Annotated in this window: 59 protein-coding genes and 1 other RNA gene (1 of these 60 cut by a window edge); 40 read left to right on the plus strand and 20 right to left on the minus strand. The window is 68.7% G+C overall.

The window, feature by feature from the left end; genetic code table 11:
• The 5 genes from VHR41_10090 to trpC all read right to left on the minus strand — a co-directional run.
• Nucleotides 1-1,023 (minus strand): HD domain-containing phosphohydrolase (locus VHR41_10090; protein ID HEX3234535.1); only part of this gene is annotated, 1,023 nt, incomplete at its 3' end.
• Entirely contained in the window at nucleotides 1,020-2,717 is a 1,698-nt protein-coding gene (locus VHR41_10095) for a HEAT repeat domain-containing protein (GenBank protein ID HEX3234536.1), read from the minus strand. The genes VHR41_10090 and VHR41_10095, both read right to left, overlap by 4 nt.
• Nucleotides 2,714-3,916, minus strand: coding sequence for a tryptophan synthase subunit beta (gene trpB, locus VHR41_10100; GenBank protein HEX3234537.1), 1,203 nt, complete (start codon nucleotides 3,914-3,916; stop codon nucleotides 2,714-2,716). Before trpB ends, VHR41_10095 begins: the two co-directional genes overlap by 4 nt.
• Nucleotides 3,894-4,538, minus strand: a complete 645-nt coding sequence (locus VHR41_10105) for a phosphoribosylanthranilate isomerase (protein ID HEX3234538.1) — start codon at nucleotides 4,536-4,538, stop codon at nucleotides 3,894-3,896. The genes trpB and VHR41_10105 overlap by 23 nt, the downstream gene beginning before the upstream one ends.
• Nucleotides 4,528-5,316 carry an indole-3-glycerol phosphate synthase TrpC gene (trpC, locus tag VHR41_10110; protein ID HEX3234539.1) on the minus strand — a complete coding sequence of 263 codons (789 nt, stop codon included), beginning with the start codon at nucleotides 5,314-5,316 and terminating at the stop codon, nucleotides 4,528-4,530. Before trpC ends, VHR41_10105 begins: the two co-directional genes overlap by 11 nt.
• Nucleotides 5,317-5,390: 74 nt before the next feature.
• Here trpC and lexA point away from each other — a divergent pair, with 74 nt between their 5' ends.
• Nucleotides 5,391-5,999, plus strand: coding sequence for a transcriptional repressor LexA (gene lexA, locus VHR41_10115; protein HEX3234540.1), 609 nt, complete (start codon nucleotides 5,391-5,393; stop codon nucleotides 5,997-5,999).
• On the opposite strand, the gene trpD is transcribed toward lexA, so the two are convergent.
• Nucleotides 5,983-7,044, minus strand: a complete 1,062-nt coding sequence (trpD, locus tag VHR41_10120; GenBank protein ID HEX3234541.1) for an anthranilate phosphoribosyltransferase — start codon at nucleotides 7,042-7,044, stop codon at nucleotides 5,983-5,985. The two genes, lexA and trpD, sit on opposite strands and share 17 nt — an antisense overlap.
• Nucleotides 7,045-7,179: 135 nt before the next feature.
• On the opposite strand from trpD, the gene truA reads away from it, so the two are divergent.
• From truA to ppdK, 12 genes are read left to right on the plus strand one after another with little or no spacing between them, the layout of a single operon-like run.
• Entirely contained in the window at nucleotides 7,180-7,983 is an 804-nt protein-coding gene (gene truA, locus VHR41_10125; GenBank protein HEX3234542.1) for a tRNA pseudouridine(38-40) synthase TruA, read from the plus strand.
• Nucleotides 7,973-9,403: a trypsin-like peptidase domain-containing protein gene (locus tag VHR41_10130; GenBank protein ID HEX3234543.1), complete on the plus strand. Its 1,431-nt coding sequence runs from the start codon at nucleotides 7,973-7,975 to the stop codon at nucleotides 9,401-9,403. Before truA ends, VHR41_10130 begins: the two co-directional genes overlap by 11 nt.
• Complete coding sequence (gene purB, locus VHR41_10135; GenBank protein HEX3234544.1) at nucleotides 9,400-10,839, plus strand: adenylosuccinate lyase; 1,440 nt, start codon at nucleotides 9,400-9,402, stop codon at nucleotides 10,837-10,839. The genes VHR41_10130 and purB overlap by 4 nt, the downstream gene beginning before the upstream one ends.
• Nucleotides 10,836-11,756, plus strand: a complete 921-nt coding sequence (locus VHR41_10140) for a phosphoribosylaminoimidazolesuccinocarboxamide synthase (protein ID HEX3234545.1) — start codon at nucleotides 10,836-10,838, stop codon at nucleotides 11,754-11,756. The genes purB and VHR41_10140 overlap by 4 nt, the downstream gene beginning before the upstream one ends.
• On the plus strand, nucleotides 11,753-12,403 hold the full coding sequence (locus VHR41_10145) for a phosphatidylserine decarboxylase family protein (protein HEX3234546.1): 651 nt from the start codon (nucleotides 11,753-11,755) through the stop codon (nucleotides 12,401-12,403). The genes VHR41_10140 and VHR41_10145 overlap by 4 nt, the downstream gene beginning before the upstream one ends.
• A 17-nt stretch (nucleotides 12,404-12,420) precedes the next feature.
• Nucleotides 12,421-13,281, plus strand: a complete 861-nt coding sequence (gene pssA, locus VHR41_10150; protein ID HEX3234547.1) for a CDP-diacylglycerol--serine O-phosphatidyltransferase — start codon at nucleotides 12,421-12,423, stop codon at nucleotides 13,279-13,281.
• A complete protein-coding gene (gene purS / locus VHR41_10155; protein ID HEX3234548.1) occupies nucleotides 13,278-13,529 on the plus strand; it encodes a phosphoribosylformylglycinamidine synthase subunit PurS in 252 nt (83 codons plus the stop codon). The genes pssA and purS overlap by 4 nt, the downstream gene beginning before the upstream one ends.
• Nucleotides 13,529-14,251 (plus strand): phosphoribosylformylglycinamidine synthase subunit PurQ, encoded by a 723-nt coding sequence (gene purQ / locus VHR41_10160; GenBank protein HEX3234549.1) that lies wholly within the window; start codon nucleotides 13,529-13,531, stop codon nucleotides 14,249-14,251. The genes purS and purQ overlap by 1 nt, the downstream gene beginning before the upstream one ends.
• Entirely contained in the window at nucleotides 14,248-14,577 is a 330-nt protein-coding gene (locus tag VHR41_10165) for a zf-TFIIB domain-containing protein (GenBank protein ID HEX3234550.1), read from the plus strand. The genes purQ and VHR41_10165 overlap by 4 nt, the downstream gene beginning before the upstream one ends.
• The gene (gene purL / locus VHR41_10170; GenBank protein HEX3234551.1) at nucleotides 14,574-16,886 is read left to right on the plus strand and encodes a phosphoribosylformylglycinamidine synthase subunit PurL; all 2,313 of its coding nucleotides are present in this window, start codon (nucleotides 14,574-14,576) and stop codon (nucleotides 16,884-16,886) included. The genes VHR41_10165 and purL overlap by 4 nt, the downstream gene beginning before the upstream one ends.
• Nucleotide 16,887: 1 nt before the next feature.
• Nucleotides 16,888-18,282 carry an amidophosphoribosyltransferase gene (gene purF, locus VHR41_10175; protein HEX3234552.1) on the plus strand — a complete coding sequence of 465 codons (1,395 nt, stop codon included), beginning with the start codon at nucleotides 16,888-16,890 and terminating at the stop codon, nucleotides 18,280-18,282.
• Nucleotides 18,279-20,945: a pyruvate, phosphate dikinase gene (gene ppdK / locus VHR41_10180; protein ID HEX3234553.1), complete on the plus strand. Its 2,667-nt coding sequence runs from the start codon at nucleotides 18,279-18,281 to the stop codon at nucleotides 20,943-20,945. The genes purF and ppdK overlap by 4 nt, the downstream gene beginning before the upstream one ends.
• 23 nt (nucleotides 20,946-20,968) lie before the next feature.
• On the opposite strand, the gene VHR41_10185 is transcribed toward ppdK, so the two are convergent.
• Nucleotides 20,969-21,316: a hypothetical protein gene (locus VHR41_10185; protein HEX3234554.1), complete on the minus strand. Its 348-nt coding sequence runs from the start codon at nucleotides 21,314-21,316 to the stop codon at nucleotides 20,969-20,971.
• A 153-nt stretch (nucleotides 21,317-21,469) separates the two neighbouring features.
• Here VHR41_10185 and purE point away from each other — a divergent pair, with 153 nt between their 5' ends.
• Genes purE through VHR41_10200 form a run of 3 tightly spaced genes read left to right on the plus strand, consistent with a single transcriptional unit; the run spans nucleotide 21,470 to nucleotide 23,709 of the window.
• Nucleotides 21,470-21,964, plus strand: a complete 495-nt coding sequence (gene purE, locus VHR41_10190) for a 5-(carboxyamino)imidazole ribonucleotide mutase (protein ID HEX3234555.1) — start codon at nucleotides 21,470-21,472, stop codon at nucleotides 21,962-21,964.
• Nucleotides 21,961-23,088, plus strand: a complete 1,128-nt coding sequence (locus VHR41_10195) for a 5-(carboxyamino)imidazole ribonucleotide synthase (GenBank protein ID HEX3234556.1) — start codon at nucleotides 21,961-21,963, stop codon at nucleotides 23,086-23,088. Before purE ends, VHR41_10195 begins: the two co-directional genes overlap by 4 nt.
• 24 nt (nucleotides 23,089-23,112) lie before the next feature.
• Nucleotides 23,113-23,709: a DUF2911 domain-containing protein gene (locus VHR41_10200; GenBank protein HEX3234557.1), complete on the plus strand. Its 597-nt coding sequence runs from the start codon at nucleotides 23,113-23,115 to the stop codon at nucleotides 23,707-23,709.
• A 16-nt stretch (nucleotides 23,710-23,725) separates the two neighbouring features.
• Here VHR41_10200 and VHR41_10205 read toward each other — a convergent pair whose 3' ends face one another.
• The 9 genes from VHR41_10205 to dusB form a co-directional block, all read right to left on the minus strand.
• Nucleotides 23,726-24,979 (minus strand): cysteine desulfurase-like protein, encoded by a 1,254-nt coding sequence (locus VHR41_10205; GenBank protein ID HEX3234558.1) that lies wholly within the window; start codon nucleotides 24,977-24,979, stop codon nucleotides 23,726-23,728.
• A gap of 257 nt (nucleotides 24,980-25,236) precedes the next feature.
• On the minus strand, nucleotides 25,237-26,064 hold the full coding sequence (locus tag VHR41_10210) for an ATP-binding cassette domain-containing protein (GenBank protein HEX3234559.1): 828 nt from the start codon (nucleotides 26,062-26,064) through the stop codon (nucleotides 25,237-25,239).
• Nucleotides 26,061-27,002, minus strand: coding sequence for a hypothetical protein (locus VHR41_10215; GenBank protein HEX3234560.1), 942 nt, complete (start codon nucleotides 27,000-27,002; stop codon nucleotides 26,061-26,063). Before VHR41_10215 ends, VHR41_10210 begins: the two co-directional genes overlap by 4 nt.
• Nucleotides 26,999-28,264 (minus strand): STAS domain-containing protein, encoded by a 1,266-nt coding sequence (locus tag VHR41_10220; GenBank protein ID HEX3234561.1) that lies wholly within the window; start codon nucleotides 28,262-28,264, stop codon nucleotides 26,999-27,001. Before VHR41_10220 ends, VHR41_10215 begins: the two co-directional genes overlap by 4 nt.
• 103 nt (nucleotides 28,265-28,367) lie before the next feature.
• Nucleotides 28,368-28,735, minus strand: a transfer-messenger RNA (tmRNA) gene (gene ssrA, locus VHR41_10225).
• A 65-nt stretch (nucleotides 28,736-28,800) separates the two neighbouring features.
• Entirely contained in the window at nucleotides 28,801-30,258 is a 1,458-nt protein-coding gene (locus VHR41_10230) for a GGDEF domain-containing protein (GenBank protein ID HEX3234562.1), read from the minus strand.
• The gene (locus tag VHR41_10235; GenBank protein ID HEX3234563.1) at nucleotides 30,255-31,208 is read right to left on the minus strand and encodes a CorA family divalent cation transporter; all 954 of its coding nucleotides are present in this window, start codon (nucleotides 31,206-31,208) and stop codon (nucleotides 30,255-30,257) included. Before VHR41_10235 ends, VHR41_10230 begins: the two co-directional genes overlap by 4 nt.
• On the minus strand, nucleotides 31,205-31,960 hold the full coding sequence (gene larB / locus VHR41_10240; protein ID HEX3234564.1) for a nickel pincer cofactor biosynthesis protein LarB: 756 nt from the start codon (nucleotides 31,958-31,960) through the stop codon (nucleotides 31,205-31,207). Before larB ends, VHR41_10235 begins: the two co-directional genes overlap by 4 nt.
• The gene (dusB, locus tag VHR41_10245) at nucleotides 31,957-32,940 is read right to left on the minus strand and encodes a tRNA dihydrouridine synthase DusB (protein HEX3234565.1); all 984 of its coding nucleotides are present in this window, start codon (nucleotides 32,938-32,940) and stop codon (nucleotides 31,957-31,959) included. The genes larB and dusB overlap by 4 nt, the downstream gene beginning before the upstream one ends.
• Before the next feature lie 325 nt (nucleotides 32,941-33,265).
• Here dusB and VHR41_10250 point away from each other — a divergent pair, with 325 nt between their 5' ends.
• The 24 genes from VHR41_10250 to VHR41_10365 all read left to right on the plus strand — a co-directional run bounded on the left by VHR41_10250 (nucleotide 33,266) and on the right by VHR41_10365 (nucleotide 50,715).
• A complete protein-coding gene (locus VHR41_10250) occupies nucleotides 33,266-34,480 on the plus strand; it encodes an SMP-30/gluconolactonase/LRE family protein (protein ID HEX3234566.1) in 1,215 nt (404 codons plus the stop codon).
• 79 nt (nucleotides 34,481-34,559) lie between these two features.
• Complete coding sequence (locus tag VHR41_10255; GenBank protein HEX3234567.1) at nucleotides 34,560-35,012, plus strand: PTS sugar transporter subunit IIA; 453 nt, start codon at nucleotides 34,560-34,562, stop codon at nucleotides 35,010-35,012.
• A 2-nt stretch (nucleotides 35,013-35,014) separates the two neighbouring features.
• Nucleotides 35,015-37,195, plus strand: a complete 2,181-nt coding sequence (locus tag VHR41_10260) for a GWxTD domain-containing protein (GenBank protein HEX3234568.1) — start codon at nucleotides 35,015-35,017, stop codon at nucleotides 37,193-37,195.
• 590 nt (nucleotides 37,196-37,785) lie between these two features.
• Entirely contained in the window at nucleotides 37,786-38,187 is a 402-nt protein-coding gene (locus VHR41_10265; protein ID HEX3234569.1) for a Rid family detoxifying hydrolase, read from the plus strand.
• A 71-nt stretch (nucleotides 38,188-38,258) separates the two neighbouring features.
• On the plus strand, nucleotides 38,259-38,657 hold the full coding sequence (locus VHR41_10270) for a hypothetical protein (protein HEX3234570.1): 399 nt from the start codon (nucleotides 38,259-38,261) through the stop codon (nucleotides 38,655-38,657).
• Nucleotides 38,658-38,673: 16 nt separating this feature from the next.
• Nucleotides 38,674-39,057, plus strand: coding sequence for a VOC family protein (locus VHR41_10275; GenBank protein HEX3234571.1), 384 nt, complete (start codon nucleotides 38,674-38,676; stop codon nucleotides 39,055-39,057).
• Nucleotides 39,058-39,091: 34 nt separating this feature from the next.
• Nucleotides 39,092-39,694 carry a hypothetical protein gene (locus tag VHR41_10280; GenBank protein ID HEX3234572.1) on the plus strand — a complete coding sequence of 201 codons (603 nt, stop codon included), beginning with the start codon at nucleotides 39,092-39,094 and terminating at the stop codon, nucleotides 39,692-39,694.
• A gap of 78 nt (nucleotides 39,695-39,772) precedes the next feature.
• Nucleotides 39,773-40,240, plus strand: a complete 468-nt coding sequence (locus VHR41_10285) for a TerB family tellurite resistance protein (protein ID HEX3234573.1) — start codon at nucleotides 39,773-39,775, stop codon at nucleotides 40,238-40,240.
• A gap of 446 nt (nucleotides 40,241-40,686) precedes the next feature.
• Nucleotides 40,687-41,073, plus strand: a complete 387-nt coding sequence (locus VHR41_10290) for a DUF2255 family protein (protein HEX3234574.1) — start codon at nucleotides 40,687-40,689, stop codon at nucleotides 41,071-41,073.
• A gap of 88 nt (nucleotides 41,074-41,161) precedes the next feature.
• Nucleotides 41,162-41,668 (plus strand): GNAT family N-acetyltransferase, encoded by a 507-nt coding sequence (locus tag VHR41_10295; protein HEX3234575.1) that lies wholly within the window; start codon nucleotides 41,162-41,164, stop codon nucleotides 41,666-41,668.
• A 38-nt stretch (nucleotides 41,669-41,706) separates the two neighbouring features.
• Nucleotides 41,707-42,189 carry a hypothetical protein gene (locus tag VHR41_10300; protein ID HEX3234576.1) on the plus strand — a complete coding sequence of 161 codons (483 nt, stop codon included), beginning with the start codon at nucleotides 41,707-41,709 and terminating at the stop codon, nucleotides 42,187-42,189.
• Nucleotides 42,190-42,224: 35 nt separating this feature from the next.
• Nucleotides 42,225-42,665: a VOC family protein gene (locus VHR41_10305; protein ID HEX3234577.1), complete on the plus strand. Its 441-nt coding sequence runs from the start codon at nucleotides 42,225-42,227 to the stop codon at nucleotides 42,663-42,665.
• A gap of 543 nt (nucleotides 42,666-43,208) precedes the next feature.
• Nucleotides 43,209-43,739, plus strand: a complete 531-nt coding sequence (locus VHR41_10310; protein ID HEX3234578.1) for a DinB family protein — start codon at nucleotides 43,209-43,211, stop codon at nucleotides 43,737-43,739.
• A 59-nt stretch (nucleotides 43,740-43,798) separates the two neighbouring features.
• Nucleotides 43,799-44,179, plus strand: coding sequence for a hypothetical protein (locus VHR41_10315; GenBank protein HEX3234579.1), 381 nt, complete (start codon nucleotides 43,799-43,801; stop codon nucleotides 44,177-44,179).
• A 27-nt stretch (nucleotides 44,180-44,206) separates the two neighbouring features.
• Nucleotides 44,207-45,013 (plus strand): methyltransferase domain-containing protein, encoded by an 807-nt coding sequence (locus tag VHR41_10320; protein ID HEX3234580.1) that lies wholly within the window; start codon nucleotides 44,207-44,209, stop codon nucleotides 45,011-45,013.
• 35 nt (nucleotides 45,014-45,048) lie between these two features.
• The gene (locus VHR41_10325; GenBank protein HEX3234581.1) at nucleotides 45,049-45,411 is read left to right on the plus strand and encodes a cupin domain-containing protein; all 363 of its coding nucleotides are present in this window, start codon (nucleotides 45,049-45,051) and stop codon (nucleotides 45,409-45,411) included.
• Nucleotides 45,412-45,461: 50 nt separating this feature from the next.
• Nucleotides 45,462-45,824, plus strand: coding sequence for a VOC family protein (locus tag VHR41_10330; protein HEX3234582.1), 363 nt, complete (start codon nucleotides 45,462-45,464; stop codon nucleotides 45,822-45,824).
• A gap of 32 nt (nucleotides 45,825-45,856) precedes the next feature.
• The gene (locus VHR41_10335) at nucleotides 45,857-46,186 is read left to right on the plus strand and encodes a DHCW motif cupin fold protein (protein ID HEX3234583.1); all 330 of its coding nucleotides are present in this window, start codon (nucleotides 45,857-45,859) and stop codon (nucleotides 46,184-46,186) included.
• Nucleotides 46,187-46,243: 57 nt separating this feature from the next.
• Nucleotides 46,244-47,446 (plus strand): hypothetical protein, encoded by a 1,203-nt coding sequence (locus VHR41_10340; protein HEX3234584.1) that lies wholly within the window; start codon nucleotides 46,244-46,246, stop codon nucleotides 47,444-47,446.
• Between the two features lie 61 nt (nucleotides 47,447-47,507).
• A complete protein-coding gene (locus VHR41_10345) occupies nucleotides 47,508-47,792 on the plus strand; it encodes a hypothetical protein (protein ID HEX3234585.1) in 285 nt (94 codons plus the stop codon).
• Nucleotides 47,793-47,795: 3 nt separating this feature from the next.
• Nucleotides 47,796-48,197: an SRPBCC domain-containing protein gene (locus tag VHR41_10350; GenBank protein HEX3234586.1), complete on the plus strand. Its 402-nt coding sequence runs from the start codon at nucleotides 47,796-47,798 to the stop codon at nucleotides 48,195-48,197.
• 375 nt (nucleotides 48,198-48,572) lie between these two features.
• A complete protein-coding gene (locus VHR41_10355; protein HEX3234587.1) occupies nucleotides 48,573-49,121 on the plus strand; it encodes a cysteine hydrolase family protein in 549 nt (182 codons plus the stop codon).
• Nucleotides 49,118-50,041, plus strand: a complete 924-nt coding sequence (locus VHR41_10360) for a cyclase family protein (GenBank protein HEX3234588.1) — start codon at nucleotides 49,118-49,120, stop codon at nucleotides 50,039-50,041. Before VHR41_10355 ends, VHR41_10360 begins: the two co-directional genes overlap by 4 nt.
• 20 nt (nucleotides 50,042-50,061) lie before the next feature.
• A complete protein-coding gene (locus VHR41_10365; protein ID HEX3234589.1) occupies nucleotides 50,062-50,715 on the plus strand; it encodes a methyltransferase domain-containing protein in 654 nt (217 codons plus the stop codon).
• A 1-nt stretch (nucleotide 50,716) separates the two neighbouring features.
• Here the strand turns inward: VHR41_10365 and guaA are convergent, their stop codons facing one another.
• The 4 genes in view from guaA to hisS are tightly spaced (each overlapping or abutting the next) and all read right to left on the minus strand, a layout consistent with a single transcriptional unit that may run on beyond the window.
• Nucleotides 50,717-52,279, minus strand: a complete 1,563-nt coding sequence (guaA, locus tag VHR41_10370) for a glutamine-hydrolyzing GMP synthase (protein HEX3234590.1) — start codon at nucleotides 52,277-52,279, stop codon at nucleotides 50,717-50,719.
• Nucleotides 52,276-53,562, minus strand: coding sequence for a diaminopimelate decarboxylase (lysA, locus tag VHR41_10375; GenBank protein HEX3234591.1), 1,287 nt, complete (start codon nucleotides 53,560-53,562; stop codon nucleotides 52,276-52,278). The genes guaA and lysA overlap by 4 nt, the downstream gene beginning before the upstream one ends.
• Complete coding sequence (proS, locus tag VHR41_10380) at nucleotides 53,544-54,992, minus strand: proline--tRNA ligase (protein ID HEX3234592.1); 1,449 nt, start codon at nucleotides 54,990-54,992, stop codon at nucleotides 53,544-53,546. The genes lysA and proS overlap by 19 nt, the downstream gene beginning before the upstream one ends.
• A protein-coding gene (gene hisS / locus VHR41_10385; protein ID HEX3234593.1) for a histidine--tRNA ligase crosses the window boundary here: on the minus strand, nucleotides 54,985-56,155 show its 3' portion. Its footprint extends 146 nt past the window's final position; 1,171 of the gene's 1,317 nt are visible here — the last part of the coding sequence; the start codon falls outside the window, past its right edge — the gene reads right to left on this strand; its stop codon occupies nucleotides 54,985-54,987. The genes proS and hisS overlap by 8 nt, the downstream gene beginning before the upstream one ends.

A 56,155-nucleotide genomic window follows, 5' to 3' on the forward strand; every position in this document is an offset into this window, starting at 1 on the left:
TTGCCGTGGCCGGATGGTCTTGGGATAGCCGCTCAGGTCGGTCTTCATGTGATGCTCGTGGGCCACCAGGATGGACCGGTAGGGAGTCTCCTCGTGCGCCCGCATGCCGAAGAGGGTGATCGCTCCGAGCCAGGGGTGGGCCTGCATTACCCGCCACTCCTGCTCGTCCAGACCGGTGGTCTTGTTGAGGATGGTGACGGGCACCCGGGCTTTGCCCACGTCGTGCAGCAGCGCCGTCATTCCCAGGTCGTAGAGCTGGATCCGGGGGAAGCCCAGCTTCTTCCCCAGCGCCACCGAGAAGATGCAGACGTTGACCGAGTGGGTGAAGGTGTACTCGTCATAGTCGCGGATGGTGGTGAGTCCCACCACCGAGGTCTCGTTGTTGAGCACCTGGTCCACGATGAGCTGCACCGCGCGCTTTACCTTCTTCACGCTGGTGGCGCGTCCCAGGCGGACACCGGTGATCACGTCCTTGGTGACCGCGACGCCCTGGGCGTAGACCCGCTTGGCCGCCTCCTTGGCCTGCTCCGCGTCGGGATCGTGCTGGGTGGCGTGCTCGATCTCGAGCCCCTTGACCTGCCCCGCGTCCAGGCGCGCGAAGAGCTCCTCGAAGCGCTCCTCCGGCTGGCCCCGTTCGGACAGACTGAGCAGCAGGCTCAGCAGGATCTGCCACTCCCGGCGGTTGGCGGTGGAATGGATCCGGAGGGCGCCGATGTCGAAGGCGCGGAGGACGGCGAGGATGTGGCTGAAGGAGGCGTAGTTGTCGAGCTCGAGCCGGAGCCGGGTGGCATTCACGAAGATGAAGTCGCCCGCCAGCCGCAGCTCGAGGTCGTTCTCCACGGCCAGCAGCCCGCGCGCGGCGGTGTCCAGGTCGTCGAGCGCCTTCTGGACGGTTGCGTTCTCGACCGGGTAGAGCTTGAGGCTCCGGAGCGCGGTATAGAGCGCCAGCAGCAGGACGCGACCACCGTGGCGGAGCTGGCCCTCCGGCGCGGCGCGGGCGGTGGCGTCGGCCGGCTGGGTCACGTTCCGGTCTCCCGCAGGGCGCGGTTCACGGCGTTCCGCACTACGGGATCCTTGTCGTCGGCCGCGCGCTGCAGCAGCTCGCGGGCCTCCGGGGTGCGGATCTTCCCGAGCGCGATCGCGGCGCAGGCGCGGACCTCGGATGACTGCTTCATCCGCAACATCCCACGCGGCAGCAGTAAGGCGCTGAGCGGCTTGAGGCCGCCAGCGCCCGCGATCGCGCCGTAGGCCTCGAAGAAAGCCATCTTCTCGGTGAGATCCATCTCCTTCACCGCTTTGCCCAGCACGATCGCCTCCACCCGGCGTTGCGCGCCCTTGTATCCCCGGCTCCCCACCACCCGGACGGCCGCCAACCGAACCCCCCGATCGTCGTCGTCCAGTGCCTTGTCGATCAGGGTCATGGCGGCCGGCGTGGCCAGTTGCGCGAGCGCCTGCACACTCGCGAGCCGAACCGCGGGCAGCGGATGCACCACCGTCTCCCCCAACCCGGGGACTGTCTGATGCAGGCCGAGCCGACCGCAGAGGGTCACCACGGGCGCGAGCGCGGGCGACTCTGGATCCTTGAGGATGCGCAACACTTCCGACGGGTGGCTCTCGGCCAGGCGGTCGGCTACGCCCTCGAGCAGCGTGCGCAGGGGCGCGGAGGAAAGATTGGGAATCCAGGTGAGGATCGGCTCCAGCGCCGAGGCGCGGAGCTCCCGCAGCAGCTCGGCCACGTGGGCTTCGCCGGCCAGCGCGGGGGCCTCGTCCAGCGATTGCAGGAGCTGGCTCACGATCGCCGCCTCGCTCAGCTTGGCGACGAAGCCCGTGAGCCGCTCCTTGTGCTCCTCTCGAAGCGCCGAGATGCGTTGTGCCAGCTGCCCGCACTCGCGCAGGATGCTGGCGGCGGTCCGGAAGTCCCCCAGGTTGAGGAAATTAGGAAAGAGATGCTCGACGGCGCTGAGGATCTCACCCCGGATCTCGGGTTCGTTCTGCATCTCGAACAGATCGAACAGCACGTTCAGGGACGCGCCGCGCACGTCTCGGGCGTACTCCTCCTCCACCGCCCGGGCCACCTGGTTGATCTCCTTCTCGTCCAGGAAGTAGAGGGTGGCATCGAACTCGTCGAGGTCGACCACTCCCTTGGGCCGGGGAGGGGCCTCTTCGGCCGCCTGGGCGTGGCGTTGTTTGGCGGCCTGGTCGTCAGCGGCGCCCGCGGTCGCATAGGTGCCGGTCTGCTCCGGCAGCGCGCCCCCGCCCTCGCCGAAGAACTCGATGAACTTGTACTGGATGAGGTCGAATTCCTGCTCCCATAAGAGCGTGAGGAGGTCGTCGCCCGCATCGGCCGCGAGGAAGCGCGCGCGGTTGATCGTCTCCAGGAATCGGGGCAGCTCGTCGAGCTCGGCGCCGTGGGAGATGGTGAGCGAGCGCATCCCGTCCTTGAACAGGCCCCAGGCGAGGCTCTCGCTCTTGTTGAGCTGGTGGTACACCACCTGATCTTCCCAGATGAAATCCGTCTCCGCCACCGTGAGGACCAGCTGATCCAGCGCGGCCCAGACCGGAATGAAGGCGGACCGCAGGTTCTCCGTGGCCCGCTGATAGATGGGATTGTTGGGCAGATACATGTGGTACGCGCGGAGCGCCTTCACCAGGCCGTTGATCAGCTCCGAGATCTGGGACGCGGGAAGCACTTCCGCCGCGGGCTGGCCGGCCGTCACGCGGGTGGCCTCAGCAACTGCGCCACGTGCGCCACGTCCTTGTCGCCGCGCCCGCTGAGACAGAGCAGCACCAGCGCACCGGCCGGCCAGCCTCCCGCCATCCGACGGACCCAGGCGAACGCATGCGCCGTCTCCAGCGCGGGGATGATCCCCTCGAGCCGGCACACCGCCTGGAATGCATCGAGCGCTTCGGCGTCGGTGGCGGACTCGTACGCCACTCGTCCGCTGTCGTGCAGGTAGCTGTGCTCCGGTCCCACCCCGGGGTAGTCCAGACCGGCCGACACCGAGTGGGCGGGTGCCACCTGCCCGTCCGCGTCCTGCAGCAGATAGCTCAGGCTGCCGTGCAGCACCCCGGGCGACCCCGCCTCGAGCGTGGCGCTGTGCAGGCCCGAGGCGAGGCCCTCGCCCGCCGCCTCCACGCCCACCAGCCGCACGCCGGTGTCGTCCAGGAATCCGGCGAAGATCCCCATCGCGTTGGACCCGCCGCCAACGCATGCGACCACGGTGTGGGGCAGCCGCCCGTAGCGGGCCAGCACCTGGCTCCGCGCCTCGCGTCCAATCACCGACTGGAAGTCGCGCACCATGCGGGGGTAGGGATCGGGTCCGACCACCGAGCCGATGATGTAGTGGGTCGTGGGAACGTTGGTCACCCAGTCGCGCAGCGCCTCGTTGGTGGCATCCTTGAGGGTGCGAGTGCCCGAGCCGACGGGCACGACGGTGGCACCGAGCAGCTCCATCCGGTAGACGTTGAGTCGCTGCCGGGCCACATCCTCCTCGCCCATGTACACCACGCACTCGAGCCCGAAGCGAGCGCACACCGTGGCCGTTGCCACACCGTGCTGGCCCGCGCCGGTCTCGGCGATGATCCGCCGCTTGCCCATCCTGACGGCGAGCAGCGCCTGCCCGATCGTGTTGTTGATCTTGTGCGCGCCGGTGTGATTCAGGTCTTCCCGCTTGAGCAGCAGGGTGGCGCCGACCTCGGCTCCGAGCCGCACGGCCTCGGTGATCGGCGACGGGCGCCCCACGAATTCAGTCAGCAGCTGCTCGTATTCGGCCCAGAACCCCGGGTCACCCCGCACGCCGTCGTAGAGCGCCGCGAGATCGTCCAGCGCGGCAACCAGCGTCTCGGGGACGTAGCGGCCGCCGTATGGTCCGAACCGGCCGGCGACCGCCCGCTCAGGTGATGGGGCTAGGGCCAAACAGCGCCTCCAGAAAACTCGAGATTTTGTCGGGGTCCTTGATGCCCGGAAGGTACTCGACCCCTGAACTTACATCGACCACCTCGGGTCGAACGAGTGCCACCGCCCGCGCCACGCTCCCCGGGCTCAGCCCTCCGGCGAGGACCATGGTGTCGCCGGCCAGCCGCGCACGGGCCTCCCGAGCCAGGGCCAGGTCCAGCGAAACGCCCGTCCCGCCCAGAGCATGCGGCACGAGAGGCTCCACCAGCACGGCATCCGCATCGCTCGCCGTCTCCGGAAGCGAGTCCAGGTCGCCGGGCGCGGCGATGCGGGCGACCCGCCACACCACCAGCCCTTCCGCCCGCAATCGGACCGCCGCCGGACGGGAATAGGGCCCGTGCAGCTGGGCCCCGGACAGGCCGGCGGTCCGGCTGATCCGGAGAATCTCCTCGACCGATTGGGTGTCGTAGACTCCGAAGACGGGGACCCCGTTCGCACCGGCGGTCACTTCGGCGGCCCGTTCAGGGGTGACCATCCGGTGTCCAACAGCAAAAACGACGCCCAGGAACGAGGCGCCGGCATCGGCGGCCGCGCTGGCATCCGCCGGCCGGGTGAGCCCGCAGATCTTGGCCCTAACGCGCATGACGCGGGATCCGGCAGAGCCCGGCCATCAGGCCGTCGGGATCGAGGGCGGCCGACAGCGCGGTTCCGATCAGGACAGCGTCGGCACCCGCCGCCGCGGCCCGCTCCACATCGGCCACGGAGGCCATCCCGCTCTCCGCCACGGCAACTCGATCGGCCGGGACCGCCTGGATCACGCGCCACGCGGCCGCGGTATCGATGGCGAACGAATCCAGATCGCGGCTGTTGATGCCCAGGATCCCCGCCCCGACAGAGAGCGCCCGCTCCAGCTCCGCCGGGGTATGTACCTCCACCAAGGCATCCAGCCCGTACTCCCTCGCGGTGGCGAGCAGGAGCTCGAGGCGCGTCGGCTCCAGCGCACGCACGATCAGCAGCACCGCCGCCGCGCCGGCCGCGCGGGCCTCCACGATCTGCAGCTCGTCCAGGATGAAGTCCTTCCGGAGCACCGGCACACCTGCCCGAGTGGCGGCGGTACGGAGGTCATCCACCGAGCCGCCGAAGAACGGTCCGTCGGTCAGCACCGAGATGGCGGCCGCGCCGTGTCTGGCGTAACGCGAGGCCCGCTCCCCCGGGTCGAGATCATCCCGGATCGTGCCTGAGGACGGCGACCGGCGCTTCACCTCGGCGATCACCGCGACGCTCTGCCGCCGGAGCGCGCCGGCAAACGAAGGCGGCGGTGCGGCGTCTCGCGCCTCCCGCTCCAGCGCGCTGCGCCGGCGGCGGAGCCCAGGGAGCTGGTCCCTGGTCGAGATGAGGATCTGGTCCAGAGTGACGGGCATCTTGTCCTTCGGCCGGTCTTCGGGTACTGTTATTCGGGCTCTATTCGGTCGACCGCTGCTGAGGAGGAATCCCGATGCCCCTGACCAAGCGCCAGAGCGAAATTCTCTCCTACCTGCAGGGACACATCCAGGAGCACTCCTACGCGCCCAGCTTCGAGGAGATCGCCGAGCGATTCGGATTCCAGTCCCTCGCCACGGTACACGAGCATCTGACCAATCTCGAGCGCAAGGGCTACATCCGCCGTTCCTACAACGAGAGCCGCTCCATCGAGGTGCTGCCGCCGCGTGGCACGTCGGCCGCCAGTGAGATTCCCCTGCTCGGCAAGGTCGCGGCGGGCACCCCCATCGAGTCGCTCATGCACCAGGAGACCATCGCCGTTCCCGATCAGATGTTGCCGCGCCGGGGGCCGAACTACGCGCTTCGAGTCCAGGGGACGTCCATGATCGACGAGCATATCCTGGACGGAGATCTGGTCGTGGTGCATGGCAAGCAGAGCGCGGAGAACGGCGAGATGGTCATCGCCCTGGTCAACGGGAGCGAAGCCACCGTGAAGAAGTTCTACCGGGAACCGGGTGGCTGGATCCGCCTTCAGCCGGCCAACGCCTCCATGCAGCCGATGCGCTTTCAGGAGCGGGACGTCCTGATCCAGGGCGTCGTGGTCGGAGTCATCCGCAAATACTGAGCGTTTCGCTCTCGCCCCGGGGCGCTGCGGCTCTCAGCCGGTGCAGGGCCTCCATTCCTGCCCCACCGTGCAGCGCCTGTGCAGCGCGTGCGGCGGATTCTTCCAAGGACCAGCCGCGCCCCGACACGTAAAGCGCGCAGGCCGCGTTGAGCAGCACCGCGCAGCGCTCGACCGGCTCACCGCCACCCTGGAGCAGCCGCTCGATCCTGGCGGCGTTCTCCCCGGGCTCGCCGCCTGTCAGGCCATCCAGATCGTCGCAGCGGAGACCGAGCGCCGCGGGATCGATCTGCCAGTGATCGACCCGTCCCTCGCGCACTTCCCACACCTCAGTCCGTCCCGACGGGCTCACCTCGTCCATGCCCACCACGGCGTGCAGCACCAGCGCGTGGATCGCATCCAGACGAGCCAGCGCCGCGGCTACCAGCGGCGCCCGCTCGCGGTCGGCGACCCCGATGACCTGGCGTCGCGCACCCGCGGGATTCGCCAGCGGCCCCAGCAGGTTCATGATGGTGCCGGTCCCGAGCTCCCGCCGCACCGGTCCGACGTGACGCATCGCCGGGTGGTACATCGGAGCGAACAGGAAGACGATTCCGGTCCGCTCCAGCACCCGGGCCGCGGCCTCCGCCGGCAGATCGATTCGCACGCCGAGTGACTCGAGCACATCGGCGGAGCCGGAGCGGGAGGTGTAGCTCCGGTTGCCGTGCTTCGCCACCGGAACACCGGCGCCGGCGGCCACCAGCGCCGCGGCGGTCGAGATGTTCAGGGTGCCCACGCGACCCCCGCCCGTGCCGCAGGTGTCCACCAGCAGCTCGCCGCCGCCCACCTCCAGCCGCAGCATCGCGATGCGGAGCGCGGTGGCCGCGCCCGCGATCTCGTCCGCCGTTTCGCCCTTGGCCCGGAGTCCCATCAGCAGCGCGGCCGTCTGCACCGGGCTCGCCTCGCCCCGCATCAGCACGCCGAACGCGGCGGCGGCGGCGGCGTCCGACAGCGAGGCGCCGAGGGCCAGCTGGTGAAGGGCGAAGCGCAGCGGAGCGTCCTGGGTCACGATGCGTTACGCCATCGGAGTGGTAGGGAGTGAGCGAGTGCGAAAAAGTGTATCCGAGGAAGGGGCCTTTTGTCAATCGTGACAAGCATTTGCGTAGCTTGCTCGGGGGGTCTCGCGGCGCTAGATTTCGGGCCGATGAGCCGGAGCTTTCTCGCCACGCTGCACTACGACGGAACCGGGTTTGTCGGGTGGCAGCGCCAGCCCGCCGGCCGATCGGTCCAGGCCGAGTTCGAGCGCGTACTGGAGCGACTCTGCGGCCGGCGCCTGGTGGCCCACGCGGCCGGCCGTACCGACGCCGGCGTCCACGCCTCCGGCCTCGCCGTCAGCTTCTCGGCGCCGGCCACCTGGACCATCGGATCGCTCCGCCGAGCCCTGAACGCACTGCTCCCTCGCGACTGCTGGGTCGAGTCCCTCCATCTCATGCAGCCGGGCTTTCACGCCCGGAAGAGCGCCATCTCGCGACGCTACCGTTACGACATCGGCCTGGACGAGGCGTCCGCCTCGCCGTTTCGGCGGCCGTTCGAATGGGCCTTGGGGCGGCCGCTCGATGTGGATGCACTCGGCGCCACGGCTCGACTGGTCGCAGGCGAGCACGACTTCCGCGCCTTCGCCGCCAAAGGCGCCCCCAAGCCGCACTACCGCTGCCGGCTCGGCCTCGCGGAGTGGCGCGAGCGCTCGGAGGGCCGGGGCGTGAGCTTCCACGTGGAGGCCGATCGCTTCCTGCACCACATGGTGCGCATGCTGGTCGGGACGATGGTGGACGTGGGACTCGGCCGCCGGCCGGCGGAGGACATCGCCGGTCTGCTGGCGCGAGGGGACAACCAGGAGACCAGTCCTCCGGCGCCGCCCCAGGGTCTCTATTTCGTCGCCGCCACGTATCCTCCCGAGCTGTTCGCCGAGCTCAATGCGGAATCGCAGGCCGTGGCGCATGAGTCGTAGCGGCGCGGTCGTCCTGATTCTCCTGCTCGCCGGCTGCCGCGAGCGACCGGCAGCGGCGCCCGCGGCCAGCAGGCCGGCTCCCCTTCACACCACGACATCGGCGGCCCAGGCCACCGCCATCCGGGCGGATACGCAGGCGGCGGTGGCCAGCTCCCGGCGAACCGCCCTGGTCGCCGCGGTCGAGCGGGCCGCAGGTGCCGTGGTGTCGATCAACGTCACCTCGCACCAGCAGGCGCCACCCAGCTCGCCCTGGGATTTCTTCTTCGTGCCCGAGGGCGCGCGGGTGGTGCAGGGCTACGGCACCGGATTCGTGATCCGACCGAACGGCATCATTCTCACCAATCAGCACGTGGTCGCCAACGCCGACCAGGTGGTGGTGACGCTGACCGACGGCAGCGACGTCCGCGCCAAGGTGCTGGGCGAAGACCCGCTCACGGATATCGCGGTGCTTCGGGTCGACCGCCAGGGACTCCCGGTGGTCACCACGGGGCGCAGCACCGATCTCATGATCGGCGAATGGGTGGTGGCACTCGGCAATCCCTACGCCTACCTGCTGGGGAATGCGGAGCCGACCGTCACCGTGGGCGTGGTGAGCGCCACCGGCCGCAATATCCTGCCGAATCAAGAGCAGACCGGCCTCTACCTGGACATGATTCAGACCGACGCGGCCATCAACCCGGGCAACTCCGGCGGCCCGCTCACCAACGCGTTGGGCGAGGTGGTCGGCATCAACTCCTCCATCTTCAGCAACAGCGGCGGCTCGGTGGGGCTCGGGTTCGCCATTCCGATCGAGCGCGCCCTCCGAGTGGCCGACGAGATCATCCGCAACGGCGCGGTCCGCCGCGCCTGGGTCGGCCTGGATATCCCAGGTGCCGCGGCCATGCGGAATTGGAAGAGCCAGGGCGGCGTGGAGGTCGCGGGCGTGACGCCCGACGGGCCCGCGGCACGCGCGGGGCTACGCACCGGCGACGTGCTGGTGCAGGCCAATGGGCGGCGGCTCCGCAACTACCTCGATTGGGAGGCGGTCAAGCTCGATCTGCACGTGGGCGACGCGGTCGATCTCACCGTGCGGAGCGGCCGGGACACCAGTCAGCGACGGATCGTCACTCGCGACGTGCCCACGGTGACCGCGAAGAAGGTGACGGTTCTGCACGATCTCCAGCTGATCACGGTCACACCCTCGGTCCAGGCCGAGCGGGGGATCCGGAGCGAGCGCGGCGCGCTCATCTTCAAGATCTCGCCGGAGGTGAGCCAGGCCACCGGCCTGCAGCCCGGCGACGTGATCGTGGCGATCAACCGCACCGCGGTGCGGAATGGATCCCAGGTCGAACAGCTGCTCACCGCGCGCTCGGGCGAGCCGATCCGGGTCTACTTCGAGCGGGACGGTCAGATCACCTTCACCGACCTGGCTTTCCGATGACCGACGATCGCTGGCGCTCTCCACTCGGCACTCGCTACGCCTCCCCGGCGATGCAGACGCTGTGGGGCGAGCCCCATCGGATTGGTCTCTGGCGCCGGCTCTGGCTCGCGCTGGCTGAAGCGGAGCGGGAGCTGGGTCTGGATGTACCCGAGGAGGCGCTCGAGCAGATGCGGGCGCAGCTCGACACCGCCGACCTGGCCGCGGCGGCGCGGTACGAGCGCCGCTTCCGCCACGACGTAATGGCGCACATCCACGCCTTCGGTGAGCAGGCGCCGAAGGCGCGCGCCTTCCTGCATCTGGGTGCCACCAGCGCGTTCGTCACCGACAACGCCGACCTGATCGTCATGCGCGAAGGGCTCCGCCTGCTGCTCGGCCGGCTCCTCGCGGTGCTGTCGGCCCTCGAAGGATTCGCCCGGCGTACGGCGGCCATGCCCTGCCTCGCGTACACCCACTTTCAGCCGGCGCAGCTCACCACGGTCGGCAAGCGCACCACGCTCTGGATGCAGGACTTCGCCCTGGACGTGGAGGAAGTAATCCAGCGGCTGGAGACACTGAGATTCCGCGGGTGCCAGGGCACCACGGGGACGCAGGCATCGTTCCTGGAGCTGTTCCAGGGCGACCACGAGAAGGTCCGCGAGCTGGAGCGGCGGGTCACCCGGAAGCTGGGCTTCCGGGAGCAGTTCGCCGTCACCGGCCAGACCTACTCCCGCAAGGCCGACAGCATGGTGCTCGATGGGCTGAGCGGGATCGCCCAGTCGGCGGGGAAGATGGCGGGCGATCTCCGGTTGCTGCAGCACGAGGGCGAGCTGCTGGAGCCGTTCGAGTCGGAGCAGGTCGGCTCCAGCGCGATGGCGTACAAGCGCAACCCGATGCGGGCGGAGCGCATCAGCGGGCTGGCCCGGTTCGTCATCTCGCTCCAGGCCAACGCCGCCCACACCGCCGCGAGCCAGTGGCTGGAGCGGAGCCTCGACGACAGCGCCAACCGCCGGCTCACCCTGCCCGAGGCGTTTCTCGCGGCCGACGCCATCCTGATCCTGGCCACCAACATCGCGGCGGGGCTGGAGCTCAGAGAAGACGTGATTCGCCGCCACGTGGCCGAGCAGATGCCGTTCATGGCCACCGAGCGCTGGCTCATGCTCGGCGTGGCCGGCGGCGGCGACCGGCAGGCGCTGCACGAGGTCATCCGCCAGCACAGCCTCGCCGTCGCCGAGGCGGTCAGCCGGGGCGCCCCCAACGACCTGCTCGACCGGCTCGCGGCCGATCCGGCCTTTCGCTCGGTACCGGCCGCGGCGCTGCGCGCGGAGCTCGATCCCGCCAACTACACCGGCAGGGCCGCCCAGCAAGTGGGCGAATTTCTGGACGAGTATCTGGATCCCCTGCTCCGCCGGGCGCGTCCGCTCGCCGCGGAAGCCGAGACTGCGGAGGTGCGGGTATGACCGTCCTGGCGGAAAGCCGGCTGCCGCTCCCGCTGCTTCGCCGCGGCAAGGTTCGCGAGGTGTACGAGGTGGATGCCGAGCATCTCCTGATGGTCGCGAGCGACCGGGTGAGCGCGTTCGACGTGGTGATGCGCGAAGCGATTCCGAGGAAGGGCGCCGTGCTCACCCAGATCAGCGCCTTCTGGTTCGAGCGCCTCTCCGGAGTGGTGCCGTCACACTTTTTCACCGCGAGCACCCAGCGGATCCTCCAGCGGATCCCCGCGCTGGCCGGGCACGCCGCGGAGCTGGCGGGCCGCGCGATGCTGGTGCGGCGCACCGTCCCGCTGCCCTTCGAGTGCGTGGTGCGGGGCTACCTCTCCGGCTCCGCCTGGGCCGAGTACCGGAAATCGGGAACCCTGGCCGGTGAGACGCTGGCGCCGGGACTAATCGAGAGCGCCCGGTTGGAGCCGCCGCTCTTCTCCCCGGCCACCAAGGCGGAGACCGGACACGACGAGAACGTGACCTTCGGCGCCGTGGCCACGAGCCTGGGCGCCGAGCTTGCCGCCCGCCTTCGCGACGCGAGCTTCGCGGTCTACCGCGCGGGACGAGATTACGCCGCGGAGCGCGGGATCATCATCGCGGACACCAAGTTCGAGTTCGGGACCGACTCGGGCGGCACGCTCCGGCTGATCGACGAGGTGCTGACGCCGGACTCCTCCCGCTTCTGGCCGGCCGATCGCTACCAGCCGGGCCGGAGCCAGCCGAGCTTCGACAAGCAGCCGCTGCGCGACTACCTCGCGGGGTTGAGGACCGAAGGTCGTTGGAACGGCGAGGCTCCCCCGCCGCCGCTCCCGGCCGACGTGGTCGACGCCACCAGCCGCCGCTACCTCGAGGCGTTTCGCCTGCTCACCGGGCGCGACCTCGAGGACGAGGCATGATCCGCACGGCCCCGGAGGGCCGGTGGTTCATCCTCGGTGCCTGGGTTGTCGCACTCGCGCTGCTGTTCGCGGCGGCGCGTGCAGGTACGCTCGCCTGGTGGCTCGGAGCGATCGCCTGGCTGCTCCTGGCGGTGTGGGTCGTCGCCTTCTTCCGCGATCCCGAGCGCGAATGGGCCCGCGGCGAGCGCCTCATCGTGGCGCCGGCGGATGGCAAGGTGGTGAGCGTGGTGGAGGTCGACGAGCCGGCGTTCATGCGCGGCCGCGCCGCGCGGATCTCGATCTTCATGAACGTGTTCGACTGCCACGTGAACCGCTATCCGGTCGACGGGAGCGTCGCGTACCGGCACTACAATGCGGGTAGCTTCGGGCACGCAGCGGCGGAGAAGTCGAGTCTGGCGAACGAGCAGGCGTCGATCGGACTGGACACGCCGCGCGGCAAGGTGCTGGTGCGGCAGATCGCGGGACTGGTGGCGCGGCGGATCGTCACCGACCACCAGGTCGGGACGCCGGTCCGGCAGGGCCAGCGGATGGGGATGATCCGCTTCGGCTCGCGAGTGGACCTTTTCCTCCCGCAGGGAACCCGGCTGCTGGTGCACGTCGGGGAGACCACGCGGGTGGGGGTGACAGTGGTGGCCGAATGGAGCTGATCCCCCGACGGGAGCGCATGAGGCGCCCCACCATGCGGCAAGTGGTGGTGGTCATGCCCAGCGCCTTTACCCTGGGAAACCTGTTTTTCGGGTTCTGGGCCATCGTCTCCGCCTTCAACGGCAACTTCCGCTGGGCCGGCTGGTTTATCGTCTTCGCCGGGATTCTGGACATGCTGGACGGCCGGGTGGCCCGGCTCTCCAACACCGGGTCCCGGTTCGGGGCCGAGCTGGACTCGCTGGTCGACGTGATCTCGTTCGGGGTCGCGCCCGCCCTACTGATCTATTTCCTCGACTTCGCGAGCGCGGGCCGCTTCTCCTGGATCCTCTCGTACATCTACGTGACCTCGGTGGCACTCCGGCTGGCCCGCTTCAACGTGGTCTCCGCCGGAAAGCCGTCCACCGGCTGGTTCACCGGAATGCCGTCGCCTGCGGCGGGCATGACCCTCGCCGTCTATTATCCATTCAGTCAGACCGAATGGTACCGCGCGTCGATCGCCTATCTCGACCTGCAGCATCAGGGCCTGGTGGTGCTGGTGCTCCTGCTGGCGCTGCTCATGGTCAGCAACGTGAAGTACCCCAAGTTCCCGGCCATCGGGGTGCGGAGCGCCAAGGGAATCTTCGGCCTGGTGGTGCACCTGGTGATCCTGATCGGCGGCCTCGTCCGACCCGAGTATTTTCTCTTTCCGTTGGGGCTCTTCTACATGGTGTTCGGCATCTCCCGCGCCACCGTGCTGGGGCTGATGGAACGGCCGGAGACGCAGCTCGGCCCGGAGGACGCGACCGAGCCCCAGGAGCGGACCGAACAGCAGGCCGGCGGCTCGCCGCGCGAGCGGCGAGCGGGTTGGGCCGACCGGCGCAAACCTTCCGAGGACCGATGAGCTTTCGTGTGCACGTGCGGGTGATGCCCAGAACCGGACTGCTCGACCCGCAGGGGCAGGCCGTCGAGCACGCGCTCGCGGCGCTGGGCTTTCCGGAGGCAGACGGTGTCCGGATCGGACGCGCCATCGAGCTCGAGGTGGCAGCACCCACCCGCGCGCAGGCGGAGGCGCGGGTCCGCCAGATGTGCGACAAGCTGTTGGCCAATCCGGTGACCGAGGACTACCTGCTCCAGGTGGAGGAGGTCTGATGCTCAAGGTCGCGGTGGTTCGCTTTCCCGGCAGCAACTGTGACTTCGACACCCTGCGGGCCGCCGAGCAGGCCGGCACCGAGGCGTACTTCGTCTGGCACCGGGATACTCACTTGCACGGGGCCGACCTGGTGCTCCTTCCGGGCGGCTTCAGCTACGGCGACTACTTGCGCAGCGGCGCCATCGCCCGGTTCAGCCCGGTGATGCAGGCAGTGCAGCGCCACGCCGCCGGAGGCGGACCGGTGCTGGGGATCTGCAACGGATTCCAGATCCTGTGCGAGGCCCACCTGCTGCCCGGCGCGCTCATGCGGAACGCCGGGCTGACCTTCGTCTCCAAGCCGGTGGACATGATCGTGGAGCGCACCGCGACCGTCTTCACTTCCGCCTACGCCACGAAGGCCCGTCTCCGCCTGCCCGTGGCGCACGGCGACGGCCGGTTCGTGGCGGCGGAAGACACGCTGCGCATGCTGGAGGCGGAGGGCCGGGTGGTGCTGCGCTACGTGCCAGCCACCGAAGGTTCGCCGCTGCAACCCAACCCCAATGGCTCCGCCAATCACATCGCCGGCATCTGCAATGCCGACGGCACGGTGGTGGGCATCATGCCGCACCCGGAGCGCATCACCGACCCGATGCAGGGGCTGCCCGACGGCCTGGAGTTCTTCACCTCGATGGCCGCGTGGCAGCCCGGGTCATCCTTCACCCTGAGCATGCCCAGCAGATGAGCAACGACAAACCCAGCCGTAACGAAGAGGAGTATTTCGTCAAGAAGGACGCCGAGCTGCGCGAGCGGGAGCGAGAGCTCGCCCGCGCGGCGGCGCGGGAGCTGGAGCGGCACAGCCATTTCATGAAGTGTCCCAAGGATGGGTACGACCTGGTGACCAGCGAGTACCACGGGGTGCAGATCGAGAGCTGCCCCCACTGCGGCGGAATGTGGCTGGACGCCGGTGAGGTCGAGCAGATCGCGCACGAGGACCGCCCCGCGCTGCTCACCCGGGTCCTGACCGATGCGTTCGTCAGTATCCGCAAATCCGCGCGGCGGCATCCGTGACCGGTGCCGTCGCGGCGGGATCGACCGAAGCAGCCGCCTTCCCGGGCGAGCGGCCGATCACGCCCGAGGTGGTGCGCGAGCACAACCTCAACCAGCTGGAGTACGGCCGGATGCTGGAGCTGCTGGGCCGCACGCCGACCCTGACCGAGCTGGGAATCTTCTCGGCCCTCTGGTCCGAGCACTGCAGCTACAAGCATTCCCGGCCTGTGCTCAAGACCTTTCCGACCAGTGGTCCCCAGGTGGTTCAGGGGCCGGGCGAGAACGCCGGCGTGCTCCGGCTGCCGGACGGGTGGGCGGTCGCGTTCAAGATCGAATCCCACAATCACCCGTCCGCAGTGGAGCCGTACCAGGGTGCCGCCACCGGCGTCGGCGGCATCCTGCGCGATGTGTTCACCATGGGCGCCCGGCCCGTGGCGGTGCTCAACAGCCTCCGGTTCGGCCCGCTGGATCAGCCACACAACCGCTACCTGTTCGCCGGCGTGGTACGCGGGGTGGGCGACTACGGCAACTGCGTCGGCGTTCCCACGCTCGGCGGCGAGGTCGGCTTCGCGCCGGGGTACACCGGCAACCCGCTGGTGAACGCCATGTGCGTCGGCCTGCTCCGGGAATCCGACCTGATCCGGGCCGCCGCGCACGGGGTCGGCAATGTGCTGCTCTGCGTCGGAGCACGCACCGGCCGGGACGGCATCCACGGCGCGAGCTTCGCGTCGGAGGAGCTCTCGGAGAAGAGCGAGGCCCGCCGGCCCCAGGTCCAGGTGGGCGATCCGTTCACCGAGAAGCTCCTGCTGGAGGCCAGCCTCGAGCTGATCACCTCGGGGCTGATCGTCGCCATCCAGGACATGGGCGCGGCCGGGCTCACCAGCTCCAGCGCGGAGATGGCGGCGCGCGGCGGGGTCGGGGTCGAGATCGACACCGCACTGGTGCCCACTCGCGAGCCGGGGATGACGCCGTACGAGATCCTGCTGTCCGAATCCCAGGAGCGGATGCTGGTCGTGGCCGAGCCGCGGCGGATGGAGGAGATCCAGGCCGTCTGCGCCAAGTGGGAGCTCAGCGCCACGCCGATCGGCCGGGTGACCGACGACGGGATCTTCCGGGTCCGCCACGGCGATATCGTCGTTGCGGCCGTTCCGGGGCAGCGCCTGGTCGAGGACTGCCCCATCTATCATCCCGAGGCGGAGGAAAGCGGCGCCGCACGAGCCCGCCGGTCCGCCGGACCGAACCTGCCTCCCAAGGCAGACATCGAGGACGCGCTGATGCTGCTCCTCGATTCGCCCAGCCTCGCGAGCAAACGCTGGGTGTACGAGCAGTTCGACTCCACCGTGCAGGCCTCCACCGTGCTCGGCCCGGGAGGAGACGCCGGCGTCCTCCGGGTTGCCGGCACTGGCTTCGGGATCGCCGTCACCGTGGACTGCAACAACCGCGTGGTCGCGCTCGATCCGTACGAGGGCGGGAAGGCCGCCGTCGCGGAGGCGGCGCGGAACATCGCCTGTACCGGGGCCAGGCCACTGGGGATCACCGACTGCCTCAACTTCGGGAATCCGGAGAAGGCGGACGTGTTCTTCCAGTTCCGCGAAGCCTGCCGGGGCATCTCCGAGGCGTGCGTCGCGTTCGGGACGCCGGTGACCGGCGGCAACGTCTCGTTCTACAACGAGAGTCCTGGCGGCGCCGTCGACCCGACGCCGACCATCGGGATGATCGGCCTGCTCGAGCGGGTGGCCGATCGGGTACCCAGCCATTTTGCTGCCGCGGGCGACGAGGTGCTGATCCTGGGTGCCACCCGTGGGCAGCTCGGCGGCTCTGCCTACTGGGCCGAGGTGCGGAACTTCATCGGTGGCCAACCCGCGCCAGTGGACCTCGCGGCCGAGCGCAGGCTGCAGGATCTGCTGGTGGCGGCTGCCGGCCGCCAACTCCTCCGCTCAGCGCACGACTGCTCGGAGGGCGGGCTCCTCGTGGCGCTCGCGGAGGCCGCGATGGGCGGGCCCTACGCCGGAGAGGGATTCGGCGTGGCGCTCGATCTCACCGACCATGCCCCCGGTATTCAGCCGGACGCCCTGCTCTATGGGGAGGACGGCGCCCGCGCAGTGATCTCCTGCGCCCCGGACCGGGTCGAGGCGCTCCTGGCCCTTTGCCGGGACCATCAGGTGCCCGCTCTCCGCGCGGGCCGGGTAGAGCAGGCGGCCTCCTCGCTGGAACTTCGGGCAGGTGCCCGCCTGTTCACCTGGGATATCTCGGCATTACGGCGGACTTATTTCACGGCGATCCCACGGCGGATGCAGCATCCCGACGTCGATCGCTCGGCTGGAGAGTAAGATGTGCGGCATCATCGGCGTTTCCGGAATCCCCGACGCGGCCCGGCTCACCTACCTCGGACTCTATGCCCTGCAGCACCGGGGGCAGGAGAGCGCGGGGATGGTGGCCGTGGACATGAAGGGAGCGGCGCGGGCACATCGGGGAATGGGCCTGGTGTCAGAGACGTTCGATGAGGCCGTCCTGGCTACCCTGCCGGGAGACGTCGCGGTGGGTCACACCCGCTACTCCACCACCGGGAGCACGGTTCTGGCCAACGCGCAGCCCTGCAGCGTCAACACCCGCTGCGGCCCGCTGGCCATCGCGCACAACGGCAACATCGTGAACGCCGCCGAGATCAAGCGCGAGCTGGTGGAACGCGGGGCCATCTTCACCACCAGCTCGGACACCGAGGTGCTGGTGCACCTGATCGCCCGCTCGGACGCCGACACGGTGGAAGGGCAGATCCGCGAGGCGCTGGAGCAGGTGGACGGGGCCTACAGCCTGATCATCGCCGTGGGCCGCACGCTGTACGCCGTGGTCGACAGCCGCGGGTTCCGTCCCCTGGTGCTCGGCCGGCTGGGCAGCGGGATGGTGCTCGCTTCGGAGACCTGCGCGCTGGACCTGCTCGGCGCCAACGTTACCTGCGAGCTCCAGCCGGGAGAGTTCATTCGCATCGAGGACGGCCGGGTAACCGAGCTGCCCCGGCTGGCCCCTCGTCCGGTGAGCCGGTGTGTCTTCGAGCTGGTCTACTTCGCCCGGCCGGACAGCACCATCTTCGGCGAATCGGTCGACCGGGTGCGCCGGGAGATCGGGCGGCAGCTCGCCCGGGAACAGCCCGCGCCGCGAGGCGAGGTGGTGTTCAGCGTCCCCGACAGCTCGAATGCCATGGCGCTCGGGTTCTCCGAGGCGGCGGGCATCAAGCTGGAGTACGGACTCATCCGCAACCACTACGTGGGCCGGACCTTCATCAACCCGACCCAGGACCATCGGGTGGCCAAGGTGAAGATCAAGTTCAACCCGGTGCGGGAGGTCATCCAGGGCAAGTCGGTGGTGGTGGTGGACGACAGCCTGGTCCGGGGGAATACCAGCAAGAGCCTGGTCCAGATGATCCGCGCCGCGGGGGCGCGCGAAGTTCATCTCCGCCTGGGCTCGCCACCGATCACTGGCCCGTGCCTCTACGGCATCGACACGCCCACCCGGGAAGAGCTGATCGCCGCGACCCACTCGATCGAGGAGATCCAGGAGTTTCTCGGGGTGGATTCGCTGGGGTACCTCTCGCTGGACGGCATGCTCCGCGCGGCCGGCAGCGAGACCGGCTATTGCCATGCCTGCTTCTCCGGCGACTATCCGACGCCGATTCCGGGTGATCTGGTGCAGCTTCGCCACGCCTCCCCGCTGGTGGCGACGCCGGCATGAGCGGCCCCTACAGCCAGCCGCTGGTCTACTCCTTCGGCCAGGGCCGGGCCGACGGGACCGCCGCCATGAAGGACGTGCTGGGCGGCAAGGGAGCCGGCCTGGCCGAGATGACGACCATCGGCATCCCCGTCCCGCCCGGCTTCACCATCGCCAGCTCGATCTGCCTACACTATCTCGAAAATCAGCAGTTCCCCAAGCGCCTTCAGCACCAGGTGGAGAACGCGCTGCAGCGGGTCGAAGCCGCCACGGGGAAGCATTTCGGCGATGGCGACAACCCGCTGCTGGTGTCGGTGCGTTCGGGCGCCGCCGTCTCCATGCCCGGGATGATGGAGACCATCCTCAACCTCGGGCTCAACGACGTCACGGTGGAAGGACTCACCCGACAGAGCCGCAACCCGACGTTCGCCTGGGATTCCTATCGGCGGTTCGTCCAGATGTACGGCACGGTGGTGTTCGATCTTCCCAAGCAGCCGTTCGAGCACATGCTGGAGGAGCAGCGCCGCGGCTGCGGTGCGGAGCGAGACATCGATCTGCCGGTCGAGGAGATGCAGGCGCTCGTGCGCCGGTTCAAGGACCACGTCCGCGCCGAGGCCGGGCGCGACTTCCCCAGCAACGCGCTGGACCAGCTCTGGGGTGCCATCGCGGCGGTGTTCGAAAGCTGGAACACCCGGCGGGCCATCGACTACCGGAAGCTGCACGACATTCCCGACAGCATGGGCACCGCCGTCAACGTGGTGGCGATGGTCTACGGCAACCTGGGCGAGGACTCGGGCACCGGTGTCGCTTTCAGCCGGGACCCGTCCACCGGGGTCCGGGCGCTCTACGGTGAGTACCTGCTCAATGCACAAGGCGAGGACGTGGTCTCGGGCAGCCGGACGCCGCTGCCGATCGCCACGCTGAAGGACCAGCTGCCGGCGTCGTACCAGGAGCTGGACCGGGTCGCCCGCACCCTCGAGCGTCACTTCCGCGACGTGCAGGACATGGAGTTCACCATCGAGCGCGGCAAGCTCTACATGCTGCAGACCCGGCGCGGCCAGCGCTCGGGCCACGCGGCGGTGCGAGTGGCGTGCGACATGGTGGACGAAGAGCTGATCTCGGAGGAAGAGGCGGTGGCGCGTATTCCGCCCAACGACCTGAACCAGCTGCTCCATCCCACGATCGATCCGCACAGCAAGCTCGACCTGCTCACCACCGGGCTTCCCGCCTCCCCCGGCGCCGCCTGCGGCACGGTGGTGTTCGACGCCGACCGCGCCGAGAAGCTCGGGCGGGGCGGCCACCCGGTGATCCTGGTGCGGCGGGAGACGTCGCCCGAAGACTTCCACGGCATGGTGATGGCCAAGGCGGTGCTCACGGCGCGGGGCGGGATGACGTCGCATGCCGCGGTGGTGGCGCGAGGGATGGGCAAGCCCTGCGTGGCCGGCGCGCAGGCGCTCGAGGTGGACGAGAAAGCAGGCCGCTTCTCGGTCAACGGCCGGCAGGTCGCCGAAGGCGAATGGATCACGGTGAACGGCGGCACCGGACAGGTGTTCGCCGGGCAGGCCGCGCTGGTCACCTCCGAGTTGAGCGGCGACTTCCTCCGGCTGATGGAGTGGGCCGACCGGATCGGCCAGCTCCGGGTCCGGGTGAACGCCGATACGCCGGCCGATGCGCACCGCGGCCGGGACTTCGGCGCCGAAGGAATCGGCCTCTGCCGGACCGAGCACATGTTCTTCGATGGCGACCGGCTGAGCGCCATGCGGGAGATGATCGTGGCGCAGGACCAGCGGGGTCGCGAGCGCGCGCTGGCCAAGCTGCTCCCGATGCAGCGCTCCGACTTCGAGGCCATCTTCCGCGCGATGGAGGGCTTTCCGGTCACCATCCGGCTGCTCGACCCGCCGCTGCACGAGTTCCTGCCCAAGGAGCCGGAGGAGATCGAGGCGCTCGCCCGGGAGCTCAAGCTGGAGCGCGGGGCCTTGCAGTCAGTGATCGACCGGCTGCACGAGGTGAACCCGATGCTGGGGCTCCGGGGCTGCCGGCTAGGCATCATCTATCCCGAGATCACCGCCATGCAGGTCCGCGCCATCTTCGAGGCGGCGTGCACCGTGGCGGCGCGGAAGGGACGGGTCTATCCCGAGGTGATGATCCCCCTCACCGCCAGCGTGGTGGAGTTCCGCAAGCAGGCGCTCATCGTACGGCAGGTGGCGGAGGAGGTGTTCCGCGAGCGGCAGATCACCGTCCCGTTCCTGCTCGGCACCATGATCGAGCTGCCCCGCGCCGCCCTCACGGCCGACGAGCTGGCCCGTGAGGCGCAGTTCTTCTCCTTCGGCACCAACGACCTGACCCAGACCACCTGGGGACTCTCCCGGGACGACGCGGGCCATTTCCTGCCGTATTACCTGGAGCACGGCGTGGTGGAGGACGATCCGTTTCAGATCCTGGACGAAGCGGGCGTCGGCAAGCTGATCCAGATGGCGTGCGAGCTGGGCCGGCGTACCCGCCGCGACCTCAAGCTGGGCATCTGCGGCGAGCACGGCGGCGAGCCAGCGGCCGTGGCCTTCTGCGACAAGCTGGGGATGAACTACGTCAGCTGCTCACCGTTCCGGGTGCCGATCGCTCGGCTGGCCGCGGCCCAGGCGGCGCTGGCCACCCGGGGCACGATGGACCGCACCCGCGCCACGGTCTGACCCGATCGACCGGTGGCCTGGCGTCAGGCTCTGGCCAGGATCAGCAGCATGGGATGCGAGCCCGGATTGAAGCCCGGCCGCGCGCCCGGAAACTGGCCGTCGGACACCACGACGTCCTCGACCTCCGTCAGGATGAACGTGCGCCACCCCGGAAGGTCTCCGCTCCGGCTGGGCCCCTCCGACTGATACGCCACCAGGACCGGCTCTCCGGCTTCGTGAATCCCCACCAGGTGCGGCTCGACTGTCCGCATCAGTCCTTGATATCGAAACGTGACCGGCCGATGCGCGAGCGTGGCCTGGATCAGCCGCTCCGGCTCGGTCAGGTCCAGCGTCGCCTCGTGTCCACGATCAGTAGCGCGCCGGTGTGGCATCCCGCACCTCACAGAGAAAGATGCGTCAAGCTAGGGCCGGCGCCGGCCCCGATCAATGAGGCCTGACACCGCGCTTGCCATGGGCATCGTGGCGAGCCTTAATTGCTGCCTGCCGAGCCGCGGCGGCCCGCACCAACCGATCACGAGGATCCAATGACTCAGCCCATCGTCGGCATCGTCATGGGAAGCGACTCCGACTGGGAGGTGATGCAGCATGCCGCGACCCGGCTCAGGGAGTTCGACGTTCCCCACGAGCGGCGGGTGGTGTCCGCTCACCGGACGCCGGACCTGCTCTTCCAGTATGCGGAGGAAGCCGCGGGACGTGGTCTCCGCTGCATCATCGCCGGGGCGGGCGGGTCGGCCCACCTGCCGGGCATGCTCGCGGCCAAGACCACCTTGCCCGTGCTCGGTGTGCCGGTGCCTTCGAAACACCTTCAGGGACTCGACTCGCTGCTCTCCATCGTCCAGATGCCCGCCGGCATTCCGGTCGCGACGTTCGCGGTCGGAGTGGCGGGGTCGCACAACGCGGGACTGTACGCCGTGGCGGTGCTGGCGCTGAGCGACCCGGCGCTCGCGGCGCGGCTGGCGGAATTCCGCCGGACGCAGACGGCCCGCGTACTGGAGCTCAAGCTGCCGGATCCGGCGTGATCCTGCCCGGCGCAACTGTCGGAGTGCTCGGCGGCGGCCAGCTCGGCCGGATGTTCGTGCTTCAGGCCCGCACCATGGGATACCGGGTGGTGGTGCTCGATCCGGATCCCCAGAGCCCCGCCGGCCAGGTGGCGGACCGGCAGATCATGGCCGCGTACACGGACGAAGCGGCGCTCGCCGAGTTGGCGGCGAGCTGCGCCGCGGTGACGACCGAGTTCGAGAACGTGCCGGCCGCGACGCTTCGAGAGCTGGGGCGGACCTGCGTGGTCCGTCCATCCGAGCGGACAGTCGCCATCGCGCAGGATCGGATCGAGGAGAAAGGCTTTCTCGAGCGCGAAGGCTTCGCCACCGCGCGCTACCAGCCCGTGCGAAACGCGGCCGAGCTCCCCGCTGCGCTGGAGCTGGTGGGAACCCCGGCGCTGCTCAAAGCCAGCCGGTTCGGCTATGACGGCAAGGGACAAGCCCTGGTCGAGAAGCCGGAGGATGCGGCGCGGGCGTTCGCCCAACTGGGTGGTGTCGCCTGCGTGCTGGAGGAGCGGGTGGTGCTCGAGACCGAGCTATCGGTGGTGCTGGCGCGGGGAGGCGATGGCGTTGCGGTCGCGTTTCCGGTGGGAGAGAATCGGCACCGGGATGGTATCCTGGAGACCACGGTGGTCCCGGCGCGCGTCTCCGCGCGGCTGGCGCGGGAGGCGCGGGAGCTCGCCTGCGCGGTGGCGCAGCGGATGGACTACAGCGGGGTGCTCGGCGTCGAGATGTTCGTGGCCAACGGCGGGCGCCTGCTGGTGAACGAGATGGCGCCTCGGCCCCACAACAGCGGACACTACACCATCGATGCATGCTCGATCGATCAGTTCGAGCTCCAGCTCCGGACACTCTGCGGGCTTCCATTGGAGGAGCCGCGGCTGCTGAGTCCGGTGGCGATGATCAACCTGCTAGGCGATCTCTGGATGGGCGGCACTCCCCGCTGGGAGGAGGCGTTCCGCCGGCCAGGCGTGCGGCTCCATCTCTACGGCAAGGCCGCGCCGCGACCCGGGCGAAAGATGGGGCATCTCAACTGTCTGGCGGAGGACCCCAACCGCGCGCTCGCGCTGGCCCTCCAGGCGCGTGATGCGCTGCTTCCTTGACTCTCCATTCGCAGGATGCCGACGATGCCATTGGTCACCCTTCTCACCATCGCTTCGTTAGCCGGCGCTACACCGGCTCCGATGCGGCCGTTCGCACCGGTCGCGGTGGACACCGCCTGCCAGGTGCTCCATCCGAAGACCACCCCGGCAGAGGGCCGGAAGAGCCCGCTCGACTCGCTCACCTTCCAGGTTGCCCAGCAGCCCGTGAAACTGTGCTATGGACGACCCTCCTCCCGTGGGCGGGTGATGATCGGAGGAGAGAACGTGCCGTTCGGAAAGCTCTGGCGCACCGGGGCGAACGAGCCGACCATCTTCTTCACGCCCGTGCCGATCACGGTGGCCGGCATCAAAGTGCCGCCGGGGAAGTATTCGCTCTACACCGTCCCGGGCGCTAAGGAGTGGCAGGTGATCGTGAACCGGTCGACGTCGCAGTGGGGTGAGGAGAGCAACTACACGCCCGCGGTCAAGGCGCAGGAGGTCGGGCGCGGCACCGTCCCTGTCGAGCAAGTCAAGACGCCTATCGAGACCTTCACCATCCGGGCGGCGCCCGGCGCCGGGGGCGCCGGTCTGGTGCTGGAATGGGAGAGGACCCGGATCCGGATTCCGATCGCGCAGGCATGAGCCGGCCCGATCTGGGCTATCTGACCAGCCTCTCGACGCCCGCGACGAGCCGGTCGACCTCTTCCTCCGTGGTGTAGCAGGCGCAGCCGGCGCGTACCAGACCTTGTGCGGTCAGCCCCAGTCGCGCCACCACCGTCGTCGCATAGAAGTCACCGGTGGAGACGAACACACCGTCTCCGGCCAACGCGACGGCCACTTCCTCCGAGCTTCGACCAGCAACGGTGAACGCCACGGTGGGCGTGCGTGGCTGACCCGGCGGAGGCCCGTACAACATCACTCCCGGCACGGCCGCGAGCCCGTGCCAGAGCCGCTGCAACAGCGCCTGTCCCCGGGCGTGCAGCTCGCCGAAGCTCCCCACCAAACGCTCCCGCCTGGTTCCACCCTCTGCAAGCGAGCCGAGGAACTCCACGGCCGCCGCGGCCCCCGCGATCCCTTCGTGATTCTGCGTGCCAGTCTCCATCCGTTCAGGAGCCGTCTCCGGGGCCGGATCGAGCTTGGGCACCTGCAGCCGCTCGAGCCGATGCTTTCGCCCATACAGAATGCCGAGGTGGGGCCCGTAGAACTTGTAGGCCGAGCACGCCAGGAAGTCGCACTGGAGAACCCGGACGTCGACCAGCTGATGGGGGGCGTAGTGCACCGCATCGACAAAGCTCATCGCCCCGGCGGCCCGTGCCAGCTCCGCCGCTCGAGCCACGTCAGTGATGGTGCCGAGCGCGTTCGATGCCGCTCCCACGGCCACCAGCCTGGTGCGCGGGCCGAGCGCCCGCTCGAAGGCCGTCCAATCGAGCTGCCCCGTGCCGGGCACCATCGGCACGCTGCGGATGGTGACGCCCCGCTCGCGCTCGAGCGCCCGCCACGGCGCCACGTTCGCGTGATGATCGAGCTCGGTCACGACCACCTCGTCGGTGGGCCCCCACCCGCGGCCGAGCGCCCGCGCCAGGTGAAAGGTGAGCGTCGTCATGTTGGCGCCGAATGCCACTTCCGTGGGGTCAGCTCCGAGCAGATCGGCCAGTGCCGCGCGGGCCGACGTGATCATGGCGTCGGTCTCTTGGGAGGTGGGATAGTGCCAGTGGGTATTGGCGTTGTGATGGAGCAGGTAGTCGGCCATGGCATCGGCCACGGCGCTCGGGACCTGGGTGCCGCCGGGCCCATCGAAGTAGGCCACCGGGTGGCCACCGTGGCGCCGTTGGAGAGCGGGGAACTGCGCTCGAATGCGCTCGGTGGAGGCAACCGTGGTGGCGGCAGCAGGTGCGGTCCGGGTGGCGTTCATGGCTTCTCTCACTGGGTTTGAATGGCAGACATATCACCTGAGATCGCAAGCCTCAAATACCACATAAATAATGGCTTACAGCACAACATTGAACAAGAAACACCGTTGTCTAGCCTGTTTCAGGCTTGGAATCTGACCCCCACGCCCCCCGGCGCGCCAGAACCGATTCCGCCCGCCCGCAGTGCGGACTACCGAGGATTTTGCTCGCTTCAGCCAATGCTCGCCGGAGGAGGGAGGGAGTCGGCCCGTTCGCCGGCTCAGAGGTACAGCCGCCGCAGCATGTCGGCCGTCGACTCGTCCACCAGTTCGGCGCTCCGAAGCCGCTCGAAGCTGTCCAGCAGCTCCTCGACCCTGAGCTGGCGCTTCCGGGCGCCTCCGATGCTCTGGACGATACGGCCCTGGTGCATGAGCACGAGCCGGTCACCGAGCGCCACGGCCTGCTGCAGCGAGTGGGTCACCATCAACGTGGTGAGCCCTTCCTTCCGGATGATCTGATCGGTCAGCTGCACCACCTGCTCGGAGCTTCGCGGGTCAAGTGCGGAAGTGTGCTCGTCCAGCAGGAGGATCTCGGGCCGAACCAGCGTCGCCATCAGCAGGGTGAGGGCCTGGCGCTGCCCGCCGGAGAGTGTGCCGACGGGCATGTCGAGGCGATCCTCCAGGCCGACGCCGAGCTCACGCACCCGCGCCGCCAGGTCGCGCCGGCGGCTTCGGGCCAGCGCGCCCCGCAACACGCCGCGGCGCCGGCCGCGCTTGGCAGCCACCGCCAGGTTCTCGGCCACTGTGAGCTGGGGGATGCTGCCGGTCACCGGATTCTGGAACACCCGGCCCACCAGCGCGGCACGACGCCACTCCGGCCATCGGGTCGCGTCCTGGCCGGCGAGCTCCACCCTTCCCCGGTCGGTCTGCAGCGCTCCGGCAATGGCGTTGAGCAGGGTCGACTTTCCCGAGCCGTTGCCGCCGATCACGACGACGAAGTCCCGCTGCTCCATGGTGAGGTCCACGCCCTGGAGCGCCCGCTGCTCGGTGGGAGTGCCGGGAAAAAAGGTGTGATGCAGATGCTGCACCACCAGTGCGGGCGCCGTCATCCGCCCTCCGCCACCCGCTCGGCTCGTCGGCGGCGCAGTCGGCCGACGACCGCCGGCACCACCAGCGCGCCCAGGACGAACACCGCGGTCCCCAGCTTGAGCGTGTCGGACGGAAGCCCCGCCACCAGCGCGCCCGCTACCAGCAGCCGGAACACGACAGTCCCGGCAAGCGTGCCGGCGATCTGTCGCCGGAGACCGCGTCGGCCCAGCAGCCCCTCGCCCAGCACCAGGCAGGCGAGCGCCGTCACGATGATCCCGATCCCCATCGAGATGTTGGCGAAGCCCTGGTACTGCGCGAAGAGCGCACCGGCCAGAGCCACCAGCCCGTTGGCGAGCAGCAGTCCCAGCGTCACCATGATCCCGGTGTGGATACCCAGCGCGCGCGACGCCTGCGCATTTCCTCCGGCGGCGCGCATGGCGAGTCCCAGGTCCGTGCGTAGAAAGCGGGCGAGCACCCAGATGCTGAACAGCACGAATACCACGAACACCGCGAGCGAGGAGAACAGCCCCGCCCCGAGGCTGGTCCCGCCGATCTCGACCGTCTCCGGCAGATGGAGGGCGTGCCACGCCGACTCGGCCACATCGGGAAGCGTGTACGCCGAGCCGAGGGAGAGATTGCCGCTGCCCATGATCCGGAGCTGGATGGTGTACAGCGCGGTCGTCACCAGGATTCCGCCCAGCAGCGTGTCGATGCCGAACACGACGTACATGAGCCCGGTGGTCGCGCCGGCCAGCCAGCCGGCCGCCGCCGCGGCGACCGTGGCCAGGACCGGGTGCACCCCGGCACTCAGCAGCGCCGCGGCAACGGCACCGCCCAGCCCGAACGACCCGTCGGTCGTGAGGTCGAGCCGTCCCATCACCCGAAAGGTGATGAACACGCCCAGGGTGAGCAGCGAGAGGAGGAAGCCCATCGACAGCGTGCCGATGAGCAGGTTCACGCGGTGGTCACCCGGGTGATCGGGCCGACCCAGCAGAGACCGCGACGGAAGGTGCTCTGGCCCGAGCCGGCGGCGCCACGGTCATCGCCCAGGAGGTGCAGCACGCCGCGCACGCGCTGCTGGGCGTAGAGCCGGGTGACCAGGGCACGAAGGACCACGGTCCGCTGCGGCACCGGCCGGTAGGTGAAGACCACGGCGTGGAAGTGGCCGAACACGTCGCTTCCGGCCGCGACCGGCCGGAGCCGGGGCGCCAGGATCTGGTCCGGCCGCCGGGAGACCACACCCGCCACGAGAACAGTGGTGCCCTGGTGGGTCGGCTGCGGCGTGGTGCCGAGCCAGTCGCGCACGCCCTGTACGTCGAGCCGCACGCGGGAGAGAATCGTGCCTGGGCTGTGGCGAAGCCAGGCACCCACCAGTCCCGCCGCCTCGGCCACCATCACGAGTCCGGCGGTCTCCTGACCGGTGTCGTCGAGCGTGGCGCCGGCGATCTCCGAGAGCGGGACGGGCTCGGTCTCGGAGGGGCTGGAGAAGCGCTGCAGCACGGAGAATCCGCCCCGGCAGATGAGCCCCGACACCAGCAGGGTCTTGGGCGCGCGCCCGCCGAGTCCCACGTCGAAGTCCGGCACCTGCGTCCCCAGCGTGGGCAGATGCGCGACCGCGCCGCCCGCGGCCACGATCTCGCCCAGCCGCGGGCCGGCCTCGGTCTTCCCTTCCCCCAGCGCGCCGATGCCGAGGCCAAAGGAATTCTCCGGGAACTCGAAGGTGCCGTAGTCGGTAGACTCGATCCACCCGCGGACGCCTGCGTCGGCGCGCCCGTGCACCTCGCAGGAGAGTTGCGCCCAGGGCTCCCGCGATGAGACTTCGAACACGCCCCGGGGCGCCACCGCGGTTGGCGAGCGCCAGTCGTCGCGGGTGTGCTCGCTGAGCTGGCTGGAGGGCGAGGAGACATCAGCGGGTGCGGACTGGACCAGCAGTTTCGGAAGAAGATCGGCCCGCGTGAGCGCCGCGGCTGCCACCGGTGAGGGCGACATCACCCGGAGCTCGCCCCGGGCGGACGCATAGTCCTGGTGGGCCTGCTGCAACGCCTGAGTCCCGGGCGAGCTCAGGTAGCTCACGTCGCTCATGTCCAGCACCACCGACCGGCGCCCTTCGCGGAGCAGGCGCTCGAGCGTGTCGGCCACCTGAAGCGCGGCCTCGCCGTCCAGACGGCCGGCGAGGTTGACGACAGTGGCGGCGCCATCGGCGGTGGTCGAGATGTTCACGACCCATCATACCCACGGCCCCATCCCGGTTCAACGCAGCGAGGGAGAGCCGCAAACAAACGGCGGGCCCGCCCGAGAAGGCGGACCCGCCGTTGTCGATTGTCGATGGAGGCGCAGGGAATCGAACCCTGGTCCGAATAAGCGTCCAGAATTGCGTCTACGTGCGTAGGCTCGGCTTGCTACCGTGGCCGCGGGGCGGTGCCGAACCGACCTCCCCTTGGTCTATCTCCTGAAAGATCTCACCGTCCGCGCCGGAGCGACGCGTTCGGCCAGCCCGGGTTTGCGATTCGACAGGCGGCGCTCCGGGCGGGCTCCACCAGCCGAAGGCGCGTCAAGCGAGCGTTAGCTCAGCTTACGCGGCCAGTGCCAGTTCAGTATTGGCAGTTGAAACGTTCCAGACGGTTTTACCAGGACTCTGGACCTGGGCACGCTGCCATTCCTTCAACAAACCCGTCGAAGCCAGTCGCCCCCTCGGGAGTGCTGAATATAGCCGGACCCAGGGCCTTCTGGTAGCCGGGCGGGGTATCCGCAAGGGCCTATTTCCCGGCTTTTTCCACTCGGTTCCTGCCGCTGTTCTTGGCCACGTACAGGGCTGCGTCGGCCTGCCCCGGCAAGCTTGGAACGCTCCGCCCCGTCTCGGGACAGGCAGCCACCCCGAACGAGGCGCTGAGCGGCCAGGAACGCCCGCGCCAATCCCAGGGGGTCGTGCCCAGCTTGATCCGAATCCGCTCGGCGATCCGGGCCCCGGTTTCCAGGTCCGACTTGGGAAGCCAGACGGCGAACTCCTCCCCGCCGATGCGGGCGGGGACGTCACCGGAACGGATCTGCCCCTGGATGATTCTCGCGAAGTGGATCAGCGCGGCGTCGCCCGCGGGGTGGCCCAGGGTGTCGTTCAGCAGCTTGAAGCGATCCAGGTCGGCGTACACCAGCGCACCCTCGCGTGGACCCCGCGGCTCGGCCTGGGCGATCAGCTCGTCGAACCTGCGCCGGTTAGCCAGACCGGTGAGCCGGTCGGACGCCGCTTCCGCTGTTCGCTTGTCCCCCTCGACTGCCCGGGCCAGCCGTGGACCCGCGTTCGCCACGGCCTCCATCAGCTCGGCGAGCGCCGCTCCGGTAGGTTCGCGCCCGCCGGGCGGCCAGATGGCCACGGCGCCGAACGCCACGTCGCCTACCAGGATCGGCAGCAACATGACGATTCCGTGGCGCTGCCGGCGGTCGGCCACGACGCCGCCCAGGGGGTCGCCCTCCATGGTGAGCTGGGGGACCTCGCCGCGGGCCACCCGCGCGAGGTCGGAGATCTCGGGCACCACCATGTCGAGCAGCCGCCGGTCACCGCGGCCGGAGACGCCCACCACCCGGACCTGGGGGAGCGGCGGGAGCGAGCCCAGGGTGCCGGCCATGGGTGCGCCCAGGGGATCGGTGGCGGCCACGATGACCTGCGCGTCGAGCGCCCGCTCCAACTGATAGGCCAGGCGGAGCCCCACGCTTCCGGTGGACTCGAGCGAGGCCTCCTGTGTCTGCGCCTGGGCCAGGGCCACGATCTGCGGACGGCGGCGGGTACCGTCGAGCAGGCGTTTCAGGTCGGCCTCGACCAGGTCCAGCCGGCGTGCATCGAAGGCCGTGGGCAGCAGCAGTGCCACCGCCGTGCCGGTGGCCGCGTGGAACACCAGGGTGCCGCTGTCCAGGCGCTCGGCGCCACTCTGTTCCTGGTCGCGCGCGCGCTCCAGACGGCGGTCCACCGCGACGATCTGCGCCACCGAGAGCCGTTCGGAGTCCACGATCCGCTCCGCGTGCGGCTCCTTCTCCTGCGGGTCCAGCTCGGCCACCCAGACGCCCAGCGCGCCGTAGGACCGGCGGAGCCACTCGAGGGCGGGATCGGGCAGGAGGTGCGGCCCCACGCCGGCGGCCGTCTGGACCGCTCCCCGGCGGCGGGCGGACAGCCACCCCACGGCGCCTCCGGCGGCGGCGGCCAGGAGCAGCCCGATTACGCTCACTCCCGGAGCCACCCGTTGCGGCGGAACCAGAGATAGATCGCGACTGTCACCAGGCCCATCGCGGCCAGCACGACCGGGTAGCCCCAGCGGGAGTGCAGCTCCGGCATGAAGTCGAAGTTCATGCCGTAGACGCCGACGACGAACGTGAGCGGCAGAAAGAAGACCGAGAACACGGTCAACACCCGCATCACCTCACCCGTCCGATGCGAGGCCAGCGAGAGCTGGATACTGAGCAGGGTGTTGGCGTCGTCCAGCATCTCGTCGACGTAGAAATGGAAGCTCTCCAGATTCTCCTGGACGTCCCGGAAGAGCGAGACGTGCTTGCCCGAGAGCGGGGTCATCCGCTGCACCACGTCGACCGTCCGCCAGAGCAGCCGCTTGATCAGGGTCACCTGGCGCTTCAGCACGTGGATCTCGCGGAGGCCGGCCGCGAAGCTCTGCTTGGCCCTGTCGCCGCCGGAGAAGACGTCCTCCTCGAACGCGTCGATGCGCGCTTCGACCAGCTCCAAGGGATGCAGATAGGTGTCCAGCGCGGCATTCAAGAGCTGGGTGAGTAGATACGCCTGCAAGCCTTCGTTTCCCTGCCCCGGCGGTTTGTGCTGGTGCTCGTGCCCGATCCGGTCCACCAGCGCCGTGAGCCAGGCCTGCTCCCGCCGGTGCACGGTGAGCAGGAATCCCGTCCCATAGAAGATGGCGATCTTCCGAGTGAGCTCCTGCACCGTGGTGCAGCTCCGGCTGGAGCGCTCATCGAACACCCGGATGATGGCGAACGCGTAACCCTCCAACTGCTCGAACTTCGGCAGGTGCTCGGGATCGAGGCAGTCGTTCACCGAGGTGGGCTGCAGTCCGTACTGCCGGGCCAGCTGGTTCAACTCTTCGGCGGTCGGGTCGACCACGTCCTCCCAGACGAACGCGGGCTCGGCCCGGCGCACCACCGTCCGCATGGTCATCCGTGGCAGATCCGGCTGGCCGCCGCCGCGGCGCCGAAACCGTTGTCGATATTGACCACGGTCACTCCAGCGGCGCAGGAGTTGAGCATCCCGAGCAGTGCGGCGAGCCCGCTGAACGAGGCGCCGTACCCGATGCTGGTGGGCACCGCGATCACCGGCACCGCCACCAGCCCACCGACGACGCTGGGCAGCGCGCCCTCCATACCAGCGACGACGATGACGACGCGGGCCTGTTTCAACTGGTCGCCCGCGGCAAGCAGGCGATGCAGGCCGGCGACGCCGACATCCATGAGGCGCTCGACCCGATTGCCGAATGCGTCGGCCACCACCGCGGCCTCCTCCGCGACCGGCATGTCGCTGGTACCCGCTGAGACCACCAGGATGGTTCCGGTCGACGGCGGCACGGCCGGCACGGGCGGCCCGGCCAGGTGCACCGTCCGCGCGATCTCGTTCCACACCATCCGGGGAAAGCGCGCCTGCAGTGCGGCAGCCAGCTCCTCCGATGCGCGGGTGCCGAGGAAAGAGCCGCTGGCGGCTTCGAGCCGCTCGCAGATGGCCACCACCTGGTCGACCCGCTTGCCCTCGCAGAAGACGACTTCAGGCTGGCCCTGACGCAGGGCACGATGGTGATCGACGCGAGCGAAGGGAAGCTCTTCGAAGGGAAGGTGGCGCAGGCGGTCCAGCGCCGCGGGAGGGGCGAGGCGGCCGGCGGCGACGTCGGCGAGCAGGGCCTCGAGCTGCTCGGCTCTCACGCCACCGCGGCAACCGGCTCGAGATATTCCAGGAAGATCGCTTCCGCCTCCGCGATCGACTCGATCCGGAAGAGACGCTGGCGCAGCTCGCCGGATCCGTGGAGACCCTTGGTGTACCAGCCGAGGTGCTTGCGGAACTCGACGACCGTCTTCCGGGTGTCGCCTTGCAGCCGGATGGCGAGCCGGGCGTGCTCCAGGGCCACCCGGAAGCGCTCGGCGGCCTGCGGAGGCGGCGGCGCGGGCTGGCCCGCCAGGCGCGCCCGTCCATCGCGGAACAGCCACGGATTCCCGAACGCGCCGCGACCGACCATGATACCCGCGCAGCCGGTGTGCTCGCGCATCCGGAGGATGTCGTCCGCCGTCTGCAGGTCCCCGTTGCCGATCACCGGGATCTCCAGCGCCTCGACCACCCGGGCGATCTCGTCCCAATTGGCCTGGCCGGAGAACATCTGGGTCCGGGTCCGGGCGTGCAGGGTGAACGCGCGGGCGCCCGCGTCCTGCATCCGGAGGGCGATCCCCACCGGGTCGCGCTCCTCCTCGCTCCAGCCGCTCCGGGTCTTGACCGTGACCGGCAGGTGGGTGGCGCCGATGACCGCGCGGATGATCCGCTCGACCAGATCCATGTCGCGGAGGCAGCCGGAGCCGCCGTTCCGCTGGACCACCTTCTTGACCGGGCAGCCGAAGTTGATGTCGATGAACTCGGGGCGATAGTGCTCGGTGATCAGGCCGGCGGCCTCCGCCATGCCCTCGGGATTGGCGCCGTAGATCTGGATCCCGATCGGCCGCTCGACCTCCTCGAACTCGGCGCCCTCGAGGGTGTTGCGGATCCGCCGGCGGATCGCCTCGGAGGAGAGGAACTCGGAGAGCACGACGTCGGCGCCCATCGCCCGGCAGATCTGGCGAAAGGGTGCCTCGGACACTCCGGCCATCGGGGCCAGGAGCAGCGGGCAATCGACCGTGGAGGAGTAGGGCAACTGCATGGCGACAAAATACTTGGCCGCTCGGCGGGGGGCAATGGAACGCGGGGTCCAGATTGGAACTCGGGCGGCGCGGGGCGCGTAGGACGGAGAGGGCGAGGCGGGAAGGGCGGGAAGGGCGGTCAGGACGGTAACGATGGTAAGGACCGGAGCGGTGGGAAGGACATATACCAGCTACGAGGATTAAAATGTCTAGTTCCTCCAGATCACCTTCCCGTTCTTTCCCTCCTTACCGCCCTTCCCGTCCTTCCGGTCCTTCCCACCGCCTTGCCCTGCTGAAACCCTCAGTCTGCTCCTGCCGTTTCAGGCCACCGCCCAAACCGATCCGGTGCTCGATTCCCGCCGCGCCGCCCAGGAAGCGGCGCGGGCCTACCAGACGCACGACTACCGGGCGTTCCTCACCCACGCCAGGGAGGCGGAGCGGCTCCGCCCTGCGCACGGTGGTGCGATATACAACCTCGCCTGTGCCTACGCGCTCACCGGGGACACGGCGGCCGCATTGGCCATGCTCGACCGCTTCGCCGGACTCGGCTACGCGGCCGACGTGGCGGCCGACTCCGATCTCGCCGCGCTCCGGAGCACACAGGGCTTCCAGCATGTGCGGCAGCGGCTGGCCCGGAACGAAGCGCCGCTGGAGCGGAGCACGGTGGCATTCTCCCTTCCGGAGCGAGATCTGCTCACCGAGGGAATCGCCTACGATCCGCAGGAGAAGGCGTTCTATCTGGGCAGCGTGCATCACCGGAAGATCGTTCGGGTCGACCGCCGCGGGCGGATCGGCGACTTCGTTCCCGAGGGTCGCGACAGCCTCTGGGCGCCGCTCGGCATGAAGGTCGATCCGGTTCGCCGGGCGCTCTGGGTGGCGACGGCAGTGATGCCACAGATGGCCGGGTTCGTTCCCTCCGACAGTGGCCGCTCCGGGATCTTCCGGTACGATCTCGCTTCGGGACGACTGACCGGCCGCTTTCTGCTGCCGGCGGATGACGCGTTCCACGTACTCGGCGACCTGACGATCGACCGCGCTGGGAACGTGTACGCCGCGGACAGCCGATCCCCGGCCATCTATCGGGTGCGCGCGAGCGGCGACACCATCCAGCGCTTTGTCTCTTCCCCGCTCCTCCTGGCGGCCCAAGGCCTGGTGTTGACGCCGGACGAGCGCACAATGTATGTGGCCGACTACTCCCGTGGTATCCTCCGGATCGACATGGCCTCAGGCGCGATGTCCCTGCTCCCTACCCGGGACAGTGTGCTGGCGCTGGGCATCGATGGGCTCTACCTGATCGGCGGCCGTCTCGTCGGAATCCAGAACGGCGTGATACCGCACCGCGTGGTGCGTCTCACCCTCTCGCCGGCGGGCGACAGCGTCACGGCCGGCGAAGTGCTCGAGCGGGCCCACCCGCGGTACGCCGAGCCCACGCTGGGCGTCGTGGTGGGTCACGACTTGTATTATGTCGCCAACAGCCAGTGGGAGCGGTTCGGCGAGGACGGACACGTGGCGGATCCCGCCGTGCTGCTTCCTCCGACCGTCCTGCGGCTCCGGCTTTGACACGCTTTCGCGTGCGGATTAGGTTGCCGCTGGCCTCTGCTGCCGCACGACCTCGAGCCACCTTCGGCCCCGCCATCCTATGCGGCTCAGCGAATTCTTCAGTCCCGATGCCATCTCGACCGGGCTCGAGGGAAGCACCAAGGACCAGATCCTCGCGGAGCTGGTGGCGTTGCTCCGGCTCGACGAACGGGCCACCGAGACGCTCCTCCGGATGCTCCAGCGGCGAGAGAGCCTCGGCTCGACGGGAGTCGGCCGCGGCATCGCCATCCCCCACTGCCGCTCCCTCGTCGTGAGCCGTCTCAGGCTGGCGTATGGCCACCGCAAGGAAGGCGTGGACTTCGATGCCATCGACAGCCGGCCGGTGTTCCACTTCTTTCTGATCGTGGCACCTCCGCTGGAGATCTCCAACCAATACCTTCCGGTGCTCGGCAAGATTGCCCAGCTGGCCAAGGAGCCGGACGTACCCAACCGATTGGCCGCCCTCACGTCCGCCGACGAGTTTCTCCGTCTGCTGGAGGAGAAGGGAGTGTAGCCGTGATCCGGGGCAGCGCCGCCATCCTGGTTCTCGTCTTGCACGCCGCGCGCGTGCTCGGCCAGGCCCCGGGCGATCGCCTCGCTCTCCAGCGGTTCCGCGATTCCCTCTCGCGGGTCGACGACACCACCTCGCTTCGCGACTATCAGCATCGGCTGCACTCCTCCTCGACATCGAACGGTGACACCGACCGGCTCCGGGCCGGACTGCTGGCGTTCCGCCTGGCCGAGCTCGGTGCCGATCGCGATTTCGGCGATGCGATCGACCTGTTTCGTAAGCTCACCGCGCGCCGGCCCGACTGGCCCCTCGCCTGGCACGCGCTCGGATTGGCCGAGGCCCGGCGCGCGGCCTGGGAGCAGTCCGACCCGCTGGCGCTGGGCAACCGGGTGGGCGTGCGGACTCTGGCGCGGGCGGCCGCTGATCAGCGTCGAGCGCTCGACGCCGACTCGAGCTTCGACCCTGCCGCGCTGGCGCTCGCCAGCCTGACGCTCGGTCTCCGCGACACGGCGCTGTACGCCTCCGCGTGCGATGCGCTCCGCCGCGCGGGAGCCCCGCCGAGCGCCAGCGCCACGGTGCTGCTGGCGTGGGGTCGGATGGAGCGCGCCGCGGGCCGGATGGGCGACGCGGCCACCGTGTTCCGGCGCGCGTTGGCGGCGGCCGGCAGATCGCCTGCGTTGGCGCTGCTGGAGCTCGCCCGCACTCGACTGGCCGCCGACGGCGCGGATGGTGAGCAGGCCTACTATGAGGGCGCCGCCCTGGACGATGTCGCGGCGGTGGCGGGCTATCGCGCGGACCTGGTGCCGATCGCCACCAAGACGGAGCTGGCCGGCTTCGATCGGAGTCGGGGTGCGGCGCGGGTCGAGTTCCTTCGCGACTTCTGGACCGAGCGGGACCGGCTGGAGCTCCGCGCCAGTGGCGAGCGGCTGCGCGAGCACTACCGGCGGCTGCTCTATGCGAGCCGTCACTTCGCGCTCACCACCACCCGGCGCTTCTACGGCGACCGGGACGCCTACCGATCGGGCAGCGAGGAGCTGGACGACCGTGGCATCATCTACGTTCGTCATGGCGAGCCCGGCGAGCGCCACCGCCCCTTCGTCTTCGGGCTGATGCCCAACGAATCGTGGCGTTACGCGCGGGCCGACGGCGACCTGCTCTTTCACTTCACCGCCGGCTACGACAGCGGCGCGGGCGGCGACCTGTACGACTACCGCCTGGTGGAGAGCGTCCTCGACATGCGGGGAGCCAGCGAAGCGCCGGTGGACCAGCTGCTGCTCTCCCGGCAGTCGCTCTCGCCCGTCTATGGGCGCATGCTCAACTGGGGAGCGGGCGGGGCCGCACGGGCGCGGGCCCGGGAGCGGAGCATCGGCCGGGTGAGTATCGCCTACGGCACCACCACCGACAGCTACGAGCTCCAGTTCTCCCGGCGGCTCACCGCGTACGCCGACCTGGTGGCCATTGGCCAGCGGGATGGCGCGCCGGTGGCGCAGTTCGTGTTCGCCATCGGGGCGGCGGAGACCACGCCGGTACACGAGGTCGGCGGCGTGAGCTATCCGGTGCGGGTGCGGCTGGTGGCGCTCGACGCGCTGGAGCATGCGGCGGGGAACGTGGACACGATCGTCGTGTTCCGGCTGGACCGGCCGCTCTCCCGTGGGCGGTATCTCATCGGCCGAGTGGAGCTGCCGTTGCCGGCCGGGGGCTGGAGCTGGCGGGCGGCGCTGTCGCAAGGGCATGACGCTGGCGTGGTCCTGCCTCGCGACACGGTGCGAGTCGAGGGGCCGGGACCGGGGCTCGGGTTGAGCGACCTCGCGCTCGGCATCCGCGCGGCGAGCGCGCGGTGGCTCCCGACCCCGGCCGACACCGTGCTGCTTACGCCATTCAAGCTCTTCCTCGAGGGCAGCGAGGTGGAGCTGTACTACGAGGCGAGCGGCACCGTGCCCGGGACGGCGTACCGGCACCAGATCGCGGTGTATCGCCTGAAGGGCGATGGGCGCCTGGAGCCGAGGCCGGTGGTCACCCTGGGGTTCGAGGAGCGGGCCGAGGGGGTATTGCTCCGCTCGCACCGCACCCTGCAGCTCGGCCGGCTCAAGCCTGGGGCGTACGTGGTGGAGGTCAAAGTCGCGGGGCCGGCGGCGGAGCCGGTGCGGCGGCGGCGGGAGCTCAGGGTGGTGCGGGGTGAGCGGTGAAGCTGAAGCCAGCAGTTGCCACCGTCCTACCGATGGTCCTCCTGAGCGGTGGCTGCGGATCCGGTTCTGGCTTTGCGCCCGTCCCGGGGCCGCCAAATGGGTACGCGTACGCGTATGCCTCGCCGGACTGTGCCCCTTGGGATGGGCGTGCGGTCGAGATCGTACTTACCACGGTCCCGACGAACGCGCCGGAAAGTACACGACCTCAGCTCCGACTGGCCATTTACCCGAGGGACGCCGAGATCACTGGGAAGGCGTACCGGTGGCCGGCGGACCCCGAGATGGCCACGGGAGCGCGCTGCATTGCCGACTCCTGTGAGGTTGCGGCCACGGGTGAGATAGAGCTCCGGCCGGCACGTCCCGATAGCTCATTGGAAGGCACAGTGACCCTGCGTTTTGGCTCGAATGATGTGGCGGCCGGTGGGTTCCGGGCGGCATGGCGCCCGCGGCGCATCCTCTGCGGGTAAGGTGAGCCTGCAGCATACCCGCTTAACCGCGCATGCAGCCGACTGGCCGGTCTGGCGCGGAAGGCCTCTCGGGCAGAGGTTCCTAGCGCGCTTCGGAACGATACCCAACCACGGGAGGCACGCTTGGAGCAGTTACACGCAGTCCTTGAAAGTCCGCGCATACCTCGGCGCGGCCCCTACTCTCAGGCCGTACGCGTCGGTGATCTGATCTTTGTCGCGGGCCAGGCTGGGATCGACCCGGCTACCGGGGGCATAGTCGGCCCCACGTTCGAGCTCCAAGCCCGTCAGGCCTTTGAAAACCTCCGCGCCATCCTGGAAGACGCTGGGAGCGGGCTGGGTCAGGTCGTCAAGACCACCTGCTTCCTCGCCCTGCCCGACGCTTTTGATGCCCTGAATGGGCTCTATGCGGAATACTTCCCGACCGCTCCGCCGGCCCGCTCGACTCCGCTGGTGCAGCTGCCGCGCGGTCTTCTGTTCTCGGTCGAGGCGATCGCGGTCGCAGCTCCGGGTGGCGGCACCGCCTAACTTTCGTGGTCACATGCGAAGACATCACGAGGTATCACATGGGCGCGTCTGTAGTTGCCTACTGGCCTGGTATGACCGATGACCAAGTCGAGGCCCAGCCCGGCTTCTACAATGACGACCGCGCATGGGGCAACTGGATGGCCGAGCGGGAGGACGACGCTGCCGTTTCCGATGCCATCGGACGTCTGAAGGCGGAGGCGATCCTGACGTTCAAGACCGACGGCTGGGAGGACGAGGACGTAGCCTGGGTGAGCCCCCAGGAGCTGCGCGAGGCCGCGGTGAGATTACGTGCAGCGGTGCATGCTGGAGCGCCGGAGATGCGCGTCATTCTGGCTTCCTATGAACGGAACGCCAACCACATCGACCCCATTTCGGAAGAGTTCGTCCGTGACTTGGACGACATCGAGGCGATTACGCGGTGGGCCGAAGCCGAAGGGGCGACCAAGATGACGCTCGAGGTCAACTGGTAGGTGTAAGGAGAGAGCCATGAGTCTCCGATCCTGCATCCCGGTGATTCCGAGCGCGGACTTGGAGAAGACCCTCCGCCTGTGGGTCGACGGTCTTGGCTTCAGCATGGAATCAGAAATGAGAGCAGAGGGTCGGCTGGTTTGCTGTATGCTGCGCAACAGCCAGTTGTATTTCATGCTGAATCAGCGGGCCGGGTCGCCAGTGACACCGGATAATTATGAAGGCATCCGGCTCTACTGGACCCCGGCCGACATCCATGGGACCGGGCAGCGGTTGATACGGCTCGGGTACACGGTATCAGAGCTCGTGGACCGAGACTACGGACAAACCGAGTTCTTGCTGACGGACGACGACGGTTACTCCCATTGCTTTGGTGTGCCGACCCGCGCAGCGCAACCCTAGCTGACGAATCGCCGCTCTTCATCCCGGAGCTACCGTGGATTTCCCGCACCTGATTCTCGCTCGCGTGTACGAGCATATCGAGCCCATCGACCGGGGCGATCGCTACGAGGATCCGCTTCAAGCTACCCTCGAGAAGATGGGGATCGGCCGCGTGACCGGCGGAGGCTCCCAGCTCAACGAGCTGGGGGGCATTACTCACGCGGATGTCGAGATCGAACTCGCCAATATCGATGAGGCACTGCGGATTGTCGCGGAGGCACTCGAGCAAGCGGGTGCACCGCAGGGTTCCGAGCTCATCCAGGCGTCGGATGGCCGAGTGTTGCGCGACTTCGGCAAGCTGCAATGCCTGGCGATCTACTTGGACGGCACCAGCCTGCCCGACGAGGTCTATGCCGACCTCGATTTCGAGGCGGTGGTCGCAGCGCTCGGCGCCGCAGCTGGTGACAACAGCTACCGAGGCCTGTGGCAAGGTCCTGAGGAAACCGGCATGTTCTTCTTTGGACCGGATGCCGAAGCGATGTTCGCACGCGTTGAGCCGGTGCTCCATGGCTTCCCGATCGGCCAGAATGCCCGCGTCGTTGTCCGACATGGCAAGCAAAGCCTGCGTCCGCGCGAGGTCCGCATGCCACGGCAGTAGATGAAAACGCCCGACCACGTCAGGTCAGCCATTGGCATGAATCAGCCATTTTGCATCAAAGGGATCGGGAGCACGAGAATGCTGGAGGGCATCCGTCGTTTTGTCCGCGAGCGGCTCACCGGGGCCCCGGAGACGCCAGTTGGCGCGGGGCCGGCCGCCCCTAGCCGGGTCCAGCTCGCGGCCTGCGCGCTGCTGCTCGAGCTGGCGCACGCCGACGGCGAGTTCAGCGCCGAGGAGCGGGAGCACATCGAGCGCACGCTCGTGCACCATTTCGGGCTGGATGCCACTATAGGTGCCGAACTGCTCCGACTCGCGGAGGCGGAGCGTGCAGAGTCGCTGGACCACTTCCAGTTCACTCGTCTGATCGCGGCCGAGTACGATCTGGGGCAGAAAATGGTGCTCGCGGAGGTGATGTGGGGTGTCATTTTGGCTGACGGCCGGCTCAGTGATCACGAAACGCACCTGGTTCGCAAGCTGGCGAGCTTGATGCAGCTGGAGCCGGCCTATCTCGCGCAGGCGCGCCGCGCGGCCACGAAGGCAGGCTAAGTCATCATATCGCGCGTGGCTTGCGCCGCACGGCTGAGCGCCTGCCATCTCTTTCCGCGGGAGGAGCGATGTCGACGGCGCTCCAGCCAAGCAGCAGCCGGACCGGTCGAGCTCGCGCGGATCCACCGTGCGACCCTCGTACGTGCCCTCGTGGGCGGTCTGGGGCGGCACACTGGCCCTTCGGCACCTGGGGCCGTCCGTCCGACTCTCGCTTGATGTGCTCCTGGCGATTGGCGGGGCGCGGGCCGCCGCCCCAGGCCGACGCGCGGGCGGTCCCGTGTTCGGCGAGCACGGTAATTGGACGAGCCTGATCATCGCCCTGCCGATCGGTTTCGGCATCGCGGCCGCCGCGGAGTTGTGGCATCTCCTTCGAGGCACCGGCGGCTCGGTCCGGTTGGGCGGACGCCCACATGATGTAATCGCGCCCCCGCGAGCGTACGGCGATCATGAGCGCAGTGCGGCGATTCTCACGCGATGTCGTCACCACCATTCGTGACGGTCAGATCTTGGGCCTTCGCGCCGGGAAACAACCACACCGCTTCATTGGCATATGGGCAGTGGTGGTCGAGGGCCGCGTGTTCGTGCGCTCCTGGGCTCTGAAGCCCCGAAGCTGGTACCGGACGTTCCTGGCTGACCCGGTGGGAGTCATCCAGGTGGCAGGGCGGAAGCTTCGGGTTCGCGCCGTGCACACTCGGAGCGAACGCGTGAAGTCAGCAGTCGATCGCGCGTACGTGTCCAAGTACGATACGCCGGGAGCGCTCAAGTACGCCCGAGACCTCTGCCGGTCGAAGTCGCGGGCGACGACGACCGAGCTGGTACCGCTCGGCCGTTGATGGCCCTCGGCGTATTCTTGGCGTGCGCCGGTGAATGGCAATACGCCGATCCCACGGCCGACTTCGAGACCATCCCCGCGAGACGAGCATGCATCCGCAACGATCTCTGACGGTTCGTGAAATCCGGCCCGATGAGTTTGACCTCGTCTGGCCTGTCTTTCACGCCGTCATCTCGAGCGGAGATACCTACGCCTACTCACCCCACCTGACCATCGACGAGGCTCGGACAACCTGGACTGCGCCTCCGGCGCGTGCCTTCTTAGCCGAACTGGATGGCACCGTCGTCGCGACGTACACGTTGCGTCCGAATCAGCCGGGGCTGGGAAACCACGTCGCCAACGCCGGATATATGGTGGCACCTGGGGCACGAGGCCAAGGAATTGCCGGCACGCTCTGCGAGCACTCGATCGAGACTGCGCGCGGTGCCGGGTTCACTGCCATGCAATTCAATTTCGTGGTAAGCTCCAACGAAGGTGCCGTTCGACTCTGGCAGCGCTGCGGCTTCAGCATCGTCGGGCAGGTCCCGGCTGCTTTTCGGCATTCCGAACGTGGACTGACAGACGTATTCATCATGCACCGCTTTCTGTCGCCATGAGCGCAGCGTCCGAGCCCGTCCTCAACCGGATCGCAGCAGTGGGTCTCTTCGTCGGCGCTGCGTTCGGGCTTGCCGGGACGCTCGTCGCCTCGCCCTACCTGCAGGCGAGCTTGTGGGCAATCGATAGCGTTGGCCTGGTGATCGCCACCAGCCTGCTGGCGGTGAAGTACTTCCGCGCCGGGGCGGATATCGTGGCCGCCGGCTTCCTGGTATTCGCGATTGGCGAGGGCGTCCTGCTGTCGGGAACGGCCGCCGGCCCGAGTGCCAGCGTCCCGGCGTTTGCCGCCGGCACGGCGTTGTGGGCAGCGGCTCTGGCCCTCATCAGCGCGCCGCGACAATTGCCGCCGTGGCTGCGTCTGTTGGGCGGAGCGGCGGCCTGTCTGTTCGCGATCACGTCAGCTCGCATCTATTCCGGCGACGCGCTGTTGCCCACCTCGTCGCCCCTCCCGTTCTTCGGCTATCCCTTTCTGGTAGCGACCTTGCTGGGGTGGGCCTGGACGCTGGTCCAGGAACGGAGCTGAGCGTCGCACCGGCGAAGTACACGGCGGAGATTCACATGAGCGTTGCACCAATCCCAGAATCAGATACGGCCGCGCAGGGCGACACGGGCACGTTCCACGGCCGCAGCCTCGAGGCTTCACTGACAGTGAGGGACCTCGAGAAGAGCCTGGCGTGGTACCATGACGTCCTCGGATTCGCGATCGACCGAAGGTACGAGCGCGAGGGCAAGCTCATAGCGGTCGCGCTCCGGGGCGGGAATGTACGACTGCTGATCGGCCAGGATGACGGAGCCAAGGGATGGGACCGCACCAAGGGCGAGGGGATCTCGCTGCAGATCACGACGGAACAGAACGTCGATGAGATCGCGGGACGCATTCAGGCACGCGGTGGCGCTCTCGCTCTTGGGCCCACGGACTCACCGTGGGGAACGCGCATGTTCCGTCTGCAGGACCCAGACGGGTTCAAGCTCACGATCTCATCCGGCCGTCCGGCCTGACCCGCGAGCGTGGGATGAGCGTTTCCAGCTATGATCGCCTGCGTTGCCCGCTGAAGGAAGCCAGGGCGCGCCAAGGCACAAGCCCCACGGGAGGTACCATCTTGACCAGCCTGACTCGGTTTCTGCCGGCCATGCTGGCTGCGACCCTTCTTGGCGGGTGCGCGGCCAGCGCCCAGACTGCGTCAACTCACGTACGCACCGGGCCAGACTGCTCATTTCGCTCAGCCACCACGTGCTGGACGGTCGCGGCGCGATTTCCGGCCGCACGATCCGAGACCGGCGATTCAATCGCCAAGGAGCTCCGCCGACCGACCCCACGGACGCTCGCGAGCCGAGCCGATAGCAGCCAGGGTGTGCGTTAGCGGCGCTCCTTGGGTGGAAAGATCGAGGCAAGCGGTCATACATTGACTCGTCAGGCGCTACCCGCCGGGCGAGCAAGGGCACAGGTCTATTACGAGTAAAGGGCTCGCGGTGATCCAGGACAGTAGCCGAGCTGGAAGGCTGAGAATGGCCGCGCAACCTTTGGTGACACGCCGGGCCGATGTGATCCCTGATCCTTGGGATACGATCCTCGACGCCTGGCGCACCAACAATCAGGTGATGGTCTTCCTCGTCGAGCACCTGCCGCCGGGGCTGTGGGCAACTACCATTCCCGGGGCGCCCCGTCGAAACATCCGGATGATCGCGGGCCACATTCACAATGCGCGCTGCAGGTGGATCAAGACCTTGGGTCAGGAGCTCGGGGTCACCGTGCCGCGCAGTGTCGACCGGCGGCGTGTCGGGCGTAAGGAATTGATCCCGGCACTGGAGCGGAGTGGGCGAGGCATCCTCCGCCTCCTCACTCTCGGCTGTGAGCATGGCGGAATGATTCCGGCGACTTCGACCTATGTCTGGCGCAATCTACCCCTCGATGTCGGGCACGTCTTGACCTATTTCGTCGCTCACGAGGCGCACCACCGCGGCCAGATCGTCCTGGTGGCGCGGGCAGCCGGCTATCGGTTGCCCTCAGCGGCGACTGACGGGCTGTGGCAGTGGACGAAGCGTGCGGCTGAGGCGAAGCCGGAGCGGCGCTGACGCCTCGTTTCTCGATGCGGGATTCGGCGAGGTTCCACCCTCCTCACAAGGAGATCTCCATGCGCCCGAGCACCGTATTTCTCGCCGGCGGCATCCTGGGCCTGACGTTTGGTCTCAGTTTTCTGCTCGTGCCTGCCACCGTGCTTCCGTTGTATGGCGTGTCTCCAGACCCGGCCACCGTGCTGATATCCCGCTTCTTCGGAGTCGCCCTCTTTCATCTGGGATTGCTGCTCTACCTGACCCGCGAGATCGCGCAAGGAAGTGTGCAGCGTGCGATGGCGCTCGAGGGAGTCGCTGGCTCCGTGGCCGGCGCAGTGGTGGCACTGATGGCGGTACTGGGCGGGCTGGTGAACGGCTTGGGATGGTCTACCGTCGCGATCTACGGGATCTTTCTGGTTGGATATGCCGGGTGCGTGCGCGCACCTACCGCTACGCCGTGAAGCCGCCGACGGACTCGAGAGAAAGACATGGACACTCAGCCGCGATTGGAGTCGTGGGTCAGCGGCGCGGCCTATGACCCGTTCATGGGACGGTGGAGCGGGCGGATCGCCCATGAGTTCCTCCGCTGGCTTGGCCCGCGAGGTGGGGAGTGCTGGCTCGAGATGGGCTGTGGCACCGGCGCCCTGACGCGCACGATCACGGAAATGACAGCGCCTGGCCTGGTCCTCGCCACGGACCGGTCGACGGCCTATGTGACCTACGCACGGCAACGGGCCGACGCACCCGTCCGATTGGTGGCCGCGGATGCCACGCGGCTGCCGATACGTCCAGGTGTGGCGCACACCGTGGTGTCTGGCCTGCTTCTGAACTTCCTGCCGGTACCGGCTGCCGGAGTGCTCGAGATGGTCCGTGTGGCGCGGGTGGGCGGGACGGTGGCGGCCTACGTCTGGGACTACGCAGGCGGCATGGAGCTCCTACGGTTCTTCTGGGATACGGCCGTCGAGCTCGACTCCACGGCAGCGTCGCTTGACGAAGGCGGTCGCTTCCCTGTCTGTGAGCCCCGGGAGCTCACCCGGTTGTGGCAGGAGGCGGGTCTGGTGGAGGTGCAGAGCTCGGCCGTCCAAGTTCCCACACTGTTCCACGACTTCGAGGACTATTGGGATCCGTTTCTGGGGGCACAGGGGCCCGCCCCGGCCTACGCGGCGTCCCTGAGCGGCCCGCATCGAGTTGCGCTGCGCGAGCGTCTCCGTGCGCGCTTACCCAGAGGCACGGGCGGTCAGATTCAGCTGAGCGCGCGGGCATGGACCGTCCGCGGCCGCCGTGCCCCTACCTGACGTCCCGCGCATGACGACCTGGTGACCAGAAGAAAATGCCGAGATTGATCGCACAGCCGACAGTGATCCAGGCCGCCGGGAACAAACCCAAGCGGATCGAGGAATACGCCGGGCGCGTGAACTCCGGCCATACCGGCGTCAGCGTCGCCCGGATGGTCTCTCCCGGCGGGTGGCAGGAGCCCGGGCAACGCCCCGAGTTCGAAGAGATCACGTTGGTGCTGCGCGGCCGACTCCGGATCGAGCATGATGGCGGCGTTCTCGAGGTCCGCGCGGGACAGGCCGTCGTGACCTCGCCCGGGGAGTGGGTACGTTATAGCACGCCCGATCCGGAGGGTGCGGAGTACGTGGCCGTGTGCCTACCCGCCTTTGCCCCGGCCACCGTTCATCGAGATACCTAGCCTAGAGACGCCACCGCGAGATCGCGGGCGGCACCACCCAGGGGCTCATCGTGTCGAATGGAAAGATCTGTTACGTCGAGATCCCCAGTGACGATGTCGAGCGCTCTGCCCGCTTCTACGTCGAGGTATTCGGCTGGACCGTCCGGATTCGCGGCGACGGTCAGCGGGCATTTGACGACTCGACCGGCGCCGTGAGCGGATCCTGGGTGCTCGGCCGTCCACCCCAGCGTCAACCTGGCATGCTCACTTACATCATGGTCGACAGCATCGAGCAGGCGCTGGGCCAGGTCACTGCCGCGGGCGGCACGGTGGTTACGCCGCTGACGCCGCTCCACGCCGCCGGTGAGGCCTTTGCCACGTTCGCCGACCCCGGCGGGAACGTGGTCGGGCTCTATCAGCAGCCTCGGACCTGAACGACGCGGCCCTCGATGAAGCAGCGACGTCCATGCGGCTGACCGATATCCCCTTCGGCATCACCGATTGGCAGCAGATCGACTCCACCGAACACGCCGGTGAGGTCGGGTTCTCGCGGTGGCGCACGCGGCAGTTCGGGACGGTCAGGGTACGACTAGTGGAATACTCACCGGGGTATCGAGCGGATCATTGGTGCCGGAAGGGCCACATTCTATTTTGTGTGGCGGGCGAGCTGGAGACCGAGCTGGCGGATGGGCGGACATTTCGCCTCACGCCGGGCATGAGCTATCAGGTGGCGGACGAGGCGGAGCCGCATCGCTCGCACACCACGACGGGAGCGACGCTGTTCATTGTCGACTGAGCCGGTGGACACATCCTCGACCCGATGGGGAAAGTCGTGGATCATCGTCTTCTAATTGTGACGCTCGTGATCGCCGGGTGCCGGGCGAGTGGGTCGAGTCCCGTTGTCTCACCGAAGCCCGCTAACAGCCGCTATCTCTTCGTCTGGGCGGGCGACTCCGACAAGCAGCAGAGTGACTTCCTGGCGGTAGTGGACATTGACCGCCGGAGCCCCACCTATGCCGAGGTGCTCACGACTTTACCGGTCGGAGCGCTGGGAACGCGCCCGCACCACACCGAATACGAGATGCCCACGGCGGGGGTGCTCTGGGCCAATGGCTTTGCCGCAGGCCGGACGTTCCGGCTCGACCTGCGTGATCCCGCCCGGCCGCTCGTCGCCGGCTCGTTTGCCGACGCGGGCCCATTCAGCCATCCTCACAGCTTTGCACGACTCCCTGGCGGGAACGTCCTGGCAACGTTCCAGCATCGGGTCGATTCGGGAATGGCCGCCACCGGCGGCCTGGTGGAGCTCGACTCCGCCGGTCGAGTCGTACGTTTCGCATCGGCCGCCGCCCCGACCGTGGACTCGACGATCCGGCCCTATAGCCTTGCCGTCGTGCCCGCTCTCGATCGCGTGCTCACCACCGCCACGGACATGCACCTGGAAGTGCGGAGCCGGGCGGTTCAGATCTGGCGGCTGTCCGATCTGGCGCTGCTGCACACGCTCTTGCTGCCGCCGGGCCCGCGGGGTGAGGAGAATTGGCTCACCGCCGAGCCGCGCGTCCTGGCGGACGGCCGCACGGTGCTGGTCAATACCTTCACCTGCGGGCTCTACCGGCTGCGCGGTCTCGACGGCGACTCCCCCTCGGCGGAATGGGTGTACTCCACACCCTGGGCGAAAGGACTGAACTGCGCGGTCCCGGTCGTCGCCGGACACTTCTGGCTGCAGACCAGCGGCATGGAGCACGCGATATTGAGCCTCGACATTTCCGACCCTTCGCATCCCAGGGAAGTCAGCCGGCTGACCCTCGGTCCGGACCAGGTCCCGCACTGGATCGCGCTCGAGCCGTCGGGTGATCGTGTCGTGATCACCGGGTATCGAGATCTCGAACGCTGGGTCCTCCTGGCCAACCTCGACCGGGCAACCGGCAGCCTGCAGCTCGATACCACGTTCAAGGCTCCTGGCGCCGCGCGGCCCGGTGTCGACTTCGGTCGCGACCGGTGGCCCCACGGGGCCACCGGCCCGGCCGTGCCCCACGGCGCCGTGTTCGCTCGGCCCTGAGAGTCTCTCCAGGCTCCTCGAAGGCGCCAGGCGGACAGGTCTTTCCAAGGGAGGTGCAGCGATGAACGCCGGCATGCCCTTCGAACAGTTCCTCATCACCCTGAGCGCCATCATCGGGACGATCGTGGTTCTCCGTGGCCCGATCGGGCGGGCACTGGCGGCCCGTATCGAGGGCCAGCGTCCGCTCGCGCCGGCCGAGGCTCAGGAGCTGGAAGAGCTGCGCACCCGGGTCCTCTCGCTGGAGGAGGCGCGTGGCCAGCTGGCCGAGCTGCAGGAGCGGCAGGATTTCACCGAGCGCCTGCTCGCGCGACAGGCGCGCGCGCCGGAGCTGCCGCAGGAGGAGTGAGCCATGCCCAGAGTCGTGGAACAAGTGGTCGCACTTCCGGCGCCGCCACGGTCGCTCTATGGGATGTACCTGGATCCGGAGCAGCACGCCGCCTTCACCGGCGGCGGAGCGGCTCGAATCGCAGCCACCCCGGGCACCGATTGGTCCGCCTTCGACGGCCGGATCCACGGACGTATCCTGGCACTCGTCCCCGACCGGCTCATCGTCCAGAGCTGGCGCAGCTTCGAATGGGCGGAGGACGATCTGGATTCCATCCTGGTCCTCTCCTTCTGGCCCGAAGCCGCGGGCACCCGGGTGGAGCTCACCCAGGCGAATGTGCCCGACAAGCTCTATCAGAACCTGGTTTCGGGATGGCCCGTTCGATACTGGCATCCGTGGCAGGCGTACCTTGAGCGCGGAGCCTAGCATCATGCAGCGCCCGCTGCGCGACCAGGCTTGATTCCCACCGCGGACGACGTCAAGACGCTCATAGGCCGGGCCTTCAACCCGTCAGCGACCGGTCAGCGTGCCTGGGGCCGCCGAGCGCACGTGGTGGGATGTGCAACAGGAGCATTTCGCTCCGATCCCTTTCACCGAGGCTGCCGCGGTGGTAGCGTACTTGCGATGGAAGGCTGGAACGGCCACCCTGGCCGAGCATGAGCGCCGTAGCGTATCCGAGGCACTGCGGAGCTATTGGTTGGCACGGGTCGGAGAGCCTCCGGCCTGAACGAGCCTGAGGCCACAGCCTGGGCGGCGCCGAACGACGACCCCTCTCATGCAGGAGCGATGGTGACCCTCCCGGTGAATGCGGCCCTGATCCTGATCGACGTTCAGCAGGGGTTCGACGAGCCCCGGCTGGGCCCGCGCAACAATGCCGATGCCGAACAGCGGATTGCCAGCCTGCTGGCCGCCTGGCGTGACGCGCGGCGTCCGGTCATCCACGTTCAGCACATGTCGCGCGAGCCAGACTCGCCGTTCCGCCCGGAGCGTCGCGGCAACGCGTTCAAGGCCGAGGCGACGCCGCGCACGGACGAGCCCGTGTTCCAGAAGGAGGTCAACAGCGCGTTCATCGGCACCGAGCTCGAGGCGTACCTGCGTCGCCGCGACATTCAGGACCTGGTGATGGTGGGGCTCACCACCGATCACTGCGTGAGCACATCGGCGCGCATGGCCGCCAATCTCGGCTTTGCGGTGACCGTCGTTGCCGATGCAACGGCCACATTCGATCGGGTGAGTTATGACGGCACCTCGTTCGATGCCGAACAGATGCACCAGGCCGCCCTGACAAGTCTGCACTCCGAGTTCGCCACCATACGCCAGAGCCACGAGCTGCTCTCCGCCGCTCGATGACTCGGCTCGGCCTCCTCTTGTTCGGGGCACTCTCCGCGGGATGCGCGTCTCCCTCTCGCGATGCCACTCCCTCTCGCGATGCCACCCCGCCGCTCTGGCGGGTATACCAGGGCGCGCTCAAGACCGCGAAGTACGTCGACCTGACACACGCGATCACGCCGTCGATCCCCTTGTGGCCGGGCTTCGAGCCTGCCGTCTTCGGACCCGCGGTCGATCCCAAGACCAAGGTCCCCTACACCTGGGCCAAGGACGGGTTCGAGGCGACACGATACGTGCTGCCCACGGACCAGCTCGGCACCCAGCTCGATCCGCCGGCGCATTGGAGCCCCGACTATCCCGCGATCGACGAGCTGCCGCCGACGTTCGCCGTTCGTCCGCTGGTGGTGATATCGATCGTGGAGCAGGTCGCGAAGCAGCCCGGGTACCACCTCTCGGTCGATGACATCCACGGCTGGGAGGCGGCCCACGGCAGGATTCCGGAGGGGTCCGTGGTGTTCATCCGGTCAGGCTGGTCGAAGGACTGGTCCGATCCCAAGCTCGAGAGCCGGAGTCCCTTTCCGGGCGTCTCGCTGGCCGCGCTCAAGTTCCTCCACGAGGAGCGTCACATCCTGCTCCACGGGCACGAGCCGCTCGACACCGATACGACGGCCACGCTCGAGGGAGAGGCCTGGCTGCTGCAGCACGGCTACACTCAGGCGGAAGGTGTGGCCAATCTCGACCAGGTGCCGGAAGTGGGGGCCCTGGTGGCGATAGGATTTCCCAAGTTCCAGGGAGGCGTGGGCGGGTACGCCCGCTTCATCGCCATCTGCCCGCCGGACTGGAAATACGGCGTCTCGGTGGGCCAGGTCCCGGAGAGTCCGCTCGCCCGGGCGGCCAAGCCCCTGCACTGGGACAAGACGCTCGGCATGCGGGTGAGATGATGGCGAATCCTGGAGAAGTCTTGGCCCGCGAGAACCTGATCGCCTACTACGGGCGTCGGGCGGAAGAGTACGAGCAGATCTACGCCAAACCCGAGCGGCAGGCCGACCTGTCAGGCGTGCGCGCCTGGTTGCGAGAGGCCCTGGCTGGTCACCGCATCCTCGAGGCGGCCTGCGGCACTGGCTACTGGACCGCCGAAACGGCTCCCGGTGCCGAAGCGATCGTCGCGACCGACGCGAGCTCCGAGGTGCTCGCGCTCGCCCGGCGGAAGCACTACCCTGCAGGCCGGGTGAGCTTCGTCCAGGCCGATGCCTACGCCCTCGATCGTGTGCCCGGGAACTTTACCGCCGGCTTCGCGGCCTTCTGGTGGTCACACGTGCCGCTCGAGCGGCAGAGCGCCTTTCTCCTCGGCCTGCATCAGCGACTCGGCGCTGGCGCGACGGTCCTATTTCTGGACAATCGCTACGTCGCCGGCAGCAGCACGCCCCTTTCCCGCCGCGACGCCGCCGGTAATACCTACCAGCGGCGCCGACTCGCCGACGGCACCGAATACGAGGTGCTGAAGAACTTTCCCGACCGAGCCGAGCTGGAGGCGGCGCTGTTGCCGAGGGCGGCAAGTCTGCGGGTGACGGAGTTCGCGTATTACTGGGGAGCGTGCTATCGAGTTCGCGAGTAGCTCACTCCCACTCGATCGTCGCCGGCGGCTTCGAGCTCACGTCGTACACCACCCGGTTCACCCCATCCACCTCGTTGGCGATCCGGTTCGACACCCGGGCCAGCACGTCGGGCGGGAACGGAAACCAGTCCGCCGTCATTCCGTCCCGGCTGGTGACCGCCCGCAATGCGATCACCTGGTCGTAGGTGCGGCCGTCGCCCTGCACCCCGACCGAGCGGATCGGGAGCAGCACGGCGAACGCCTGCCAGATGTCGTCGTACAGACCGGCGGCGCGGATCTCCTCGATGTACACCTGGTCGGCCCGCCGGAGGATGGTGAGGTTCTCGGGTGTGACCTCGCCCAGGATCCGGATGGCGAGTCCCGGCCCCGGAAACGGGTGCCGCCCCACCATCTCCTCGGGCAAACCCAGCTCTCGGCCCACCTGGCGCACCTCGTCCTTGAACAGCTCCCTGAGCGGCTCCAGCAATTGAAACGGCAGCCGCTCGGGCAGCCCACCGACGTTGTGATGGGTCTTGATGGTGACCGACGGCCCGCCCAGGGGAGAGAGGGACTCGATCACGTCGGGATACAGCGTCCCCTGCACGAGGAAACCGGCTCCCGGACCCACCGAGCGAGCCTCGCGCTCGAACACGTCGATGAAGGTGTGCCCGATCCGGCGCCGCTTCTCCTCCGGGTCGGTGATCCCGGCCAGCCGCGCCAGGAACTCCGCGCTGGCGTCCACCACCCGGAGATCGATGCCCAAGTGCCGGCGAAAGGTCGACTCCACCTGCTCCCGCTCGTGCATCCGGAGCAGCCCATGGTCCACGAAGATGCAGGTGAGCCGGTCACCCACGGCCCGGTGCACCAGCACGGCCGCGACCGACGAATCGACGCCGCCGGAGAGCCCGCAGATGACCCGCTTGTCGGGGCCGACCAGCTCCGCCACCCGGGCTACCTCGCTCTCCACGAAGTGTCCCGCCGTCCAGTCCGGGGTGCAGCCGCAGACCTCGAACAGGAAGTTGCTGAGGATCTCTCCGCCTCGCGGCGTGTGGGCGACCTCGGGATGGAACTGCACGCCGTAGAGCGGACGTTCCACGTGCTCGATCGCCGCCACCGGCGAATTGCGACTCGACGCCGTGACCCGGTAACCGGGCGGCGCCACGTCCACGTGATCGCCGTGGCTCATCCACACCGGAGTCTCCTCACCCCGGCCGAACCCCTGAAACAGCTTGCCGCCATCGACCGTGACGTTGGCGCGCCCGTACTCGCGCCGGTCGGCCCGCTTGACGTTGCCACCGGAGAGCTGGGCCAGGATCTGCATCCCATAACACAATCCCAGCACCGGCGTACCGAGCTCCAGGAGCTCGGGGTCGGCGGTCGGAACGCTCTCGCCGTAGACCGAGTTCGGGCCGCCTGAGAGAATGATGCCCTTGGGCTTCCACCGGCGGATCCAGTCCACCGTGCGCGACGGCGGATGGATCTCGCAGTAGACGTGCGCCTCCCGCACCCGCCGAGCGATCAACTGGGTGTACTGGGAGCCGAAGTCGATGATCAGGATGCCTTCGTGGTGGGCCGGCACGGTCACGGTACGACCCTCTCCGTCTGAAACAGCTCGTCCACTCGCTCCCGCGGCCGGGCGACCCACCAGCGTCCCCGGTCTACGATCACCTCGGCGGGGCGAGGCCGGCTATTGTAATTGGACGCCATCACGAAACCGTAGGCCCCGGCCCCGAGCACCGCGAGCCGGTCGCCGGCCAACACGCCAGGCAGCTCGCGGTCGAGCGCCAGGAAATCACCCGTTTCACACACCGGGCCCACCACGTCCACCCGCTCCGCGGAGCGCCCGGCGGATTGCAGCTCCACGATCTCATGGTACGCCTGGTAGTGGCTGGGCCGGACCAGGTCGTTCATCCCCGCATCCACCACCACGAACTCCTTGCCTCCCGAGTGCTTCCGGTAGATGACCTCGGTGAGCAGCACGCCGGCACTCCCCACCAGGAAGCGGCCCGGCTCGACGTAGACGGTGTAGCCGCTGGGGCGGAGGAGCGGGACCACCGCGGCGGCGAACTGCTCCGGATCCATGACGCGCTCGTCGGCGTACCGGATGGCGAGCCCACCGCCGATGTCGATGACCCGGAGTGACTCGATACCTGCTGCTCTCACCCCCTCGGCGAGTTGCAGCAGGCGACCGATTCCCTGGCGGAAGGGGAGTGTGTCGGCGAGCTGGCTGCCCAGATGCATCGCCAGCGTGGTGAGCTCGAGCATCGGGTGGCGGGCCACCAGCTCCGCGGCCGCAAGGACTTGGTCGGCCGGGATACCGAACTTGATGCCGCTCTTCCCGGTCGAGATGTAGGGATGGGTGTCGGTGGTGATGTCCGGGTTCACCCGGATCCCGACCGACACCGGGATCCGTTCCTCCGCGGCGATACACGACAGCCGCTCGAGCTCCGCGCGCGACTCCACGTTGAGATGGCCGAGCCGGGCCCGCACTGCGCCGCGGAGCTCCGCATCGGTCTTCCCCACCCCGCTGAAGACGATCCGGTCCGGGGCAAAGCCCGCGGCCAGTGCCCGCGCCATCTCGCCTCCGGAGACGATATCGGCGCCGGCGCCCGCATCCCGCAGCACCCGCAACACGCCGAGCGTGCTGTTGGCCTTGACCGCGAAGCAGATGCGGTGGGGAATGGCCGCCAGGGCCCGATCGAGGACCGCGTAGCGCGAGCGGATGGCGGCGGCATTGTAGACGTACACCGGCGTGCCCACGTCCGCGGCGATCTCGCCCAGCGCCACGCCGCCCAGCCGGAGCGTCCCCTCCTCTCTCGCGAGCCCGGCGTCGGCCAGGAGGTCGGTGGTCAGTACGCTTTCGCCCACACCGCCTCGGTAACGCTGGGGCGACCGCACCACATGCAGCTGGTCGGGGCCACGGCCGAGCGGAACTCCTCGTCCGGCAGGACCCGAATGGTGGCCTTGGTCTTCTCCTTGATCTCGGCCTCGCAGGCCGGGTCGCCGCAGAAGCCGGCGTACACGAAGCCGCCGTTGGCCTCCATGTGAGCCAGGAACTGCGCCTTGGTGGCCCCGCGGATGCTGGCCGCCTCCCGCCGCGCCCGGGCGGTCTCCAGCAGATCGCTCTGCATCCGGTTCATGATCTCGTGCACCTGGGCCGCGATCCCCGCCATCTGCAGGTTCTCTTTCTTCCCCCCGGTCCGCCGGGCGAGCACGACCGCGCTTGCCGCCACGTCCCGCGGACCGACCTCGAGGCGCAGCGGGGCACCGCGTCCCTCCCACTCGTAGTACTTGGCGCCGGGCTTCATCCCGTCGCGGACGTCGAGATGCACCCGGATGCCCGCGCCGGCCAGCTCCTTCCGCATCCGGTCGGAGGCCTCGAGCACGGTGCCGCGCTCCTCATCGGTCCGGTAGATCGGCACGATCACCACCTGGTGCTGCGCCAGCCGCGGCGGGCATACCAGACCGGCGTCGTCACCGTGCGTCATGATGAGCGCTCCCACCAAGCGGGTCGACACGCCCCATGACGTGTTCCAGACGTGGTCCAGCTCGCCGCCCGCGGTCTGGAAGGTCACCTCGAATGCCCGGGCGAAGTTCTGGCCGAGGTTGTGGCTGGTGCCCGCCTGGAGCGCTTTGTTGTCCTGCATCAGCGCTTCGCAGCTGTAGGTGCGGAGCGCGCCCGCGAACCGCTCGCTGTCGGTCTTCCGGCCGGTCACCACCGGCATCGCCATCCACTCTTCCATGAAGGTCCGGTACACCCCCAGCATCCGGAGGGTCTCCTCCTCCGCCTCCGCCTCGGTGGCATGCGCCGTATGGCCCTCCTGCCAGAGGAACTCGGTGGTCCGGAGAAAGAGCCGGGTCCGCATCTCCCAGCGGACCACGTTGGCCCACTGGTTGATCAGCACCGGGAGATCCCGGTAGCTCTGGATCCACTTGGCGTACATCGCGTAGATGATGGTCTCGGAGGTGGGCCGAACCACCAGCGGCTCCTCCAGCTCCTTGCCGCCACCGTGGGTCACCACCGCCGTCTCCGGCGCGAAGCCCTCGACGTGCGCCGCCTCGCGGGAGAGGAAGCTCTGGGGGATGAAGAGTGGGAAGTAGGCGTTCTGGTGCCCGGTGTCTTTGAACATCTGGTCCAGGGCGCGCTGCATCTGCTCCCAGATGGCGTAGCCGTTGGGCCGGATGACCATGCACCCGCGGACCGGACTGTAGTCGGCCAGCTCGGCCCGGGCGATGAGCTCGTTGTACCAGGCGCTGAAATCGGCCGCGCGGGGAGTGAGCGCCTTGTTCTCAGCCATGACGGGGTGCACCGGTGGTCACGTGGGTGAGGAGGTGCGCGACCGCGTCCTGGCGGGATACCGCGCCCTGCGACTTGGAGACCAGGTCCTTGACCATCACCTCGCCGCGGGCGCGGTCGTCCGGACCGATGACAACGGCCAGCCGGGCATTCCGGGCGTCGGCCAGCTTGAGCTGCCGGCCCACCGCCTGGGCGTTGAGCGCGTACTCCACCCGGAGTCCGGCATCCCGAAGGTCGTGGGCCAGGGCCAGGACGTGAGGCAGATCGTCTTCGGTCACTCCGGCGAGAAACGCATCGATGCTCGACACCGTGTCGGGCAACAAGCCGCGATCCCTGAGCAACTCGGTCAGGACCACGTCGCCCATGCCGAAGCCCTGGGCCGGGAGATCGACGCCGGCAAGCGCCTGGAGCAGCGAGTCGTAGCGCCCGCCGCCACAGATGGCACGGAGGCTCCGGCCCGCGTCGAACAGCTCGAAGACGGTACCGGTGTAGTACGCCAGACCGCGCACAATGGTGAGATCGACCTCGAGGAAGTCGGCAAGCCCCATCGCCTCGAGCGCCTGGACCAACCCGCGGAGCGGTGCCGCCGCCGCCTCTCCTCCCGGCGCCGCTGCCAGCGCGGCCTCGACCGCCGGGAGTCCCCTGAGCGCCGCGATCTCGAACACCCGGTCGATCGCCGGGGAGGCAAACCGGGCGGCCTCGAGCTGGGCGGCCAGCGCAGGCCGATCGACCCGCTCGATCTTGTCCACCGCCCCGTAGGCGGTGTCCAGCTGGGCCTCGCTGACGCCCGCGTCGAGCAGCAGTGTGCGCAGCACCCGCCGATCCGACACCCGCACGCGCACGTCCCGAGGGCCCAGCCCGAACGCGCGCATGACATCGACCGCCAGCGCGATGACCTCGGCGTCGCCCAGCGGGCCCGGCTCGCCGATCAGATCGCAGTTGAGCTGGAAGTGCTCTCGAAGCCGCCCCCGTTGTTGCCGCTCGTAGCGGAAGAGCTGGGGGATGGCGAACCACCGGATCGGCTTCTTCATCCCGTTGGCCCGGGCTGCCACCATGCGGGCCAGCGTGGGCGTCATCTCCGGCCGCAAGGCGACTTCGCGTCCGCCCTTGTCGATGAAGTTGTAGAGCTGGCCCACGATCTCATCGCCGCTCTTGGCGGTGTAG

It is taken from the genome of Gemmatimonadales bacterium, assembly GCA_036265815.1.
Taxonomy (GTDB): domain Bacteria; phylum Gemmatimonadota; class Gemmatimonadetes; order Gemmatimonadales; family GWC2-71-9; genus CAVVWJ01.

Excerpts from the sequence above, each read along its gene's own strand:
- VHR41_10335 (HEX3234583.1), top strand. The coding sequence starts at position 45,857 with ATGCGGCTGACCGATATCCCCTTCGGCATCACCGATTGGCAGCAGATC.
- VHR41_10105 (HEX3234538.1), bottom strand. The coding sequence starts at position 4,538 with ATGCGCGTTAGGGCCAAGATCTGCGGGCTCACCCGGCCGGCGGATGCC.
- pssA (HEX3234547.1), top strand. The coding sequence starts at position 12,421 with ATGAGGCGCCCCACCATGCGGCAAGTGGTGGTGGTCATGCCCAGCGCC.
- purS (HEX3234548.1), top strand. The coding sequence starts at position 13,278 with ATGAGCTTTCGTGTGCACGTGCGGGTGATGCCCAGAACCGGACTGCTC.
- VHR41_10235 (HEX3234563.1), bottom strand. The coding sequence starts at position 31,208 with ATGACCATGCGGACGGTGGTGCGCCGGGCCGAGCCCGCGTTCGTCTGG.
- purB (HEX3234544.1), top strand. The coding sequence starts at position 9,400 with ATGACCGACGATCGCTGGCGCTCTCCACTCGGCACTCGCTACGCCTCC.
- proS (HEX3234592.1), bottom strand. The coding sequence starts at position 54,992 with ATGGCTGAGAACAAGGCGCTCACTCCCCGCGCGGCCGATTTCAGCGCC.
- VHR41_10305 (HEX3234577.1), top strand. The coding sequence starts at position 42,225 with ATGAGCGTTGCACCAATCCCAGAATCAGATACGGCCGCGCAGGGCGAC.
- VHR41_10275 (HEX3234571.1), top strand. The coding sequence starts at position 38,674 with ATGAGTCTCCGATCCTGCATCCCGGTGATTCCGAGCGCGGACTTGGAG.
- lexA (HEX3234540.1), top strand. The coding sequence starts at position 5,391 with ATGCCCCTGACCAAGCGCCAGAGCGAAATTCTCTCCTACCTGCAGGGA.
- VHR41_10200 (HEX3234557.1), top strand. The coding sequence starts at position 23,113 with ATGCCATTGGTCACCCTTCTCACCATCGCTTCGTTAGCCGGCGCTACA.
- VHR41_10350 (HEX3234586.1), top strand. The coding sequence starts at position 47,796 with ATGCCCAGAGTCGTGGAACAAGTGGTCGCACTTCCGGCGCCGCCACGG.
- truA (HEX3234542.1), top strand. The coding sequence starts at position 7,180 with ATGAGCCGGAGCTTTCTCGCCACGCTGCACTACGACGGAACCGGGTTT.
- dusB (HEX3234565.1), bottom strand. The coding sequence starts at position 32,940 with ATGCAGTTGCCCTACTCCTCCACGGTCGATTGCCCGCTGCTCCTGGCC.
- trpC (HEX3234539.1), bottom strand. The coding sequence starts at position 5,316 with ATGCCCGTCACTCTGGACCAGATCCTCATCTCGACCAGGGACCAGCTC.
- VHR41_10285 (HEX3234573.1), top strand. The coding sequence starts at position 39,773 with ATGCTGGAGGGCATCCGTCGTTTTGTCCGCGAGCGGCTCACCGGGGCC.
- VHR41_10345 (HEX3234585.1), top strand. The coding sequence starts at position 47,508 with ATGAACGCCGGCATGCCCTTCGAACAGTTCCTCATCACCCTGAGCGCC.
- VHR41_10315 (HEX3234579.1), top strand. The coding sequence starts at position 43,799 with ATGCGCCCGAGCACCGTATTTCTCGCCGGCGGCATCCTGGGCCTGACG.
- VHR41_10320 (HEX3234580.1), top strand. The coding sequence starts at position 44,207 with ATGGACACTCAGCCGCGATTGGAGTCGTGGGTCAGCGGCGCGGCCTAT.
- ppdK (HEX3234553.1), top strand. The coding sequence starts at position 18,279 with ATGAGCGGCCCCTACAGCCAGCCGCTGGTCTACTCCTTCGGCCAGGGC.
- VHR41_10210 (HEX3234559.1), bottom strand. The coding sequence starts at position 26,064 with ATGACGGCGCCCGCACTGGTGGTGCAGCATCTGCATCACACCTTTTTT.
- VHR41_10130 (HEX3234543.1), top strand. The coding sequence starts at position 7,973 with ATGAGTCGTAGCGGCGCGGTCGTCCTGATTCTCCTGCTCGCCGGCTGC.
- VHR41_10290 (HEX3234574.1), top strand. The coding sequence starts at position 40,687 with ATGAGCGCAGTGCGGCGATTCTCACGCGATGTCGTCACCACCATTCGT.
- VHR41_10140 (HEX3234545.1), top strand. The coding sequence starts at position 10,836 with ATGACCGTCCTGGCGGAAAGCCGGCTGCCGCTCCCGCTGCTTCGCCGC.
- VHR41_10295 (HEX3234575.1), top strand. The coding sequence starts at position 41,162 with ATGCATCCGCAACGATCTCTGACGGTTCGTGAAATCCGGCCCGATGAG.
- purF (HEX3234552.1), top strand. The coding sequence starts at position 16,888 with ATGTGCGGCATCATCGGCGTTTCCGGAATCCCCGACGCGGCCCGGCTC.
- purE (HEX3234555.1), top strand. The coding sequence starts at position 21,470 with ATGACTCAGCCCATCGTCGGCATCGTCATGGGAAGCGACTCCGACTGG.
- VHR41_10360 (HEX3234588.1), top strand. The coding sequence starts at position 49,118 with ATGACTCGGCTCGGCCTCCTCTTGTTCGGGGCACTCTCCGCGGGATGC.
- VHR41_10165 (HEX3234550.1), top strand. The coding sequence starts at position 14,248 with ATGAGCAACGACAAACCCAGCCGTAACGAAGAGGAGTATTTCGTCAAG.
- VHR41_10205 (HEX3234558.1), bottom strand. The coding sequence starts at position 24,979 with ATGAACGCCACCCGGACCGCACCTGCTGCCGCCACCACGGTTGCCTCC.
- purQ (HEX3234549.1), top strand. The coding sequence starts at position 13,529 with ATGCTCAAGGTCGCGGTGGTTCGCTTTCCCGGCAGCAACTGTGACTTC.
- VHR41_10325 (HEX3234581.1), top strand. The coding sequence starts at position 45,049 with ATGCCGAGATTGATCGCACAGCCGACAGTGATCCAGGCCGCCGGGAAC.
- VHR41_10270 (HEX3234570.1), top strand. The coding sequence starts at position 38,259 with ATGACCGATGACCAAGTCGAGGCCCAGCCCGGCTTCTACAATGACGAC.
- VHR41_10145 (HEX3234546.1), top strand. The coding sequence starts at position 11,753 with ATGATCCGCACGGCCCCGGAGGGCCGGTGGTTCATCCTCGGTGCCTGG.
- VHR41_10185 (HEX3234554.1), bottom strand. The coding sequence starts at position 21,316 with ATGCCACACCGGCGCGCTACTGATCGTGGACACGAGGCGACGCTGGAC.
- VHR41_10255 (HEX3234567.1), top strand. The coding sequence starts at position 34,560 with ATGCGGCTCAGCGAATTCTTCAGTCCCGATGCCATCTCGACCGGGCTC.